Genomic DNA, 55105 nt, shown 5'->3' with positions numbered 1-55105 from the left:
CTGGGCGGTCTCGATCTGCTGGTGAACAACGCGAGCGCGCTGGGTGCGGAGCCTCTCGTACGCCTTGAGGAGCTCGCGCTCGACGGGCTGCGGCAGGCGCTGGAGACCAATGTGGTGGCGGCCCTGGGGCTGATCCGGGAGGCGCTGCCCTTGCTGCGGGCCTCGGCGGCGGGCGCGGTGGTCGACGTCAGCTCCGACGCGGCCGTCGAGGCGTACGAGACGTGGGGCGGGTACGGGGCGTCCAAGGCCGCCCTCGATCAGCTGTCGGCGGTCCTTGCCGTGGAGGAACCGGGGATCAGGGTGTGGGCGATCGATCCCGGTGACATGCGGACCGACCTCTACGGGGCGGCCGTCCCGGACGACGACGCCTCGGGGCGGCCGTCTCCGGAGACTGTGGCGCCCGCCTTCCTGCGGCTGCTCGACGAGCGCCCGGCGAGCGGACGGTACTCCGGTCCCTCTCTGCTGGACGGCCCTTCCGGTGTGGACGCGCGATGACGCTGGCCGTGCGAGTGCCCGAGGAGCTGGCGGCCCGTGTCCCCGCCGAGCAGCGGGGCCAGGGGCTCGACAGGGACGCGGTGCGGCTGCTCGTGTCGCGCGGGACTGAGGTCTCGCATCACACGTTCGCCGACCTGCCCGCGCTGCTGCGGGCCGGTGACCTGCTGATCGTGAACACCTCGGCGACGCTGCCCGCCGCCGTCGACGGAACCGTCGGGCACGCGCGCGTAGTGGTGCATTTCTCGACGCGGGGCGACGACGGTCGGTGGGCCGTCGAGTTGCGGGATCCGGACGGCCGGGGCACCACGCGGGCGCGCGCGGGCGGGCCCGCGAATTCAGTCGTGCGGCTCCCCGGTGACGTACGCCTCGTATATGAGGAGCCGCTTGCCGCGGGGAGCGAGCGGCTGTGGTGGGCGAGGGTCTCGGCCGACGTCCCTTCGCTGCTGGGGCAGCATGGGCGCCCCGTTCGCTACTCCTATACGGACAGGGACCAGCCGCTCTCCGTCTACCAGACGGTGTTCGCGCTGCCCGCGGCCGATGGGTCGGGCAGCGCGGAGATGCCGAGCGCGGCGCGGCCGTTCACCGCGTGTCTCGTGGCGAGCCTGGTCAGCCGCGGTGTGCAGTTCGCGCCGGTCGCGCTGCATACAGGGGTGGCGTCGCCCGAGGCGCACGAGCCGCCGTACCCCGAGCGCTTCGAGGTGCCTCAGACATCGGCGCGGCTGATCAATGCCGCCAGGGCGGGCGGAGGGCGCGTCATCGCGGTGGGTACGACGGCCGTGCGTGCCGTCGAGTCCGCCACGGGACCTGACGGGGTGGTCAGGGCGGCAGCGGGTCGTACAGAGCTCGTGGTGACGCCGGAGCGGGGCGTACGCGTGGTGGACGGGCTGCTGACCGGGCTGCACGAGCCGCAGGCCTCGCATCTGCTGATGCTGGAGGCGATCGCGGGAAGGGCCGCTGTCGACCGGGGTTATACGGAGGCGGTACGCCGTCTCTACCTCTGGCACGAGTTCGGCGACGTGCATCTCCTACTTCCGGAGGAGTTTGCTCACGCAGAGAGTTGCGAGGGCAACTGTTGGTGAGGTTGTTACGTGGTCGATGTGAGCCCGCGCATAGGGCGCACGTCACGTACTAAGTCTCCCAGTGAATGAGATATCCCTTTATGCGCATGGTGCGCAATGCCGTCAAAGGGTATGGCGCGCCCCCTGATCCACTACCTGGCTTCGTACGTCACTGCTTTGCCACAGAATTTTGCGGCCGCTAAGAATTGCTCCCGTCGCTCGACGCCGCGGTCTCGCACCGCGGCGTTTGTGTCGGAGAAGCAATGTCCCCGTCGGCCAGAGCGACCTCCGCGATTTCGAAGAGGTCCATCCGCATGTCGAAGCTCAGCACCCCTGGTCATAGTCGCTCCGCGCTGACCAAGACCCAGAAGTTCTCGATCGCCGGTGTCGCCACGCTCGGCGCCGCCGCCCTCGCCTTCTCCCTCGTGCCGGGCAGCTCCGATGCCGGAACCCAGAGCGTCGACGCCGCCGCCCCGGTGGCCTTCAAGCAGAACGTCGACGCCCAGCAGGCCGTCCACGCCGGTGTCATCAAGCAGCAGGGCACCGCGGACAAGCAGGCCAAGGCCGATGCCGCCGCGAAGGCGAAGGCCGAGGCGGACGCCGCCGCGAAGAAGCGGGCCGACGAGGAGGCCGCGGCCAAGAAGAAGGCCGAGGACGAGCGCAAGGCCAAGGAAGCCGCGAGCCGTGCCGCCGCGCGCAAGCCGGTCTACGCCAACAACCTCGACGGCTGGATCCGCCAGTCCCTGGACATCATGAAGTCCAAGGGCATACCCGGCTCCTACGAGGGCCTGCACCGCAACATCATCCGGGAGTCCGCGGGCGACCCGAACGCCAAGAACGGCTGGGACATCAACGCCATCAACGGCACCCCGTCGATCGGCCTGCTCCAGGTCATCCAGCCCACGTTCAACGCGTACCACGTCGAGGGCACGTCCACGAACATCGCCGACCCGGTCGCCAACATCACGGCCGCGGCCAACTACGCGGCCGACCGGTACGGCTCGATGGACAACGTGAACAGCGCCTACTGAGCCTGATCAACCGATCATCACTGATCAGCTGATCAACGGACCTCTTCACCGAGGCTCGCAGACGCCGAAGGGCGGCACCCACAGGGGTGCCGCCCTTCTCGTCGTACCTGTGGGTGATGCGCTTACTTGCGCATGACCTCCGGCTCGTGGCGACGCAGCAGTCGCGCGACCGCGAAGCCGCAGGCGATGCCGATCAGGAGCAGGATCGTGATGTTCATGCCCCACTGTCCCGCCGAGTGCTCCCACAGCGGGTCGAGGTCGCCCGGCTTCTTCGGGTCCCACGGCGGCATGAGGTGCGCCAGGTCGAGGGTGGAGCCCGCGCCCGCGATGGCCCAGCGCGACGGCATCAGCCAGGCGAACTGCTCGAGGCCCGGCGAGCCGTAGACCTGGAAGAGCACGCCGGTGAAGACGACCTGGACGATCGCGAACATCACCAGGAGCGGCATGGTCTTCTCGGAGGTCTTCACCAGCGAGGAGATGACCAGGCCGAACATCATCGAGGTGAAGCCGAGGGCGATGATCGTCAGGCAGATCTCGACGGCCGGGGGCATGATCAGGCCCTCTTCCGGCATGTCACGCGTCGCGAAACCGATGCCGCAGATGATGACGCCCTGGAAGGCCGTGATCACGCCGAGGACGATGACCTTGGACATCAGGTACGCCGAACGGGAGAGGCCGGTGGCACGCTCCCGTTCGTAGATGACCCGTTCCTTGATCAGCTCACGTACGGAGTTGGCCGCGCCCGAGAAGCACATGCCGACCGCGAGGATCAGCATGATCGTGCCCGCGTCGCCGTTGAACTTGGACGGCGGCTTGGGCGGGCCGAGCCCGAAGTCGGCCGGGATGACGACGCTGACGATGCCGAGGACCGCGGGCAGGATCACCATCAGGCCCAGGAAGCCCTTGTCGGAGGCGATCACCGAGGTGTAGCGGCGGATCAGGGTCCACAGCTGTGAGCCCCAGCCCTGCGGCTTGGGCGGCCTGATCGCCTGCGCCGGCGGCATGTGGACCGACTGCGCGGCCACGGCGTCGATGTCGGCGGCGTACATCTGGTAGTGCTGCGAGCCCTTCCAGCGGCCCGCCCAGTCGTAGTCGCGGTAGTTCTCGAAGGCCGAGAAGACGTCCGCCCACGTCGAGTAGCCGAAGAAGTTGAGCGCTTCCTCCGGCGGACCGAAGTACGCGACCGAGCCGCCGGGCGCCATCACCAGGAGCTTGTCGCAGATCGCCAGCTCGGCGACCGAGTGCGTGACGACGAGGACCGTACGGCCGTCGTCCGCGAGGCCGCGCAGGAGCTGCATGACGTCGCGGTCCATGCCCGGGTCGAGGCCGGATGTCGGCTCGTCCAGGAAGATCAGCGACGGCTTGGTGAGCAGCTCCAGGGCCACCGACACACGCTTGCGCTGGCCACCGGAGAGGGAGGTGACCTTCTTCTCCTTGTGGATGTCCAGCTTGAGCTCGCGCAGGACCTCGTCGATGCGCTGCTCGCGCTCCTGCTCGCTGGTGTCCGAGGGGAAGCGCAGCTTGGCGGCGTACTTGAGGGCCTTCTTGACGGTCAGTTCCTTGTGCAGGATGTCGTCCTGCGGGACCAGACCGATGCGCTGGCGCAGCTCGGCGAACTGCTTGTACAGGTTCCGGTTGTCGTAGAGGACGTCACCCTTGTTGGCGGGCCGGTAACCGGTGAGCGCCTTGAGCAGGGTGGACTTTCCGGAGCCCGAGGGGCCGATGACCGCGATGAGCGACTTCTCCGGGACGCCGAAGGAGACGTCCTTGAGGATGTCCTTGCCGCCGTCGACCGTCACCGTCAGGTGGCGCGCGGAGAAGGAGACCTCACCGGTGTCGACGAACTCCTCGAGCCGGTCGCCGACGAGCCGGAACGTCGAGTGACCGACGCTGACGATGTCGTTCGGGCCGATGAGGGCCGTGCCGGACTTCGCGACCGGCTGACCGTTGATGTACGTGCCGTTGTGCGAGCCGAGATCGTGGATCTCGAAGCGGCCGTCCGGAGTGGCCGTGAACTCGGCGTGGTGCCGCGAGACCTGGAGGTCGGAGACGACCAGTTCGTTCTCCAGGGCACGGCCGATGCGCATCTTGCGGCCGAGCGAGAGCTGGTGGAACGTCGTCGGGCTGCGGTCGCCGTAGACCGGCGGGGCCCCCGCGACACCGCCGGAGCCCGCACCGGGGCCCTGCTGCTGCGGGACCTGCGGTTGCTGAGGCTGCTGGTGCTGGGCGGCCTGCTGCGGCTGCGGCCAGCCCTGCTGCTGGGGCACCTGCTGCGGTGCCTGCTGCTGACTCGCCGACGCGGCCCAGCCGGGCGCTTCCTGCTGGGGCGCGTGATGCTGAGGTGCCTGGTGTTGCGGCGCCTGCTGGGCCGGGGCCTGCTGGGCGGCCTGCTGCGGTGCGGACATGGCAGCGGCGGCGCCCGAAGCGCTGCCGGAGACATTCAGCCGCGGGCCGTCGGTCGCGTTGCCGAGGTTCACGGCCGAGCCGGGGCCGATTTCCATCTGGTGGATCCGCTGGCCCTGCACAAAGGTGCCATTGGTGCTGCCGTGGTCCTCGATGACCCAACTGCGGCCGCTCCAGCTGATCGTGGCGTGACGCCAGGAGACCCTGGCGTCGTCAAGCGCGAGATCCCCCTGCGGATCACGTCCGAGGGTGTACGACCTGGACGGATCGAGCGTCCAGGTCCTTCCATTCAATTCCAGTACGAGTTCCGGCACTCCAGCCCCACTGAGTTGTCCCCCGAGCTAGCCCCCATATGGGGAGTCTAGGGATGTCGAACATCGGGAGGAACTATTTCAGGCGGAGGCCTCTGACCGAAAGTCGGGCCTTGTGAAGACTGCGTACGGGCCGCCGCGACCGCCCCGTTGACGGGGCAGAAACCGCCCCGGAGAGTAGTAACCGCCCATCAGTGCATACGGATCATGCGCATTGCGCACATCAGCCGCGTTACTGAACATCAGCGCACATCACGCATGAACAGGGCGACACGGTGCGATTCGGGGGGTCCTGATGGAGACCGGTGAGACGAGGGCCGAAGGCCGGGGCGTGCGGTGGGGCGATGTCCTGCTCTCCGCGATCGCCGCCGTGAGCTGGGCCCTGGTCGGCATGGCGGGTACGGCGGCGCTCGGCCTGCACCTCCTCGGCGCGGACGCGGTGGGGTCGCTCGGGCCGATGACGGCGGCGGCGGTGGCCCTCGGCGCGGGCGGTTCGGTCACCCCGTCCGGCGATGTCTCGGCATTCGGACTCGACGGGGCCCAGGCGACCACCGCGATCGACATCGCACCGCTGGGCGTCGGGCTCGTGGGAGCGGTACTCCTTGCGTATTTCTTCCTACGCTCCTTGCGGGGGGCGGGAGTTGTACTCACGTCCGCCGAACTCGCCGCACGCGCGGGAGCGGTGGTCGTCCTCTTCGTGGCGATGCTCGGAGGGCTCGCATGGGCGGGTCACGACATCATCACGATCGACGGCGAGCAGCTGGGGATCGACAAGGGCATCGACAAAGGGATCGATCAGATCCCGTCCGACATCACGGACAAACTGCCCGGCGGTCTCGGCGACATCGGCGGTCTGCTGCCCGACCGGCTCGGCGATCTCGCGAAGGCGAAGGCGGCGGTCGGCTTCACCGTGGACACGGGACCGACGCTGCTCGGGGGCGCGGTGTGGGTGATCGGCGTCCTGCTGATCGCGCTGCTCGCCGCACGGCGTACGCCGCTGCCGCGCGGCCTTGACGCCCTGCACCGCGTGGCGCGGCCTGCCGTGTCCGCGCTGGTCTCGGTGGCTCTGGTGGCGGTGCTCGCGGGGCTCGCCGCGGCGCTGTACGCGATGGTCGGCGACGCCCATCCCAAGCGGATCGCGGGTGCGGCACTGCTCGGGGCGCCGAACGGGGTGTGGCTCGGGGTGCCCATCGGGCTCTTCGTGCCGTGGGACGGCAAGGCCACGGGCGAGCTCGCGAAGCTCCTGCCGGATCCGCTGGACGATCTTCTGACGGGATCGGGAGCCTCGGGGAACGAGCCGGTGACGCTGGGGCGGCTCGCCGAACTCGACGGGCGGGTCTGGCTCCTCGGGGTCGCTGCGGCGCTGATGATCCTGTTCGCGGGAGTCCTTACGGCTGTCCGCACTCCCTTCTTACGTGGCGAGACGGGCGCCCTGGCGTTCGCGGGGCGGTGTGCGGTGCGGCTCGGCGTGGTGACAGGGCTCGGCCTCGCGCTGATGGTGTGGCTGACGGGGGTGTCCGCGGATGCCTCGCTCTCGGTGCTCGGCTTCGACGCGTTCGGGGCGGGGATCGAGCTTCATGGGCAGCTGGGGATGGCGTTGCTCCTGGGGGTCGCGTGGGGGGCGGGGGCCGGAGCTGTCGGGGCGTTGCTCGCGGTGGCGAGCGGGGCCGCGGGGGGTCGGGCGTCGGCGCTGGCCCTTGGGGCGGGGGCGTCTGCGGCTCCGGCTCCGGCTCCTGCCGGGTCTGCTGGGGTACCGGCCTCCACTGCGGGTCCGCCCTCGGGTCATCCCTCGGGTCCGTACGCGGGTCCGTACAGTCCCAGCGATCCCTACCGGCCCGCGAATCCTGACACCAACCCGTACCTCCGGCCGCCGCGTGATGTCTCCGGCTCGCCGACCGTGGTGGGACCGATCAGTCCACCCCCGAAGCCGAAGCCGCGGTCCCGGTCCTCGGGCAACGGCGACTGGCCGCCGCCTCCGCCTCCTCCGCCTCCTCCGCCTCCTCCGCCGCCACCGCCCCCTCCGGGGCAGGGGCCTCGGGGTGGACGGGGGCGGTAGTGCCGGTTCTCCGGTGACGCCCCTGCTCTGGCCGGTGGGGGGGGCGTTTCCGTCCCGTCGCTTCGTGACGGATGTTTCCCTCCCGCCCACCCGATGGCCCAGGGGTGAACGGGCGAGTGGGAGGGAGATAATCCACCGCGAAGCGGCGGCCAAAGACTCCCCGCCCCGCGGCGGCCGAAGGCGCGCCCCCTCCCACGGAGTGTCCGGCACCCGGACCACCCCGCCCCCCGCGCAGAGCACCCGGATACGGTGGGCTCACCATGAGCGCTTCGCAGCCCCCGCACCCCGCCGATGTCCCCACGCTCCTCGTCAAGATCTTCGGCAAGGACCGCCCCGGGATCACCGCCGGTCTCTTCGACACCCTCGCTGCCTACTCCGTCGACGTCGTCGACATCGAGCAGGTCGTCACCCGTGGCCGCATAGTGCTGTGCGCGCTCGTGACCGAGCCGCCGGCCGGCCTGGAGGGCGACCTGCGGTCCACCGTGCACAGCTGGGCCGATTCCCTGAAGATGCAGGCCGAGATCATCTCGGGCATCGGCGACAACCGCCCCCGTGGCCTCGGCCGTTCCCATGTCACCGTGCTCGGCCACCCCCTCACCGCCGAGTCGACGGCCGCGATCGCCGCCCGCATCACCGATACCGGCGGCAACATCGACCGCATCTTCCGGCTCGCCAAGTACCCGGTCACCGCAGTCGAGTTCGCTGTCTCCGGAACGGAGACCGAGCCGCTGCGCACCTCCCTGGCCCTGGAGGCCGCGAGGCTCGGCGTGGACGTCGCCGTCGTCGCCGCGGGGCTGCACCGCCGCGCCCAGCGGCTCATCGTGATGGACGTCGACTCGACCCTCATCCAGGACGAGGTGATCGAACTCTTCGCGGCGCACGCGGGCTGCGAGGACAAGGTCGCCGAGGTGACCGCTGCCGCGATGGCGGGCGAACTGGACTTCGAGCAGTCGCTGCACGCCCGCGTGGCCCTGCTGGCAGGGCTCGACGCCTCGGTCGTCGACAAGGTCCGCTCCGAGGTCCGCCTCACCCCCGGCGCCCGCACCCTCATCCGCACGCTCAAGCGCCTCGGCTATCAAGTGGGCGTCGTCTCGGGCGGGTTCACTCAGGTCACGGATGATCTGAAGGAACGTCTCGGCCTCGACTTCGCCCAGGCCAACACCCTGGAGATCGTCGACGGCAAGCTCACCGGAAAGGTGACCGGCGAGATCGTGGACCGCGCGGGCAAGGCCCGCCTGCTGCGCCGCTTCGCCGAGGAGGCCGGGGTCCCGCTGGAGCAGACCGTCGCGATCGGCGACGGCGCGAACGACCTCGACATGCTGAACGCGGCCGGTCTCGGTGTCGCCTTCAACGCCAAGCCCGTCGTCCGCGAGGCTGCCCACACCGCGGTGAACGTCCCCTTCCTCGACACCGTCCTCTACCTCCTCGGCGTCACCCGCGAAGAGGTCGAAGCGGCGAACACGCACACCGACTGACCCGGCGCCCGCGTCGCGTTTGCGCTCCACGTCGATGGGCCCTGGTACCGCGCGGTACCAGGGCCCATCGACGTACGCAATTCAAGATCCGCCAAGAGAGCGGAGTGTCGGCAAGAGGGCGGAGTGTCGGCAAGAGACAAGCGAGCGGAGACCGGAGAGCTAGTCGGAAGGCGCCCAGTAGTCCACCAGCGTGGCGACGCCGGGCTCCAGGGCCTTCCACGAGCCGGAGTACGTCAGGACCGCGAAGGCCGAGGTCGGGAAGCCGCGGCGGTCCATTCGCGTACGGGCGTCGCCTTCGGACTGCCCGGCGAGGATGTCGGCGAGCCCCTGCACTCCGGGGTTGTGGCCGATCAGTACGACATCCTGCGCGTCGTCCGGCGTTTCGTTGAGCACGGCGATCAGCTCGCCCGGAGAGGCCTCGTACAGCCGCTCCTCGTAGACGGTCTTGGGCCTCTGCGGCAGCTCATGGACGGCGAGCTTCCATGTCTCGCGGGTCCTGGCGGCGGTCGAGCAGAGGGCCAGGTCGAAGGGGATACCACTGTCGGCCAGCTTGCGCCCGGCGACCGGGGCATCCTTGCGTCCGCGCTCCGCGAGCGGCCGCTCGTGGTCGGACACCTGCGGCCAGTCGGCCTTCGCATGCCGGAAGAGGACAATCCTGCGGGGTTCTGCGACGCTCATGCGTCCCAGCTTCGCATGAAACGCGCCATGGGGCGCAGGGAGTTGACCCGCTCCCCCGGCACGGGTGACGGCGTGCACCCGGGGCTGGTCACGGCGCCGAACGGAACACCGTCTCCTGGATGCGCTCGAGCACGTGGGTGACCACCGGGTCGCCGCTCGCGGCGTGTGCGTCGGCGGGGTTGAGTATCAGCAGGAGCAGGGCCGCGAAGGCGACGGCGGGGAGGGCGATCGCCCACCACGGAAGCTGGATCTCGATGCTCGCCGAGTCCCTTGGGGCTCCCAGGTCGCTCCGAGTGTGCGAACGGGCCGACATGCCGCCTCCGTGGTCTTCGAGTCCTCCGTGCCGCGTCTTCGCGGCCACATCTCGAAGGTACGGATTCGGCAACCCTCAGCACATCCGGTGATCCACCCACTTGACCCTGACACTGACCCCCTAGGGGATGGTGGTGCTAACCCCACCATCCGCCCCGCCGGGGTCAGTTCACGGCGAGGCGATGGAGGCGATGATCCCGATGATCACGGTGATGGCCAGCATCGCGCCGAGCACGATGAGCAGCTTCTTCTGGCCGTTCTGGGGGTTCGGATCAAGCACTGGCATATCGGAAGTCTCGCACCCTTTGTGCGAGGCGTCTCCGCCGGGGTCGCACGAACCGTCCGGGCGTCAGCCCCTCGGACGTCAGCCCTTCAGGCATCAGGCCGCCACGGCGACCTCGTCCTCGACCGTGCGGTTGCGGCCCGCCAGGATGCCCACCACGATCTGCGGCACCATCAGGCCCGCCATGAGCGCGATCGGCAGACCCCAGCCGCCGCTGTGCTGGTAGAGCACGCCCACCAGGAGCGGCCCCGGGATCGAGATGAGATAGCCCGTGCTCTGCGCGAAGGCCGAGAGCTTGGCGACGCCCACGCTGCTCTTGGCCCGCATACCGACCATCGTGAGGGCCAGCGGGAAGGCGCAGTTGGAGATGCCGAGCAGCAGGGCCCAGGCCCAGGCGCCGCCCTCGGGGGCGAGGTAGAGGCCCGCGTATCCGACGAGACCGCAGAGGCCGAGCACCACCACCACAGGGCCTTGGTTCGGCAGCCGTGTGGCGACCCGCGGGATGACGAAGGCCAGCGGCACGCCCATCGCCATGGTGACGGCGAGCAGCACGCCCGCCTCCCCCGCCGGGACCCCCGCGTCACGGAAAATCTGTGGCATCCAGCCCATCGTGATGTACGCGGCGGTGGCCTGGAGCCCGAAGAAGCAGGCGAGCGCCCACGCCGTACGGCTACGGGTGATGCGAAGCCCGGCGTCCTCCTGCCGCACCTCGGCGCTGACGTGCTCCGGGGAGGCGGTGGAAGCCGCCCTCCGGTCGCGGGCGAGCAGCGCCCATGGCACGACGGCGACGACGGCGAGCGTGGCCCACACGGCGAGCCCCGACTGCCAACTGCCGCCCAGCGCATCGGTCATGGGCACCGTGACGGCGGCCGCCATCGACGTGCCGAGGGCGAGCGCCATCGAGTAGAGGCCGGTCATCGAGCCGACCCGGTCGGGGAACCAGCGCTTGACGATCACCGGCATCAGGACGTTGCTGACCGCGATGCCCATGAGGGCGAGCGCGCTCGCGGCGAGGAAGCCGACGGTGCCACCGAGGAAGGGGCGCATCACCAGGCCCGCGGCGATCGCGACCATGCCCGCGCAGACCACCGCGCTGGGGCCGAACCTGCGGGCGAGCCGAGGTGCCATCACTCCGAAGACCGCGAAGCAGAGCGGCGGGACGGAGGTGAGAAGCCCGGCGAGCGTGCCGCTCATGCCGAGCCCGTCACGCACCTCTTCGAGGAGGGAGCCGAGGCTGGTGATGGCCGGACGGAGGTTGAGGGCGGCGAGGACGATGCCGACGATGACCAGACGCGTGGCCCACGCGCGCGTGGGGGGCTGTTTCTCGGCTGCCGCCCCGCTCGCCGCGTCGGTACGTATTGGTGTAGGTGTCGGTGGCGTCGAAGCCGTCATCGTCTTGGTTTCCTCACTAGCCATGGGGTCATCATAGAATCATGGGATGATTGGCTGTCCAATCCATTGCCACTTGTTTCCGTCACTGCCACTTGTTTCCGTCACTGCCACTGTTTCCGTCACTGCCACTGTTTCCGTCACATCGCGCACGAAGGAACGTCATGCCCCTGACCACCCCTCGCCGCTCAGCACTCTCCGAGCAGGTGATCTCCGAGTTGCGGAACCAGATCTCGTCGGGAGAGTGGCCGGTCGGCTCCCGCATCCCCACCGAGCCCGAGCTGGTCGAACAGCTCGGCGTGGCCCGCAACACCGTCCGTGAGGCGGTCCGCGCCCTGGCGCACAACGGCCTGCTCGACATCCGTCAGGGCTCAGGCACCTATGTGGTCGCGACGAGCGAGCTGGCCGGAGTGATGCAGCGCAGGTTCGCCGACGCGGACCCGCGGCACATCGCGGAGCTGCGCAGCACCCTGGAGTCGAGCGCGGCGAAGCTGGCCGCGCAGCGGCGCACGGAGCGCGACCTCAAGCAGCTCGACGCGCTCCTCGACCGCCGCGAGGAGGCCTGGGAGTCGGGTGAGGCGGAGGCCTTCGTGGCGGCCGACGCGACGTTCCACCTGGCCGTCGTGGCCGCGTCCCACAACGACGTGATGACGGCGATGTACGCGGACCTCGGCGAGGTCATGCGGGACTGGCTGCGCGAGGACGTCGGCGAGAAGCTGACCCCCGAGAGCCACATGGACCACGCCCGGCTCGTCGACGCGATCCGCGAGCAGGACGCGGAGGCGGCGGCGAAGGAGGCGGCCGCCTACCCGTTCATGTGCCGCCCGGAGCTGTTCACTTCTGGTGACTGACCCAGACCGACCTGATGTCTTTCCAGCACCGCCCGGTGAGCCGCACGGTCGTGGCGGGCCCGGCTTCGACCGATACTCCGTCGCTGTCGATGTCCCACCACTGATCGCACTCCACGTGCAGCCGGACCATGTCGGTCTCGGGGTACGGGTTGTGGCAGTACGCGACCGCGTCCGAGCCCTTGACGCTGGTGCGGCACTCGGAGCCGAACGGCCGGGGATCATCCGCTGGTTCGTCCGCTGGTCCATCCGCCTGCACGCGCGCGTGGGGTTGCCTCGCCTCTCCGACGGCATGTGATGCGACGTCGTACGGCAGGGCGATCAGCAGGCTGAGGGCGGCGAGCACCGCGGGAGGTGACAGGCGCACACCTCAGGGTGCGCGGTTCCGCCCGTCCGCCGCCTGGCCGGTGGGCCGAACGGGTGACGCCCCGCCTCCCGCGCATCGCGGGGGACGGGGCGTCAGGAACGTACAGAATGCCTGGTCAGGCGCCCATCATGTGCACGCCGCCGTCGACGTGGATGATCTCGCCCGTCGTCTTCGGGAAGAAGTCCGAGAGCAGCGCGACGATGCCGCGGCCCGCGGGCTCCGGGTCGGCCATGTCCCACGCCAGGGGGGAACGGGTGTTCCACACCTCGGCAAGCTCCCCGAAGCCCGGGATGGACTTCGCGGCCATCGAGCCGATCGGTCCGGCAGAGATGAGGTTGCAACGGATGTTGTCCTTGCCCAGGTCACGCCCGAGGTAGCGCGAGGTGGCCTCAAGGGCGGCCTTGGCCGGGCCCATCCAGTCGTACTGCGGCCAGGCGAACTGCGCGTCGAAGGTGAGGCCGACGATCGAGGCGCCGTCGCTCATCAGCGGGCGACAGGCCATGGCGAGCGACTTCAGGGAGAACGCCGAGACGTGCATCGCCGTGGCGACCGACTCGAAGGGCGTGTTCAGGAAGTTGCCGCCGAGCGCGTCCTGCGGGGCGAAGCCGATGGAGTGGACGACGCCGTCCAGGCTGCCGAGCTCCTCGCGGACGAGGCCTTCGAGGCGGTCCAGGTGCTCCTGGTTGGTCACGTCGAGCTCGATGACCTTGGCGGGCTTGGGCAGCTTCTTGGCGATGCGCTCGGTGAGCGTGGGGCGCGGGAAGGCGGTGAGGATGACCTCGGCGCCCTGCTCCTGCGCGACCTTGGCCGCGTGGAACGCGATGGAGGACTCCATCAGAACGCCCGTGATCAAGATCTTCTTGCCGTCGAGAATTCCGCTCATGGTGATCAGTGACCCATGCCCAATCCGCCGTCAACGGGGATGACGGCTCCAGTGATGTACGACGCGTCGTCCGAGGCTAGGAACTTCACCGCGGCGGCGATCTCCTCGGGCTGCGCGTAACGGCCGAGCGGCACCTGCGCCATGATGCTCGACCGCTGCTCGTCGCTGAGCGCCTTGGTCATGTCGGTGTCGACAAAACCGGGCGCGACGACGTTGAAGGTGAGATTGCGCGACCCGAGCTCACGGGCGAGGGAGCGCGCGAAGCCGACGAGGCCTGCCTTGGAGGCGGCGTAGTTGGCCTGCCCCGGGCCGCCCATCAGGCCGACGACGGAGGAGATCAGCACGACGCGGCCCTTCTTGGCGCGCAGCATGGCGCGGTTGGCCCGCTTCACGACACGGAAGGTGCCGGTGAGGTTGGTGTCGAGTACGGACGTGAAGTCCTCCTCGGACATCCGCATGAGGAGCTGGTCCTTGGTGATCCCGGCGTTGGCCACCAGGATCTCCACCGGACCGTGCTTCTCCTCAATCTCCTTGTAGGCCTGCTCCACCTGCTCGGTGTCAGTGATGTCGCACTTGACGGCGAGAACACCGAGCTCAGTGAGGGCCTGGGGCGGTTCACCCGAGCGGTAGGTGATCGCGACCTGATCGCCGGCGTCGGCGAAGACGCGGGCGATGGCGAGGCCGATGCCCCGGTTTCCTCCGGTGACGAGAACCGAGCGGCTCAACGGATCACCCTTTCGATAGCGGTCTGGTAACTCGAAAACCTATCGGTACCGTGCTCCATACAGAGAATCGGTGACCGACAGTGGCTTACCGGACTCACTGTCGGGTCCCTACAGAAAATGCCGGCCTCCTGGCCCTGAGGCGCGGCATGATCTGACCGACCGGTGCCGACAGCAGGGAGACATCCGTGCCTCATTCCATCGATGAAGCCTTCACGGCGCTGCCGCTGCGGGCTCTCGCCGACGCCGCGCTCGCCCGCGCGCGTGCCCTGGGCGCAGACCATGCGGACTTCCGCCTCGAGCGGGTGCGCAGCGCGTCCTGGCAGCTGCGGGACGCCAAACCGTCCGGCACATCGGACACCACGGACCTCGGCTACGCGGTCCGCGTCGTACACGGCGGCACGTGGGGATTCGCGTCCGGCGTCGACCTGACGATGGACGCGGCGGCGAAGGTCGCGTCCCAGGCCGTGGCGATGGCCAAGCTCTCGGCGAAGGTGATCAAGGCGGCAGGGTCGGACGAGCGCGTGGAGCTCACGGGTGAGCCCGTGCACGCGGACCAGACGTGGGTCTCCTCGTACGAGATCGACCCGTTCTCCGTGCCGGAAGAGGAGAAGAGCGGCCTGCTCGCCGAGTGGAGCTCCCGGCTGCTTGCCGCCGACGGGGTCTCGCACGTCGACGCCTCGCTGCTCACCGTGCATGAGAACAAGTTCTACGCGGACACGGCGGGGACGGTGACCACGCAGCAGCGGGTCCGCCTGCACCCGCAGGTCACCGCGGTCGCGGTCGACGGGACGAGCGGCGAGTTCGACTCGATGCGGACCATCGCGCCGCCGGTCGGGCGGGGCTGGGAGTACCTCACCGGGACCAGCTGGGACTGGGACGCTGAGCTGGCGCGCATCCCGGAGCACCTCGCCGAGAAGATGCGGGCGCCGAGCGTGCGGGCGGGCTCGTACGACCTGATCGTCGACCCGTCCAACCTCTGGCTGACGATCCACGAGTCCATCGGCCACGCCACCGAGCTGGACCGCGCGCTCGGCTACGAAGCGGCGTACGCGGGAACGTCCTTCGCCACCTTCGACCAGCTCGGCAAGCTCGCGTACGGCTCGTCGATCATGAACGTGACGGGCGACAGGACCGTCGAGCACGGCTTGTCGACCATCGGGTACGACGACGAAGGCGTGGCCGCGCAGTCCTGGGACCTGGTGAAGGACGGCACTCTGGTCGGCTACCAGCTGGACCGGCGCATCGCGAAGCTCACCGGATTCGAGCGGTCCAACGGGTGCGCGTACGCGGACTCCCCCGGTCATGTGCCGGTGCAGCGCATGGCGAACGTGTCGCTACAGCCGGATCCGGGCGGGCTCTCCACGGAGGACCTGATCGGGGGCGTCGACCGCGGCATCTACGTGGTGGGCGACCGGTCCTGGTCGATCGACATGCAGAGGTACAACTTCCAGTTCACCCAGCAAAGGGCGTACGAGATCCGGAACGGGCGTCTGGTCGGGCAGCTCCGGGACGTCGCCTACCAGGGAGTCACCCCTGAGTTCTGGGGCTCCATGGAGAAGGTGGGCGGCCCCCAGACCTATGTCCTCGGCGGCGCCTTCAACTGCGGCAAGGCCCAGCCGGGCCAGGTCGCGGCGGTCTCGCACGGCTGCCCTTCAGCACTGTTCCGAGGCGTGAACATCCTCAACACCACGCAGGAGGCGGGTCGATGACCTCTCGTACGAACGGTACGAACAAGCCGCACGAGATCGTCGAGCGCGCCCTCGAACTGTCCACCGCCGACGGCTGCGTCGTCATCGCCGACGAGCACTCGACCGCGAATCTGCGCTGGGCAGGCAACTCCCTGACCACGAACGGCGTCACCCGCGGCCGCACCCTCACCGTCATCGCGACCGTCGACGGCAAGGAAGGCACCGCCTCCGGAGTCGTCTCGCGCTCGGCCGTGACCGCCGCCGATCTCGAGCCCCTCGTACGCGCCGCCGAACACGCCGCGCGCGGGGCCGGGCCCGCGGAGGACGCGCAGCCGCTGGTGGCCGGGGCCGAGGAGTCCGTGGACTTCAGGGACTCCCCCGCCGAGACGTCCTCCACGGTCTTCGCGGACTTCGCGCCCGCGCTCGGCGAGGCCTTCGCCACCGCACGCGCGGGCGGGCGTGAGCTGTACGGCTTCGCGAACCACGAACTCGTATCGAGCTATCTCGGTACGTCGACGGGGCTCCGGCTGCGGCACGACCAGCCCAGCGGGACCCTTGAGCTCAATGCCAAGTCCCCGGACCGTACGAAGTCGGCGTGGGCCGGGCGGGCGACCCGGGACTTCAAGGACGTCGACCCGGCGGCGCTCGACGCGGAGCTCGCCAAGCGTCTGGGGTGGGCTCAGCGGCGCGTCGACCTGCCCGCCGGGCGTTACGAGACGCTGCTTCCGCCGACCGCCGTCGCCGACCTGCTGATCTACCAGCTGTGGTCGGCTTCGGCCCGGGACGCGGCCGACGGCCGGACGGTGTTCTCCAAGCCCGGCGGCGGCACCCGCGTCGGCGACCGGCTCGCCGAGCTGCCCCTGACGCTGCGCAGCGACCCGAACGAGCCGGGCCTGGAGTCCGCCCCGTTCGTACTCGCGCACGCCTCGGGCGGCGACTCGTCCGTCTTCGACAACGGGCTTCCGCTGGCAACCACCGACTGGGTGCGCGCGGGCGAGCTCGCGCATCTGACCAGCACCCGGCACAGCGCGGAACTGACCGGTCTGCCGGTGGCGCCCGCCATCGACAACCTCATCCTGGACGGCGGCACCGACCGCTCCCTGGAGGAGATGGTGGCGAGCACGGAGAGAGGGCTTCTCCTGACCTGCCTCTGGTACATCCGCGAGGTCGACCCGGCCACCCTGCTGCTCACCGGGCTCACCCGTGACGGCGTCTATCTCGTCGAGAACGGCGAGGTCGTGGGCGAGGTGAACAACTTCCGGTTCAACGAGTCGCCGGTGGACCTGCTCTCGCGGGCCTCGGAGGCCGGGCGGACGGAAAAGACGCTGCCGAGGGAGTGGGGCGACTGGTTCACTAGGGCCGCGATGCCCGCCCTGCGCATCCCCGACTTCAATATGAGCTCGGTCAGCCAAGGCGTGTGACGCCCATAGACTGGCCGGTACCAACCGGTACCGGCCAGAAACCTTCCAGGCCAGAAACCTTTCAAGGAGACACAAGACCGTGACGGACATCGTCGACGAGCTGAAGTGGCGCGGGCTTTTCGCCCTGTCCACTGACGAAGATGCACTGCGCAAGGCGCTCGCGGACGGTCCCGTCACGTTCTATTGCGGCTTCGACCCCACCGCGGCCAGCCTGCACGTCGGGCATCTGGTGCAGGTCCTGACGGTGGCCCGCCTCCAGCAGGCGGGGCATCGCCCGCTCGCTCTGGTGGGCGGCGCCACGGGGCAGATCGGCGACCCGCGGCCGACCGCCGAGCGCACCCTGAACGACCCGGAGACGGTCGCGAACTGGGTGTCCCGGCTTCGCTCGCAGATCGAGCCGTTCCTGTCCTTCGAGGGCGAGAACGCCGCGGTGATGGTCAACAACCTGGACTGGACCGCGGGGATGTCCGCGATCGAGTTCCTGCGGGACATCGGCAAGCACTTCCGTGTGAACAAGATGCTGACCAAGGACTCCGTGGCCAGGCGCCTGGAGTCCCAGGAGGGCATCTCCTACACGGAGTTCAGCTACCAGCTGCTCCAGGGCATGGACTTCCTCGAGCTCTACCGGCGCTACGGCTGCACGCTGCAGTCCGGCGGCAGCGACCAGTGGGGCAACCTCACGGCGGGCATCGATCTGATCCACCGCCTGGAGCCGGATGCCGCGGTGCACGCCATCGGCACGCCGCTGATGGTCAAGGCCGACGGCACGAAGTTCGGCAAGTCCGAGAGCGGCGCCGTCTGGCTCGATCCGGAGATGACCACTCCGTACGCCTTCTACCAGTTCTGGCTGAACGTGGACGACCGCGACGTCTCGACGTACTCGCGCATCCTCAGCTTCAAGTCCCGCGAGGAGCTCGAGGAGATCGAGAAGCTCACCGAGGAGCGCCCGCAGGCCCGTGCGGCCCAGCGCGCGCTCGCCGAGGAGCTGACGACGCTGGTGCACGGCGCCGATCAGTGCGCCGCGGTCATCGCCGCGTCCAAGGCGCTGTTCGGCCAGGGCGAGCTCGGCGACCTCGACGAGGCGACGCTGAGCGCTGCCCTCTCCGAGCTGCCGCGCGTCCAGGTCAGTGAGCTCGGCCCGGTGGTGGACCTCCTCGCGGAGGTCGGCCTGGTGGCGAGCAAGTCCGCGGCCCGGCGCACGGTCAAGGAGGGCGGGGCCTACGTGAACAACGCGAAGGTCGCTTCCGAGGACGCCGTACCGACCCGTGACGAGCTCCTGCACGGGCGCTGGCTCGTGCTTCGCCGGGGCAAGAAGAATCTGGCGGCGGTCGAGGTCGTCGCTGCGGGCTGACCCGCGTTCCCGTACGCAAGCGAGAGGGGCCGGTCCAGGTGGACCGGCCCCTCTGGCGCGACTCGTAACCGCAGGTCAGGCCTGCTGTTTATTGCCCTTGATCATCTTGTACGCCATGTCTCCGACGCCCACGATGACGAGGGCCGCCACGAGTTGCAGGGCGTGCCGCCCCCAGTCGATACCTCTGGTCTCATCGATGCCGAACGCCCCGGCGAGCGAGTTGCCGACGATCGCGCCGATGATGCCGAAGATCGTGGTCAGCCAGAGCGGGCTGTGCTGCTTTCCGGGCAGGATCGCCTTGGCGATAAGCCCCAGCACGAATCCGACGACGATGGCCCACAACCAGCCCATAGCTGCCTCCTCATCCGGCTCAACATGAGCATTACGGTCAGTGTCGGCCGATCCTCCATACGGCGCATGTCGGGCACCCCCATACGTGGCATGACGCAGACAGGACACCCAGAACGGACCTGCCCCGGTCTCGAGGGCTGCGCAGCCCCGGCGTAACGTGGAGCGGGTCCGGGCCGGGGAGAGCCCGGCTTCTTGTGAGCAGGCGGTGGAATGTGATGCGGAAGCAGAGCGATGCCCAGGTCTTCCGGATCACAGGGGCCAGGCAAGGACTCGCGGATGACGTCCGCGGCAGGCAGCGCCGGTACGTGATCTCGATGTCGATCCGCACACTTTCGGTCATTGCCGGTGCGGCGCTGTGGAACGTCGAACGGCATGTCGCCTTCGTCGCTCTGGTCGTCGGCATCCTCCTGCCGTACGTCGCCGTCGTGATCGCCAACGCGGGCCGGGAGAACATCCCTTCGCTGCCGTCGACCTTCGTACCGGCGCCGTCCCGGCCGATACTCGCTCCGCCGGCGGCGCACAGCGAGTCCGCGGAACCCGTCCCGGAAGCCGGCACGGGCCCTTCACCGAGCGAACCCAACGCCCCTTCAGGCCCCCAGAACTGACCGTCGACGTTGCGCCAAGCTCAAGAAAACCTCAGATCAATCATGTAGTTCCGGTGCCAGGCACCGGGTCCCCCATGACATACTTCGTACGCGCTCCGCATCCCCCGTCGGAGCGACAGACCGACGCCGGGCAGCTCCCCCCGTGGCTGCTCGGCGTCGCCTTGTTTTGAACGCACTTGGACGTTATCTGTGAGCGACGAAACACCGATCTGTTCCGCCAAGGGCTGCCGCGTCGCCGCGGTGTGGGTGCTCGCCTGGAACAACCCGAAGATCCACACTCCGGAGCGCCGCAAGACGTGGCTCGCGTGTGAGGAACACCGCGAGCACCTCTCCCAATTCCTCGACGTACGAGGCATGTTGAAGGACGTCGTGACGCTGGCCGACTGGGAAGCGCGGAGCGAGTCCTCCGACTCCTAGGGCCCTAGCCGCCGATCGCCGACATCGGGCGCTCGGGCTGCAGGAACGTCGGGTCGTCGAGGCCCGATCCTGCCTTCTTGCCCCACATCGCGAGCTTCCATATGCGGGCGATCGACTCGTCCGAGCCGTCCTGACTGTCCTCGCCGTTGGCCCGCAGGGCCGCCCGCAGGTCTGTCTCCTCGGTGGCGAACAGACAGGTGCGGACCTGGCCGTCGGCCGTGAGACGGGTGCGGTCGCAGGCCGAGCAGAACGGGCGGGTGACGGAGGCGATGACGCCGACGCGCTGCGGCCCGCCGTCCACGATCCAGCGCTCGGCCGGCGCGGAGCCGCGCTCGCCGGAACCCTCTTCGGTGAGCTCGAAGCGCGTACGCAGCGACTGGAGGATGTCACCGGCTGTGATCATCCCGTCGCGCTTCCAGCCGTGCTGGGCGTCCAGGGGCATCTGCTCGATGAACCGCAGTTCGTAGTCGTTCTCGACGGCCCAGGCCAGGAGGTCCGGGGCCTCGTCGTCGTTCAGGCCCGGCATCAGGACCGTGTTGACCTTGACCGGGGTCAGGCCCGCGTCGCGTGCCGCCTGGAGTCCCTCGATGACGTCCTTGTGGCGGTCGCGGCGGGTGAGGGTCTTGAAGACGTCCGGGCGCAGCGTGTCCAGGGAGACGTTCACCCGGTCGAGGCCTGCCGCCTTGAGGGCGGCGGCGGTGCGCTTGAGGCCGATGCCGTTCGTCGTCAGGGACATCCTGGGGCGCGGCTCCAGCTGGGCGCAGCGCTCGACGATGCCGACGAGGCCGGGGCGCAGGAGCGGCTCGCCGCCGGTGAAGCGGACCTCGGTGATGCCGAGCTGCGTCACGGCGATCCGGATGAGGCGGACGATCTCGTCGTCGCTGAGGAGCTCGGATTTGGACAGCCACTGGAGGCCCTCTTCGGGCATGCAGTACGTGCACCGCAGATTGCACTTGTCGGTCAGCGAAACCCGCAGATCGGTGGCCACTCGGCCGTAGGTGTCGATGAGCACGTGGGCCCCCTCCCTGATCCTCTTCGGCAGTCCGGTTCAGATATGACGAGCCTACGTGACGGGACTGACAACGACGGGGGCCCGATCCCACGAGGAGTGGTGCGGCCGCGTCGTAGAGATCTACCAGACGATCTACGACACGGCCGCTGACCTGCACTTTCAGCTGGATCAGTGGGCTCCGGTGCCCGTCAGGGACCGTACCTCCAACTCCGCGTATTTACCCTTGTCCGGCTCCTCCTTGGACAGCATCGTGCCGAGCCAGCCGAGCAGGAAGCCCACGGGGATCGAGATGAGGCCCGGGTTCTCCAGCGGGAACCAGTGGAAGTCCATGCCCTTGAACATCGACGTCTTGGGGTTGCCCGAGACGACCGGCGAGAACAGCACCAGGAAGACCGCCGTGAAGAGGCCGCCGTAGATCGACCACAGCGCGCCCTGGGTGGTGAACCGCTTCCAGAAGAGGCTGTAGAGGATCGTCGGCAGGTTGGCGGACGCGGCGACCGCGAAGGCGAGCGCGACCAGACCGGCCACGTTCAGGTCGCGGGCGAGCGCGCCGAGCCCGATGGAGATGACGCCGATGAAGACCGTCGCCCAGCGGGCCGCCTTCATCTCGTCCTTCTCGGACGCCTTGCCCCGCTTGATGACGTTGGCGTAGATGTCATGCGCGAACGACGAGGACGAGGCGAGCGTCAGACCGGCGACGACCGCGAGGATCGTGGCGAAGGCGACCGCGGAGATCGTGGCGAGCAGGATCGCGCCCCACGACGAATCGACGCCCCCGAGATGCAGGGCGAGGAGTGGCGCGGCCGTGTTGCCCGCCGGGTTGGACGCGATGATCTCGGCGGGCTTGATGAGCGCCGCGGCGCCGAAGCCGAGCGCGATCGTCATCAGGTAGAAGGCGCCGATGATGCCGATCGCCCAGTTCACGGACTTACGCGCGGCCTTGGCCGTCGGCACCGTGTAGAAGCGGATCAGGATGTGCGGCAGGCCCGCGGTGCCCAGGACGAGCGCGATGCCGAGCGAGATGAAGTCCAGCTTCGAGGTGGACGTCGCGCCGTACTTGAGGCCCGGTTCGAGGAACTTGGTCCCTTGGCCACTGTTGGACGCGGCCGAGCCGAGCAGGTCCGAGATGTTGAAGTCGAACTTCAGCAGGACCAGGAAGGTGAGGAGGAGCGTGCCCGCGATGAGCAGGACGGCCTTCACCATCTGGACCCACGTGGTGCCCTTCATGCCGCCGATGGTGACGTACACGATCATCAGTACGCCGACGAGGGCGACGATGCCGACCTTGCCCGCGTCGGACGTGATGCCGAGGAGCAGCGAGACGAGGACGCCCGCGCCCGCCATCTGCGCGAGCAGGTAGAAGATCGACACGATGATCGTGGAGGTGCCCGCGGCGGTGCGCACGGGGCGCTGGCGCATCCGGTAGGCGAGCACGTCGCCCATCGTGTAGCGCCCGGAGTTGCGCAGCGGTTCGGCGACCAGGAGGAGCGCCACGAGCCAGGCGACCAGGAAGCCGATCGAGTAGAGGAAGCCGTCGTATCCGAAGAGCGCGATGGCTCCCGCGATGCCGAGGAAGGACGCGGCCGACATGTAGTCGCCGGAGACGGCCAGGCCGTTCTGGAAGCCGGTGAACTGACGGCCGCCCGCGTAGAAGTCGGCGGCGCTCTTGGTCTGGCGGCCTGCCCAGACGGTGATGACCAGGGTGGCGAGTACGAAGACGGCGAACAGGGAGATGATCAGCGGCCGGTGCTCGCTCGCCTCACCCGCGGCCAGGACAGTGGTGTTCAGCGCGGGGCTCATGCGCCGCCCTCCATACGGGACTTGATCGCCTCGGCCTTGGGGTCGAGCTTGGTGGCCGCGTGGTGGGAGTACCACCAGGCGATGAGAAACGTGGTCAGGAACTGCGCGAGGCCGAGGACCAGGGCGACGTTGATGTTGCCGAACAGTTGGGTGCCCATGAAGTCGCCCGCGTAGTTCGAGAGCAGGACGTAGGCGAGGTACCAGACGATGAAGGCGATGGTCAGCGGGAAGGCGAACGAGCGGTGCGCCTTGCGGAGTTCACCGAACTCAGGACTCGCTTGTTCCTGGAGGAATTCTTCCGTGGACGGCGCGTGCGGAGCGGGGGCTTCTCCGTCCTTGGACGGTGGGGATGCATCGGGGGCCACGGAGTCTCCTCGTGGTGCGGGTGCGGTGGGGACGGACAGCTGTTCCATTGGCTCTCATCGATCCGGCAGTGACGCGGATCACTTGAGCCACGGATGGCGATGCTAAGGCCACGGGACGTGATCCGACAGGGGGTTGATGTTCGTTCGGTTACCTGTTCAACGTCACGGCGGCACGCCCGGCATGGTGCGACGGCCCGCTTTCTTCCTGAACCCATTGCTGGCCTGGGAGTTCTGGGGATAGCTTCACCCTGAACGACCCGTCATGTACCTGCCCGATCACTAGTTGTGTTCGGGCAGTTCACGTATCCGGATGATGTGGAGATCCCATGGCTCATCTGCGTTCCAGACGCCGAATCGCGCTCACCGTGCCCCTCGGCATCGCGCTCGCGGCGTCGGTCGGCTTTGCTCCCGGCATCGCGACCGCGGCCCCCGACGCACCCGCCACCGCGCCGGCGAAGGCCGAGGCCCCGAAGCTCGCGTACGTCGTCAACACCCGAACGGACCACCGGACGATCGAGTACGTGAAGAAGGCGATCGCCGCGGCGGACGGCAGCGTCGTCGTCGCGTACCCGAAGATCGGCGTCATCGTCGCGCACTCGGCCAACCCCGACTTCGGCAAGCTGCTGCGCAAGGTCAAGGGGGTCCAGTCCGCGGGCGCGACCCGCACCTCGCCTCTGACAGCGGCGGGCACGACGGAGGAGGGCGCCCCGACCCTCCTGTCGAAGTCCGAGGCCAAGTCGCTCAAGGCGCAGGCGGATTCGGGTGCCGAGCCGCTCGAGGCCGACCAGTGGGATCTGCGCGCGATAGGCGCCGACAAGGCAGCCAAGATCAATCCGGGCAGCGCCAAGGTCACCGTCGGCGTCATCGACACCGGAGTCGACGACACTCACCCGGACCTCGCGCCCAGCTTCTCGGCCTCGCAGTCGGCGAGCTGTGTCGGCGGCAAGGCGGACACCTCGCCCGGCGCCTGGCGCCCGGCGCAGAAGGAGCACTACCACGGCACGCACGTGGCGGGCGAGATAGCCGCCGCGCGCAACGGCGTGGGCGTCGCGGGCGTCGCTCCCGGAGTGAAGGTCGCCGGCATCAAGGTGGCCGACCCGGTCAGCGAGCTGTTCTACCCGGAGAGCGTCGTCTGCGCCTTCGTGTTCGCGGCCGACAAGGGCATCGAGATCACGAACAACAGCTACTACGTGGACCCGTGGCTCTACAACTGCATGGACGACCCGGACCAGCGGGCCATCGTCGACGCGGTCAACAGGGCCCAGCTGTACGCCCAGAAGAAGGGCACCCTGAACCTGGCGTCGGCGGGCAACTCCAACCACGACCTCGCGTCCGACGAGATCCTGGACGACTCGAGCCCTGACGACTCGACGCCGGTGCCGCGCACTATCGACCCGTCCAAGTGCTTCGACATCCCGACGCAGCTGCCTGGCGTGGTCACGGTCAGCGCGACGGGCGTGCAGAACCTCAAGTCGTACTACTCCACGTACGGCAAGGGCGTCATCGACATCGCGGCCCCGGGCGGCGACAAGTACCAGATCCCCGGCGACACCCCGTCCAAGAACGGCCGCATCCTCTCCACGATGCCGGGCGGCGAGTACGGCTGGCTGCAGGGCACCTCGATGGCATCGCCGCACGCCTCGGGCGTCGCCGCGCTCCTGAAGTCGACGCACCCCAAGGCGAGCCCCGCCGAGCTCCAGCGGCTTCTCAAGAAGCAGGCCGACAACCCGGGCTGCCCGACGACTCCGTACGACCCGGACGGTGACGGCAAGGTCGACGCGGTCTGCGAGGGCGGCAAGAACCAGAACGGCTTCTACGGCGACGGCATCGTCGACGCGCTCGACGCAGTGAAGAAGTGATGGGGACCCACACCATGACCGCATCCTTCACGCGCTCCCGCCGCGTGCTCGCACTCCCGCTCGGCATGGCAGTGGCCTCCGCGGTCGCCTTCCTGCCGGGCACGGCGTCGGCTCAGCCCGATGCCGCGGCTCAGCCGGATTCCCCGGCGCGGTCGGTCGTGTCCGCCCTCACGGGCGGCACGTCGATGAGCTATGTCGTCAACGTCCGCTCGGGTCATGGCAGTTCTCCGTCCGCCAAGACATCGGCATACGTAAAGAAGGCCATCGCCAAGGCGGGCGGCACCGTCGTCATCGCGTACGACAGGATCGGCGTGATCGTCGTCCACTCGTCGGACGCGGACTTCACCAAGAAGATCCGCGAGGTGCGCGGGGTCGCGTCCGCCGGTGCGACCCGCACGGCGCCGCTGTCCGCGCAGTCCGACGACGCGCTCGAGGCCGACCGGCCGCTGACCGCCGCCGAGGCCGAGAAGGCCGCGGGGCAGGCGGCTCCCGGCCAGGACGAGCTGGAGCCCCTCCAGTGGGACCTGCCCGCCATCAAGGCGGACAAGGCCCACAAGGAGTCGCTGGGCAGTCCCGAGGTCACCGTCGGCGTACTGGACTCCGGCGTGGACGACACGCACCCGGACATCGCGCCGAACTTCGACGCGAAGGCGTCCGCCAGCTGCCTGGGTGGTGTGCCCGTGCAGAAGGACAACGCGTGGCGTCCGGTGTCCGGGGAGAGCGACCACGGCATGCACGTGGCGGGCACGATCGCCGCGGCGAAGAACGGCACCGGCGTCACGGGGGTCGCTCCCGGCGTGAAGGTGGCGAGCCTGAAGGTGGCCGAACCGGCGACCGGCATGTACTACACGGAGGCCGTCGTCTGCGGCTTCATGTGGGCGGCCGATCACGGCGTCGACGTCACCAACTCCAGCTACTACACCGACCCGTGGCTCTTCAACTGCAAGACGGACGACGACCAGAAGGCTCTGGTCGACGCCGTCGGGCGCGCCACTCGGTACGCGGAGCGCAAGGGCGCGGTGAATGTCGCGGCGGCCGGAAACGCCGAGACGGACCTCTCACAGGACGAGATCGTCGACGACTCCAGCCCGGACGACACGACGCCCACGAAGCGGACGATCAAGACCGCGGACTGCTTCGACCTGCCGTCGCAGCTTCCGGGTGTCGTGACCGTCTCGGCCACGGGTGCGAAGGGCATCAAGTCCTCGTACTCGAACTACGGCAAGGGTGTCATCGACATCGCGGCACCGGGCGGCGACTCCACGAAGTTCCAGACGCCGGACGCACCGGCCACGGACGGCCGCATCCTGTCGACGCTTCCCGGCGGCAAGTTCGGCTACAAGGCGGGTACGTCGATGGCGTCCCCGCATGCGGCGGGCGTCGCCGCGCTCATCAAGTCGGCCCACCCGCACGCGTCTTCGGTAAAGGTGAAGGCGCTGCTCTACGGGGAGGCCGATGCCATGAAGTGCACCGATCCGTACGACATCGACGGTGACGGCAAGGTCGACGCGGTCTGCGCGGGCGGCAAGAACGCGAACGGCTTCTACGGAGTGGGCATGATCGACGCTCTGGACGCCGTCCGGAAGTAGCGGGTTCGCAAGTAGTCGGTTCGCAAGTAGTTGGTTCGTAAGGCGAGTCGGGCCGGGCGGTGGCATACCGCCCGGCCCTTCGCGAGAGGGTTTCGCCGCATGGGCTCCTCCTGCCCGTGTGGTGCGTGCTGTTGGTGGTGGCCGTCGTCGGGTTCATCGCCATCGGGTTCCTGACGGAGATCATCGCGGCGGTCAGCAGCTCGTACGAGAAGGTCGTCGGCCGGCGGACGGCCAACGCGTCGGCCCCGCGGGTGCCGAAGAAGCCGCGCCCGACCGTCGAGTGCGAGATCCCCTGGCGCCCACCGGCCTAGACGTGTAGAGGCAGGTGTCCCGAAGCAGGCGTGCAGAAGCGGCGGACGCGGCATAGTGCATGCATGACCCACACATCGTTGGACGGCACGCGGTCGGTCTGGGCCGCGCTCGGCGGTGATCCCGCCCTCGTCTCCCGCGTCTCGGCCGTCGTTCGCGCGAACGCCCTGCCCGCGCGGCTCCCCGCCCGCGAACTGGCCCGTGCCTGCGTCGGGGCCTGCGCCCTTGCCGCGGCCGAACTGACGGCGGCACGCACCGGGCAGGCCGTGCCGACCGTACGGATCGACGACGGGGCGGTGGCCACGGCGTTCACCAGTGAGCGGCACCTCCTCGTGGACGGGCGTGCGCCGGTCGCCTTCGCGCCCCTGTCCCGCTTCTGGCGCACCGCGGACGGCTGGGTGCGGACGCATGCCAACTATCCGCACCACCAGGCGGCGCTACAGGCCGCTCTGGGAATCTCGGACCCCTCCGTGGACTCCGTGGCCGCGCGGCTCGCGGAACGGTCCGCCGTGGAGGTCGAATCCGCCGTGTACGCCGCCGGCGGCCTCGCCGTGGCGCTGCGTACGCCCCAGGAGTGGGCCGCGCACCCGCAGGGCGTCGCGGTGGCCGAGCGGCCGCTCCTGAGCCGTGAGCGGACCGCTGAAGGGCCCGCACGGGCCGTCCCCGAGCTCACCGGCACCCCCGCACTGCCCGCCGCGGGCCTCCGCGTCCTCGATCTCACCCGGGTCATCGCGGGCCCCGTCGCGACGCGCACGCTCGCGCTGCTCGGCGCGGACGTCCTGCGCGTCGACTCGCCCCGGCTGCCCGAACTCCCGGACCAGCACGCCGACACCGGCTTCGGAAAGCGGTCCGCGACGCTGGACCTGACGGAGCGGGCCGACCGGCGTACGTTCGACGAGCTGCTCGCACGGGCCGACGTGGTCGTCACCGGCTACCGGCCCGGCGCCCTCGACCGCTTCGGGCTCACTCCGGAGGCGCTTGCCGAGCGCAGGCCGGGGGTCGTGGTGGCGCAGCTTTCGGCGTGGGGCGGGTACGGGCCGTGGGCCGGGCGGCGCGGGTTCGACAGCCTGGTGCAGGTGGCCACGGGGATCGCGGCCGTGGAGGGGTCGGCGGAGCAGCCGGGAGCACTGCCCGCCCAGGCCCTGGACCACGGCACGGGTTATCTCCTGGCGGCGGCCGTCCTGCGCTCGCTCACCGAGCAGGTGGCGGGCGACGGCGGGGCACGGTGCGTGCGGCTCGCCCTCGCGCGGACGGCTGGGTGGCTGATGGCGGCAGGGGGTGCGGGTGACTCGGACGGTTCGGATGGTCCGGACGGTGGGAACGGTGCGGGCTCTTCGTACGATCCGGGCCCCTGGCTGGCCGAGACGGGCAGTTCGCTGGGCCGCCTGCGCCACGCGCTGCCGCCGGTTTCCTTCTCAGGCGGACCTGCCAACTGGTCGCGCCCGCCGGACCGTTGGGGCGCGGATACGCCCGAATGGGGGCGAGAAGAGCCGACCCGGGCGGAAAGAGATTCCGCCAGTTGTTTGCCAGGACTTGCCCCTTAAGGGGGCACCTGGTGAAGATCTTGTGGTGAGTTCCATACAGCCGTCCGCCGACCCCGGCGGCGAGGCAGCGGCGGACGCGGCCCCCGCTTCCCGCGCCCAGCATCGCGCACCGCGCCCCCGCCCTTCGACGGCACGTGCCGTCGCCGCGCTCATCCTGGTGACCGTCGCCGCTGCCGTCCCGCTGTTCGGCCCTTCGGCCGCACTGAACGGCACCGGGGAAGCCGAGGCGCCGGGCACCGCGGGGATCACGTTCCTACGGACGGTCATGTTCGCCGCCCTGTGCGTGCAGTTGGGCGAGGTGTACGCGACGCGCCTGGCCCGAAGAGTGCCGGGGGCACCGCTGGAGCGTGCGCCACGGAGCTGGGCCGCGTACGCGGCGGGCGCGGGGCTCGTCGCCGCGCTCGGGCTCGCCTCTGTGGTGGCCACCGGCAATCTGGTGCCGCATCAGCTCTCCGACATGGATATCGGCGGTCTCTATGAGTCGCGGGACGGCAGGCTGGCGCTCCTCGAAGTCAACGGCTTCATCGTGGCGCTGCTCTGCGCGCGCTCGCGCCGCCCGTCCACTGCCGCGCTCCCGCTGGCCGCGGTGATCGTGGCGGAGGCCCTGCGGGCGCATCCTCCGGTGGAGGACACCCCGCTCATCGGCACCGGCCTGACGCTGGTCCATCTGACCTGCGGGGTGCTCTGGGCGGGCGGCCTGTTGCACGTGCTGCGCACGCTGCGGCTGTGGCGGACGTCCGCTCCGGCGGCGGGCGCGGCGGTACTGGGGCTCTACGCGCGCGTGGCGGGCTTTCTGCTGGCCGCGATCACAGCGACGGGGGTGGTCAGCACGCTGCGCCGGATGCCGGCGAGCACGGTGCTCGACCAGCTGACGGATACGGCTTACGGGCGCACGCTGCTGGCCAAGGTGCTCCTTGTGGTGGCCGTCGCCGTCCTCGCGCTGCTCGCGCGCCGACGCCTGCGGCGGGCCGCGGATCCCGTTTCGGCGTACCCCCCCGCGCGCGGGGAGCTCATCGTGCTCGGGGTGGTCGTGGCTGTGTCGGCACTTCTGACGGCGTTGCCGCTGCCGATTCGGTGGTGAGGGGCGCGGCCTGCGCGGGTTTTGCGGGTTGCGCGGCTAGTACGCCGCTGACCAGGAGGAATTGAGCGGCGATGTACGTGAGCATGATCCAGAAGTCTGGACGCGGGGCCTGCGGCCATTCGGCGACGCCTGTCGCGATGAGGGTGTCCGAGAGCAGGAACAGCGCGCCGCCCGCTGCCGCGGTGAGGCCGAGCCTCGTGGCGGCGAATGCCATCGCGGTCAGCAGGAGGCTGTAGCCCGCCACCGGGCCCCGCATGTCCTGCGGGAGGTCCGGCCAGAGAAGGGCGACCGTGGCGATGAGGGCGGTGGCGTACGCGGCCACGAGCCATGCGGCGCGCCCGCGCGCCGCGCCGTGGCGCTTGAAGAGGGTCAGGTAGCAGATGTGACCTGCTGCGAAGGAGCCCATTCCTGCCAGGAAGGCGGGGTCGGCGTCCGACAGGAGCAGGGTGTCGCCTCCCCAGCCGAAGAGGAGGGCCACGGTCAGGAGACGTGGTCCCTCGACCGTGCATACGTACGCCGCCAGGAGCGGCATCAGTAGCGGCTTGAAGATGGTGTGGGCGCCGTCTGAGCCTGCGAGGAGTGCTGTCAGGTCGCCCAGGGCCGCCAGGGCGAACACCACGAGGAGCAGCCGTGCCTTGGTGAACGCAGCGGCGTCCGCGCCACTCGCGCCCGTCACGCCGCCCTCTCCGTCACGGGTTCTGGCGCCGTCTCTGGCGCCGTCCGTGCCTGCGGCTGCCAGCCTGGGCCCCTGAACAGTCGTCCGCCCCGTTCGCGCCAGCTGGTCGCGCTTCTGAGGTCCTTGGCTATCGCCGCGTACTCGTGTGTGGCCACCCGCAGGGGGTTGTACGTCGTGATGTTCTTCGTGAGGCCGTAGACCGGGCGGTCCGTCTCCGCCACCCAGGAGCCGAACATGCGGTCCCAGATGATCAGGATGCCGCCGAAGTTGCGGTCCAGGTAGCCGCCCTGGGACGCGTGGTGGACGCGGTGGTGGGAGGGGGTGTTGAGGACGAACTCGAAGGCGCGGGGGAGCTTGTCGATGCGCTCGGTGTGGATCCAGAACTGGTAGACGAGGTTCGCCGCCGAGCAGAACGCGAGCGCCGCGGGATGCACGCCGAGTGCGATCAGCGGGATGTAGAAGGGCCAGACCGTCAGGCTCGTCCAGGGCTGGCGCAGTGCCGTCGTGAGGTTGAACTTGCGGCTGGAGTGGTGCACCACGTGGCAGGCCCACAGGATGCGGATGACGTGGTGCCCGCGATGCGACCAGTAGTAGAAGAAGTCCTGCGCGAGCAGCATCAGCGGGATCGTCCACCACAGGACGGGGATGTGCAGCGGCGTGAGCGCGTAGACCGCCGTATAGATCGCGACGATCGGGATCTTCCACAGGAGGTCGAAGACAAGGCTGCCGAGCCCCATGGTGATCGAGGTCGCTGCGTCCTTCGTCTCGTACCCGGCGTCGTCCTCGTCGGGATGGATGCGGTGGCTCACGATCTCCACGACCGTGAGCAGCACGAAGGCGGGGATGGACCACAGCACGACATCAGGCAGGTTCGGCGGCATGGGTGCACCGTAAAGGCCGCCGGGCGGCCGCCGCTAGACGTAGTTACCGACAAGTATTACCAGGGGTAAGGAAGCGGATGTTGGTGATCCTCGCCAAAAGCGGACGCTTGAACACCTGCGGACTCTCAGACACCGACCGCCCCGAGCAGCGCCCCAGCCCCGTACGTCACCGCCATCGCGAGCGCCCCTCCCCCCATGTTCCGCAGCACGGCAGGACGCAGGGCCGTCGAGCCGAGCCGTGCGCTGCTCAAGCCCGTGAGGGCGAGCGCGGCGAGGACCGAGACGACGGTGACCGCCAGGCGCCAGTCGGCGGGCGGCAGGACGATCGCGAGGAGCGGGAGCAGGGCGCCGACGGTGAAGGCGACGAAGCTGGCCCAGGCCGCGTGCCAGGGGTTGGTGAGCTGGTCGGGGTCGATACCGAGCTCCACGCGCGCGTGGGCCCGCAGCGCGTCCCGCTCGGTGAGCTGCTGCGCGGCCTCCCTCGCCACCTCGCGACTGAGCCCGCGGTCCTCCAAAAGGCCGGTCAGCTCCGCCAGTTCCGCCTCGGGCTGCTCCCGCAGCTCGCGCCTCTCCATGGCGAGAGCGGCCTTCTCGGAGTCGCGCTGCGTGGACACGGACACGTACTCGCCCGCGGCCATGGACATGGACCCCGCGAGGAGTCCGGCGAGTCCCGCCGTGAGCAGGGTGCTGCGGTCGCCCGTGGCGCCCGCCACGCCGACGACGAGACCGGCCGTGGAGACGATGCCGTCGTTGGCTCCGAGTACGGCCGCGCGCAGCCAGTTGAGCCGGGAGGCGAGAGCGCCGCCGTGTGCTTCGTCGTGTTCCGGTACCTGATCGCTCACCCGGGGAGGGTCTCACCCCCGGGTGAGCTGGTTCAGCAAGGGCACGCCGTCACTGGACGGAGCACGCCGTCACCAGACCCTTACCGACCCTCCCGGAGCGAACACCGGGCTCGTCGCGCCGACCGGTGTCTCCTTGAGGGGTTCGGACAGTTCCTGGACCGTCGGTCCGACCTTGGCGGCGACCGCGTCGAGGAGCTCCAGGTCGAATCCGTAGACGCGGGCCGCGTTGCCGCCCACCATGGCCGCGATCTCGTCCTTCGGGAGACCCGCGTAGGAGATCCGGAGGCCTTCGCGCGAGTACGGGTGCGTGCCTTCGTCGTGCGGGTAGTCGCTGCCCCACATGATCTTGTCGAGGCCTATCCGATCCCGCATCCGCGCCTCGTGCGGGCGCATGAAACTCGCGCCGACGAAGCAGTTGTCACGCCAGACCTCGGACGGGCCCTTGCCCATCGATTCGGCGAGGCCCGCACCGAACTTCGACTCCGCTGTCTCCGCCGTATCCGCGCTGCCCGCCTTCGACGCCGCGGCGACCAGGCGTCCGTGGTAGTAATCCAGCATGTCGAGCACGCCCGGGATCCACCCCGAGCCCTGCTCGGTGAGGACGAGCCGCAGCTCCGGGTGTCGGCGGAAGGCGCCGCCGAACACGAGGTGCCACAGCGCCCGGTGCGAGAACCACGTCGTCTCCACCATGAAGACGGCCCGCGCCGCTGGTTCGTCGCCCAGGGGCGGCGAGGCCGATCCCGCGTGGTGGTTGACCGGCATGCCGCGCTCGGCACAGGCCGCCCAGATCGGGTCGTACGTCGCCGAGTAGAGCTCCGCGAGCCCGCTGCCCGGCGGTGTGCCCGGCAGGAGCAGACCGCCGATGAGGCCCGCGTCGGCCGCCCAGTGGATCTCCTTGACGGCTTCCTGTACGTCGTTCAGGAGGATCTGGAAGACGCCCGCCCTGCGCCCTGGAGCGGCGGCGCAGAAGTCGGCGAGCCAGCGGTTGTGGGCACGCAGGCCCGCCCAGCGCTGCTCGAACTCCTCGCGTGTGGGCGCCGGTGCCATCAAGGAGGCGGTCGGGAAGAAGGGCGGGATCGTGTTCGGGAAGACGACCTCGGCGACGATGCCGTCCTGCTCGAGCTCGGCGACGCGACGGTCCGAGTTCCAGTTGCGGTCGGCGGTGTCGGCGAGCAGGTCCTCGTACGGATTGACGTACGAGGCCGCCCACGCGTCGAACGCGTCGTGGTGCCGCGACTCCAAGTAGGGCTTGTAGTCGAGGAGATCTGCGCCGGCGTGGCAGTCGGCGGAGATGACGGTGTAGCGCTCTTCGGTGTCACGCTCTTCGGTCATGACTGGGCCCCCAGTACGGGAAAGTCGTGGTCTGTGAGCCAGTGGCGGCCCACGTCGCGCGAGCGCGCCCAGGACGCCTCCACGGCCCGTTGGTCGGCATCCTGGCCGAGTTCGTCCGGCGTCGGGCCGATCCGGCGGGCCAGCGGCTGCAGCTTCTGGGTGTCGAAGCCGAAGACCTCCGCCGCGGCCAGGCCCAGCATCCGCCGGGTCTCCCCCACCGGAATGTCGTGGAAGGTCTTCTTCAGCCACGCGCGCGTGTCGGGCCAGGTCCCTTCGGGGTGCGGGAAGTCGCTGCCCCAGAGGATGTTGTCGACGCCTATCTCGTAGCGCTGGGCGAGTTCGCGACGTTTGGTGTTGGTGGCGCAGATGAAGATCTGCCGGTCCAGGTACTCGTGCGGGGGCCGCTTGAGCTCGGCGAACGGGGAGAGCTTCTTACCGCCGTGCGCACCCAGGTAGAGGCGGTCCATGAACCAGAGCAGATTCGGCAGCCACCAGCAGCCCGACTCCGCCACGCCGAACTTGAGCCCCGGGTGGCGCTCGAAGACACCCGACCAGAGCATGAACCACAGCGGCCGCGCGGGCCACCAGGTCACTTCGGAGACGTAGATCCCGAGGTGGTCGCCGTACTCGTGCCGGGGCGCCGCCCCGGAGTGGGTCATCACGGGCATCGCGCATTCGGCCGCCGCCGCCCATACGGGGTCGTAACGGCGGTCGTGGTAGGGCGCCTTGTCGACCCACATGGAGGGGATCATCAGCGCCCCGAGCCCGGACTCCTTGGCCCGGTGGACCTCGGCGACGACCCGGTTGACCTCTCCGGTGATGGGCAACAGGGCGACACCGCAGTGCCGTTCGGGGTGCTCGGAGACGAAATCGGCGAGCCAGCGGTTGTGCGCCTGCGCGCCCGCCATGCCGAGATCCGGGTCCTGGTCGCCGGAGAGGCCGAGGCCGACCCCGAAGGGCGCGGCCGTCTGGCTGTCGACGGCGTCCGCGTCGGGGAAGACGACCTCGGCGGCCACCCCGTCGCCGTCGAGCTCCTTGAGGCGCTGCGCGGTCTCCCAGCCGCCGCGCAGGCCCTCTTCGTTGTCCTGGAACCACTTGGCGGCGAACGCGTCGTTGCGGATGCCGAGCCGGGTGGCCTCCTGGCGGCGCGCGTCGCGCTCGCCGAGGAACTGGTCGAAGTCCCGGTGGAAGCGGCTGTCGAGATAGGGCCGGTACTCCTCGGTGGGGAGCCCGGCGTGGCAGTCGGAGGAGATGATCAGGTACGGGTCCTGGTGTTCCCGGTCAGCGTGTTGCCGGTCAGCGTGTTGCCGGTCAGTCATCGCGGACACCCCTCAGTCGAGGATGAAGTTTTCCAAGTACGCCGGATCGGCCCGGTCGAGCATCGACTGCGACCTCGCCTTGATCTGCCGGTCGCTGTGCTCGCTCTCCGGAAGCAGCCAGAAGCGTCCTGCCGTGATCCCCTCCGCCACGAAGTCCGCGACCTGCTCGACCGGCGTGAACTCCACCTCCTGGCCCGCCTCCTTCATCGCCGACTCCCACTGCCCGAGGCTGCGGTAAGGGGTCTTGCGGGGGCGGGACTTGGCGTACCGGTCGGGGCGGTTGCGGTGCGACTCCCACAGTCCGGTGCGCAGCATGTGCGGCCCCGGGAAGAGCACGGAGGCTCCCACGCGCGCGTGCTCCGCCTTCAGATGCGCGTACAGGGACTCGGTCATCGTCACGACGGCCGCCTTGGTCACCGCGTACACCGACGCCGTCGGCAGCGGTGCGATGCCGCCGTCTCCGGAGGACGTGTTGACCACATGGCCGGGCTCGCCGGCCGCGATCATCCGGGGCACGAAGGCCTGGATGCCGTGGAAGACGCCCCACACATTGACCTCGAAGGCCCACTTCCAGTCGTTCGGTTCGTGCTCCCACATGCGGCCCTCGGCGCCCGAGCCGACACCCGCGTTGTTGCACAGCACATGGACGGCGCCGAACTTCTCGTACGCGTCGTCGGCGAGCGCGAAGACCTGCTCGCGCGAGCCGACGTCGACCACGCGCGCGTGCACACTCGCCCCGTCCTCGCGAAGACCGGCCGCCGCCTTCTCCAAGGCGCCCTCCTCGACGTCCGCGAGGACCACCTTCAGTCCTTGTGCCGCGAACCGCCGCGCCATCGCGAGGCCGATACCGCTGGCCGCGCCCGTGACGACGGCGACCTGCCCCTCCCGCAGCTCCATCTCAGACGCTCCCCTCGGGCGGGCCGTCGAGGATCTGCTGCGGGTCGTCGTAGCGCTGGTGGATGTAGGGCAGCAACGCCTGCGCACTGACCCGCTCGGCCACCCGGCCCTTCTGGTCGGTGGTCTTCTCACCGATGGTGATCTCGACGACCGCGCGGACGGGCAGGTCCGCGACCGGGTCGTACATGGACTCGCGCAGCACGACGTCCCCGGTGATGCCCTCCAGCTTGCGCACCTTTTCGTTGCGTACGCAGTGCACGAGCACCGGGTCCGCGTCGAAACCCGAACCGTCCACCGCCGGAAGGAACTTGAAGTAGAAGTCCGTCTTCTGGACCGGCTCCGGAAGCGGCAGGGCGCCACTGACCGCGCCCCGCACCTCCACGAAAGCGATGCCGTGCCGTGCCAGCGAGGCACGGACCACCAGGCCGTCGCGCTCCACCTCGACCTCGCCCAGCTTCTTCGGCTCCCCGAAGACCTCACGCCCGCCGATCAGGGCCCTCTCGTGGGTCATCGGCATGACGAGCGGATACCAGCCCGTCACTCCGCCGTGCTCGGCGGCGACGGCCACCGAGCCCGCGCCGAGCGGATAACCGGGCAGGTCGACCTTGCTGATGTTGGCCCGCACCAGGGGGCGGGCCGTGGGCTTGAGCGGGGGCGGCAGGACGGCCGCCACCGCGTCCGGATCGCTCTCCCAGACGGCCACCACACCGGTGGACCAGATGTCGGGGAGCTTGGAGCTCGCGGTGCGCGTCGCGGCGATCTCCGCCTCGGTGCGCGCTCCATAACGTACGCGTGCCATGTCGTACCACCCTTCGTCGGCGGGACTTGCGGGGGTTCTGTAACACAGTTACAACAGGACTCGTGAAGAGTGAAGAGACGCGTACGCATCCGCATCAGGAACACGGTCGGCAGAACCGGGAACGCGGCACGCTGAACCGGGAACAGGTCCTCGCCGCCGCCACCGCCCTCGTGAAGCGGCACGGCCCGCAGGCCCTGACGATGCGCAAGCTCGCCGCCGAGCTCGGCACCGCCGTCACCTCGATCTACTGGCACGTCGGCAACCGCGAGTCGCTCCTCGACGCCCTCGTCGAACGCACCGTCGCCGACCTCGGCGACATCCACCCCACCGGACGCACCCCCGGCCAACGCGTCGCCTCCGTGGCCCGCGCCCTGCGCCGCCAGCTGCGCGACCATCCGCACCTCGTCGCGATGGTGCACGAACGCGGCCTCACTGAGCGGATGTTCCTGCCCGCCCAGCAGGTCCTCGTGCACGAAGTGCACGCGGCGGGCCTGCGCGGCGCGCGGGCCGCCGACGCCGTACGCGCCGTCCAGGTCCATGTCGTCGGCCACGTCCTGGTCGAGCGCAACCGCGAACGCGCGCCCGTACAGCGGCCCGGCGAGGACGAGCTGTGGGGTGCGCGGACGGCGGAACAGGACCCCGCACTGGCCCAGGCGCTCGCCAGGCCCGTCGACCCCGACGCACTGTTCACCGTGTCGGTGAAGGCACTGGTGTCCGGACTTCTCGGGTAGGGAACCGGCCACAAGACGCACCGGGGAAGCCCAGGGACCTGACTGTCAGTCGTGGCCCGTATCCTCATGGACCATGCTCGAAGACCAGACGACCGCAGCGTCCGCAGCCCCTTGGCCGGCCGCGTATCCAACGGGATACGCGGTCGTCGACGTCGAGACCACAGGGCTCGCCCGCGACGACCGCATAGTGTCGGCTGCCGTCTACCGAGTGGACGCCCGGGGCGAGGTGGAGGACCACTGGTACACCCTGGTCAACCCCGAGCGCGATCCGGGACCCGTATGGATTCACGGCCTCACCAGTGAGCTGCTCGCGGGCGCGCCGCTCTTCAAGGACATCGCCGAGGAGTTCGCCGCGCGCCTCGCCGACCGCGTCCTGGTCGCGCACAACGCCGTCTTCGACTGGTCGATGATCGCCAGGGAGTACGCACGCGCGGAGCTCACCGCCCCCGTGCGTCAGCGCCTGTGCACCATCGCCCTCTCCAAGGAGCTGCGACTGCCGCTGCCCAACCACAAGCTGGAGTCCCTCGCCGCGCACTTCGGCGTCGAGCAGCGACACGCGCACAACGCGCTCGACGACGCGCGCGTGCTCGCCGAAGCGTTCCGGCCGAGCCTCAAGGCGGCGGCCGGCGGCGGAGTGCGGCTGCCTCTCCTGGAGTGCCGTCCGCTCACCGAGTGGTCCGACGGTGCGGCCAGGATCGTCCGCCAGCCGACGGGACCAGGCTCCGCCGCCCCCGCGTACTCCTCATACGGTGCGGGCAGTTGGCGCCCCTCGCGCAAGCGGCCCGCGTGCCCCTACCCCAACCCCGGGCGGTACGAACCGGGCAAGGCGCTCCAGCAGGGCATGAGGGTCGCGTTCTCCGGAGACACCTCCGTCGAGCGCGAGCTGCTCGAGGACCGCGCGGTGGAGGCCGGTCTGCACATCGCGACGAGCGTGTCGCGCCTGACCAGCCTGCTCGTCACGAACGATCCGGATTCGGGCACCTCCAAAACCGTGAAGGCACGGTCCTTCGGCACACCCGTCATCGACGAGGCCGCTTTCGGCCAGCTCCTCCAGGACGTCGCTCCGGCGACGGGGGGCTGAGCCGCCCCGCGGGTGCCGGACGGATGCCGGAAGAGCACCGGAAGGGCGCCGGACGGATGTCAGACGGGTGATTATCGGCCCGGCTCCCGCCTGCCCACTCGCATGAGGGCACCGCGCGTCCCACCCTGTGGCGCATGGCACGTTGCGAGGTCTGCGGAAACGACTACGGCATGTCCTTCGAGGTTCATGCCCAAGGAGCAGTGCACGTCTTTGACTGCTTCTCCTGCGCCATTCACCGCATGGCGCCCATCTGTGAGCACTGCCGCTGCCGGATCATCGGCCAGGGCGTGGAGGTCGAGGGACAGTGGTACTGCGGTGCGCACTGCTCTCGGGCGGAGGGGCAGGTGGGCATCGTCGACAGGGTGTGACCCGGCCCGCTCCCCCGCGGCCGCGTTCCGGAGTACCCCACCCCTGGGCACCCCACGACCGAGTTGTACCTTCGTGGGGTGTACCGCTTCCTCTTGACCCGGCAGTGGGTGATCCTCACCCTCATCGGCCTCGTCCTCATCCCCACGATGATCGAGCTGGGCTTCTGGCAGCTGCACCGCCATGAGCACCGCGTCGCGCAGAACGCGGAGATCTCCAAGGCGCTCGACGCGAAGCCGGTACCGGCCGAGCAGCTGACATCGCCGGGACACTCCGTCTCGAAGTCCGAGCGCTACCGCCGGGTGAGCGCGCAGGGGACGTACGACACGAAGCACGAGGTCGTCGTGCGGCGCCGCACGAACTCCGACGAGGAGATCGGCTTCCACGTGCTGACCCCGTTCGTCCTCGACGACGGCAAGGTCCTGCTCGTCAACCGGGGCTGGATCCCGGCGAACGGCCCGCAGACCGCGTTCCCGAAGATCCCCGCGCCGCCCAAGGGCGAGAACACCGTCACCGGCCGGATGATGACCGACGAGACGTCCGCGGAGAGCGGCATCAAGAATCTCCAGGGGCTGCCGGACCGTCAGATCATGCTGATCAGCAGCGGCCAGCAGGCGCACAGTCTCGGCAAGGAAGTGCTCGGCGGGTACATCGAGCTGACCTCGCCGAAGCCCGCCGACGGCTCCCCCCAGGTCATCGGCGAGCCCGAGCACAGCGACATCGGACCCCACATGGCGTACGCCGTCCAGTGGTGGCTGTTCTGCGCGGGCGTCCCCATCGGCTGGGTGGTTCTGGTGCGCAGGGAAGTGAAGGACCGCCGTGCGGCCGCCGCCGAGGCAACGGCGCCGGAGGCCGCGCCCGCTTCGGTCTAGGGCCAGCGGCACCTCCCTCGCGTTCCCCTGTCACGAGGCGGCAGGATAGGGCCATGGATCTTGGATTGAAGGACCGCGTCTACGTCATCACCGGTGCCACCCGGGGCCTGGGCAACGCCGCCGCGCGTGCGCTGGTCGCCGACGGCGCGAAGGTACTGATCACCGGGCGGGACGAGAAGACGGTCACCGAAGCGGCGGCCGAGCTCGGCCCCGACGCGCGGGGCATCGCGGCGGACAACGCCGATCCGGCCGTCGCCGACCGGCTGATCTCCGCCGCGCGTGAGCACTTCGGGCGCTTCGACGGTGTACTGATCAGCGTCGGTGGTCCCGCGCCCGGGTTTGCCGCCGACAACACCGACGAGCAGTGGGAGTCGGCTTTCGAGTCCGTCTTCCTCGGGGCCGTGCGGCTGGCTCGCAAGGCGGCGGCCGAGCTCGACGAGGGCGGCGTCATCGGCTTCGTGCTCTCCGCGTCCGTGCACGAGCCGATTCCCGGTCTCACCATCTCCAACGGGCTACGGCCCGGACTCGCGGGCTTCGCCAAGTCGCTCGCGGACGAGCTCGGGCCCCGGGGCATCCGGGTCGTCGGGCTGCTGCCCGCGCGCATCGACACGGACCGGGTGCGGCAGCTCGACGGGCTCTCGGCGGATCCTGAGGCAACGCGTGCGGGGAATGAGGCGCGGATTCCGTTGCGGCGGTATGGGGCGCCGGAGGAGTTCGGGCGTACTGCCGCGTTCTTCCTTTCGCCTGCGGCCTCGTATCTGACCGGGGTCATGCTGCCGGTGGATGGTGGGGCGCGGCACGGGTTCTGAGCAGGGGGGACCCCCAGACGGGCTGGATTGCCCAGCCCGTCCCCTCAACTCACCCGCTCAGCCCGATGCTTCACAGCCCGGAACTGCACCACCGCCGGCAGCCGGGCAAGGCCCGCCGAGTCCCTAGCCTGCGCCAACGCCTCCACCGAGAGCCGGTGCAGGGCCTCCCCGGGCATCGCGTGCGGCTCCAGGAGCAGGGACACCCGGGCCTCAGGCGCGTTGCGGCGGCCTGTCAGGGCTACTCCCGCCCGCTGTACGCCCTCCAGCGCCTCCGCCTCGCCCACGAGCACGCTCTCCAGGGCCCGCCCACGAAGCAGCGCACCCTCCCCGTCCCCGGTCTCGACCAGGACCTCCGCGAGCCTTCGCCGCCGCAGCTGCGCCGCGAGCCACCAGAGGGCGAGCAGCAGGCACACCGCGAGTACGGCGATCACGGTGGGCCAGAACCAGCCGTCGTCCCGCCACCGCGCCCGGTCCGCATCGCTCAGCAGGACGTCACGCTTCCCGTCGTGGACCCACCACGACGGCGGCGACACTCCGAGCCCGACGGCGAGCACCGAGCCGCCGCCGAGTACGAGGACCAGGCCGATCAGGCCGATGACCACACGGTTGACCTTCTTCAGCATCGCGAGCTCAGCCCTTCCTGCCCGGCCGTGCCACCCGGACCGAGAGGGAGGGGCCTCGGCCGAGGCCCAGGTCCCTGATGCCGTCGGCCAGCGTGATGTCCAAGTCGCTTCGTACGTCGTCGAGTTCGCGGAAGTGCGAGACCGCGTGGACGTCCACCTTGGAGCGCGTCATACGGACCCGCACCGACTGCACGCCGGACACGTCCATCGCCCGGTCCCGCAGCACCATCGCCGCGGCTCCCCGGTGAAGGCCCGCCCGTACGTCCGCGTCGCCGCGCCGCATCGCGAGCACCGTCCGCAGCCCTGGCGTCGCGGCGAGCACGATCAGCCACACCCCGGCAGCCGCTGCGAGTCCCGCGCCGACGAGAACGGCCGTGCTGTCCAGGCGCCGCCCGGCGAGTTCGCGAGCGAGGTCGCCACGCCACGCCATGGCGGAGTGCCCGGCCCGCACCGCCGCGATGTCGTACAGCAGAAGCCCCGCGCCGCCGAGGATCAGCAGAGCGAGGACGGCGGCGGGTACCCGCCGCGATGACCAGAAGCGGGGTGCCTTGGTGTCGTCGGCCAGGGTGGGCGGCGGGTTGTAGGACGCCGCGGACGCCGACTGGTCGAGTTCACCATCGCCCCGTTCGATGACGGGCAGCGGCTGCGTACCGCCACCACCGCTGGACCCCTGAGACCCTTGAGGCCCCTGAGCCTCGCTCATAGCGTCCTCCCCTGCGCCGCGGCGCGCACGTGTGCCGAGTGCAGCCGCTCGACCTGGACCGCGACCTCGGGCACTTCCATCCCCGCCAACGCCTTTACCCGCTGGACGACTTGGTGACGCACGGCACCGCACTGCGCGCCGATGTCCGAGGGATAGTCGAGCTCGACGCTGACCCGGACACGGGCCACGTCATGGCGGACGGTGACCGTCGCGTGCGGCGGCGCGCCGTCCACGGGCACCGTCTTCAGTGCCTCACGTGCCGCCCGCGCGGCGATCTTCGCGACGACCCGGTCGGCGATCCGGGTCGCGCCGCGCTCCCCTGGTGCGACCCCTGCCGCCACGGCTCACCGCCGCCGGTCGTCGCCACGGGTACGGAAGAAGTCGCCGAGCTCCAGGTCCCCCTCGAGGAACCGGCCCGCGACGAACCCTATGGCGCCCAGGGCTGCCACCAGGAGAAACGCTCCGAACCCGCCGAAGTACCCGGCGAAGCCGAGCGCCATTCCGGCCACCATGCCGATCACGGCCATGTTCATCGTGCGCTCCTTAGCAAGACGACTGCGTCACTGAAGGCGGCCTTGCGGCTCATCGTCTTCCTCGTCCGGGAGCTTCACATCGCTCACCGCGATGTTGACCTCGACGACTTCGAGCCCGGTCATCCGCTCGACCGCCCCGATGACGTTCTCCCGCACGTCCTGCGCGACGTCCGCGATCGATACGCCGTACTCGACGACGATCTCCAGATCGAGTGCCGTCTGTACCTCGCCGACCTCGGCCTTGACGCCGCGCGACACGGATTTGGAGCCCGAGCCGCCGGGCACCCGGTCGCGCACGGCGCCGAAGGTCCTGGCGAATCCGCCGCCCATCGCGTGCACGCCGACGACATCGCGGGCCGCGAGTCCGGCGATCTTCTCGACCACGCCGTCCGCGATGGTGGTGCGCCCGCGGGTCGCGGGATCACCGCCGCCCCTCTTGGTCGTGCCCGTCTTCCCTGCCGCCTCGTCAGGGGACCCCTTCGCCAGGTTCTCCTGAGGCCGGTTCCGTTGTCCGGTGTCGGTCATCGCCGTCCGTCCCTTTCGAAAGGGGATCTACTCCTCCGTCCACACTAAGTGCGGTGACGTGGTCGCGCGCCAGGGATGCGGCAGGCTGGGGCGATGACGGCTGACGGATGGACTGAGGCGGTACGGCGACAGCTCGGCCTGGGGCGGGTGCTGCCGCTCGGCGGGCCGGGTGACGGGTCCTGGCTGACCGAGGCGGCAGCGGACGGCGTACTGCGCCATGCGGCGGAACGGGTGAGCGGCGTACGGCTCGGCGGCCTGCGGGTGGCGCTCGCCGATCCTTCGGAGACGTACGTCCCCTCCGTGCCGTCACCGCCGAGCGCGCTGCCGCCGGGGCCGCTGCGGATCACGGCGGAGTTCGCGGCCTCGGCGGCCGAGCCGCTTCCCGCGGCGGCGGCCCGGCTCCGGGCGGCCCTGTTCGCCGCCGCCGAAGACCGGCTCGGCCTGGTCGTCGAGGAGGTGGACCTCGACGTGACGGAGCTGCTCGACACGGGCCCCGCCCCCGTGGACGTACCCGCGGAACCGGCGAAGTCCCCCGCCGAGAAGGAGCCGGCCCCCGACGGCGGCGACGAGGCCCGCGCGGCGAGCGCCGCCCTTGGCGTGCCGGGCGTACAACGCCTGACGGGCACGCTCGGCGGCTTCGGCCGCGCCGTCCACATCGAGGAGTCCACCACGACAGACACGACGGACGCCGCGCTGCCGCGCCGCCACGCGCGCGTGGAACTGGCGACGGATCGCGGACACCGGGCCCTGGACGTGGCACTCGCGGTCCGCACGGCGGTCGGTGACGCACTGCGGGACAACCCGTCGGTCGCCGTCCTGGTCACCGCGGTGGAGTGATGGTGTCAGTCGCCGAGGCCCGCGAGATCGCGCAGCCTGCGGCTCTGCGCGGCACGCTCGGCGGTGCGCTGCTCCTCGTACGTACGACCTGACACGCCCTGGAGCAGCGCCTTGGTCTCGATGACGGCGTCGCGCGGCGCGGCGAGCAGTGCGGACGCCAGGTCGCTCACGGACGCGTCGAGTTGGTCCGCGGGCACGACAAGGTTGGCGAGGCCCACCCGCTCGGCTTCGGGCGCGTGGACGAAACGCCCGGTGGCGCAGATCTCAAGCGCACGGGCGTAGCCGACAAGACCCACGAGGGGGTGCGTGCCGGTGAGGTCGGGCACCAGGCCCAGGCTGGTCTCGCGCATGGCGAACTGCACATCGTCCGCGACGATCCGCAGGTCACAGGCGAGCGCGAGCTGGAAGCCCGCACCGATGGCATGACCCTGTACGGCGGCGATGGACACGATGTCGCTGCGCCGCCACCAGGTGAACGCCTCCTGGTACTCGGCGATCGTGGCGTCGAGGACGCCGTCGTCACCGCGCGCCAGATCGATGAAGGAAGGCTCGCCGTCGAACCCCTCAGGCGTGAACGCCTGCCGGTCGAGGCCCGCGGAGAAGGACTTGCCCTCACCGCGGAGCACGACCACGCGGACACTGCCCGGCAACAACTGGCCTGCCTCGGCCAACGCCCTCCACAGCGCGGGAGATTGGGCGTTGCGCTTGGCCGGGTTGGCCAGCGTCACCGTGGCGACGGCCTCGTCGACAGTCAGGCGTACGCCGTCCTTGTCGAGTACCGGTGCGGATCCGCCGAGTTCACTGCCGGGCGAAACCATAGGGGCCTCCGATGGTGGTGTGCGGTCGATCCGGACGCACGAAGTACGCGCCCGTAAGTGACTGCACAGTAACCACCCGGCCGATAGGGATCACCCCCAGGCCCCTCTAAGGGCTCTGGAGGACGATCGACCGGATGGCCACCGTCGAAGCCGGTGAACCGCCCGCAGCCGTCAGCCGGCCGCGGCCTTCTTGCCTCGCGTCGCCCCGCCGCGTCCCCGCAGCGTGACTCCGGACTCGCTGAGCATGCGGTGCACGAAGCCGTACGAACGACCGGTCTCCTCGGCCAACGCCCGGATACTCGCACCGCCGTCGTACTTCTTCTTCAGGTCTGCCGCGAGCTTGTCGCGCGCGGCGCCGGTTACCCGGCTGCCCTTCTTCAGAGTCTCGGCCACCCGTGCCTCCTCATGGGAAGTGCGCTCTGGACTTCTCATGATCACCCCTCATGGGCTTCCTGGCCACCCATTCGGCAAGGTCCGTACGACGAGGTTTCCCGCCGGGGAAGGCTGCACCACGAGCGGAATTAACGATTCCGCGTGTCGAATTCCGTACGGCCGAATGGGTTGCGGGGTGAAATACCAGGTCAGCGCGGTGGCGGGACAGAGTCGGGGGCGACGGCCCCGCCACATCGAAAATCCGTGTATCCCACACTTCGGTACGAGGAGGCCTCACACAGATGAAGGATCACGCATCGGCCGAATGATCCATACACAGTGGATCAGTTATTCGATCAACCCATGTGGACGCTCAGGCGGACGCTCAGGCGAGCGCGACCAGATCCGCGTAGTCCTGGCCCCACAGGTCCTCGACGCCGTCCGGAAGCAGGATGATCCGCTCCGGCTGGAGGGCCTCCACCGCGCCCTCGTCGTGCGTGACGAGGACGACCGCGCCCTTGTAGGTGCGAAGGGCGCCGAGGATCTCCTCGCGGCTCGCCGGGTCGAGGTTGTTGGTGGGCTCGTCGAGGAGCAGGACGTTGGCGGAGGAGACGACCAGGGTGGCGAGGGCAAGACGGGTCTTCTCGCCGCCGGACAGGACGCTGGCGGGCTTGTCGACGTCGTCGCCGGAGAAGAGGAACGAACCCAGCGTCTTGCGCACCTCGACGAGGTCTAGGTCGGGGGCCGCCGAGCGCATGTTCTCCAGGACCGAGCGCTCGGGGTCGAGGGTCTCGTGCTCCTGCGCGTAGTAGCCGAGCTTGAGGCCGTGGCCCTCGATGATCTTCCCGGTGTCGGCCTCCTCGACGCCGCCGAGCAGCTTGAGCAGGGTGGTCTTGCCCGCGCCGTTGAGGCCGAGGATGACGACGCGTGAGCCCTTGTCGATGGCGAGGTCGACGTCCGTGAAGATCTCGAGCGAGCCGTACGACTTCGAGAGGCCCTCCGCCATGAGCGGGGTCTTGCCGCAGGGCGAGGGCTCGGGGAAGCGCAGCTTGGCGACCTTGTCGTTCTTGCGCACCGCGTCGAGGCCCGCGAGGAGCTTGTCGGCACGCTTGGCCATGTTCTGCGCGGCGACGGTCTTGGTGGCCTTGGCCCGCATCTTGTCGGCCTGCGAGTGGAGCTGGGTGGCCTTCTTCTCGGCGTTCTGACGCTCGCGCTTGCGGCGCTTCTCGTCGGACTCGCGCTGCTGCTGGTAGAGCTTCCAGCCCATGTTGTAGACGTCGATCTCGGCGCGGTTGGCGTCCAGGTAGAAGACCTTGTTGACGACCTTCTCGACCAGGTCGGCGTCGTGGGAGATCACGATGAAGCCGCCGCGGTAGTTCTTCAGGTAGTCCCGCAGCCAGACGATCGAGTCCGCGTCGAGGTGGTTCGTGGGCTCGTCGAGGAGGAGCGTGTCGGCGTCCGAGAAGAGGATGCGGGCCAGCTCGATACGGCGGCGCTGACCACCGGAGAGCGTGTGCAAGGGCTGGCCGAGCACGCGGTCGGGGAGGTTGAGCGCGGCGGCGATGGTGGCGGCCTCGGCCTCGGCGGAGTACCCGCCCTTGGTGAGGAACTCCGTCTCCTGGCGCTCGTACTGCTTCATCGCCTTGTCGCGGGTGCCGCCCGAGCCGTTGGCGATGCGCTGTTCGTTCTCGCGCATCTTGCGGATGAGTACGTCGAGTCCGCGGGCGGAGAGGATGCGGTCGCGGGCGAGCACGTCCAGGTCACCGGTGCGCGGGTCCTGCGGGAGGTAGCCGACCTCTCCGGAGCGGCTGATGGTGCCGCCGGCCGGGGTGCCCTCACCGGCGAGGCACTTGGTGAGCGTGGTCTTGCCCGCTCCGTTGCGGCCCACCAGGCCGATGCGGTCGCCCTTGGCGATACGGAAGGTGGCGTTCTCGATGAGCATGCGGGCGCCGGCGCGCAGCTCGATGCCGGAAGCGGTGATCACGGACAGTCTCCAGGGCAGGGGGGATGGACGAGTGATGGACTGAGGAAGGCGATCACGCCGTCTAATGCACGAGGAGAATGGCCATAGGAGCAATTCTAACGGGGCTGTGCAAACCCTTTTCCTGCCCGGGTTCGTACGACGTCGTGGGCGCTGCCCGGCAGCTCGTTGCCCAGGGGCGTTCGCCGGGGCGCGATCCGGCCGAGGTCGTCCACCGCGATCAGTTGCGAGGTCCACGGCGTCGCGGCATCTCCGCAGGGCTGGGCGATCAGCAGGGCCCCACCGCGGCGCACGGAGCGGGCGGGCTCGAAGGCGCAGCCGCGCTGGGCGGGCAGCACCCAGCGCAGGTCGCCGTCGGCGCTGCGGTAGGCGGAGATACGGAGCGGGGTGACGATCGCGAGCATGTGGCCACCGGGGTCGAGCGTCGTCAGGACTCCGGCGGCGCCGCGGGCGGCGGGTGTGCGCAGCCAGGAGGCGCTGCCTGGGGTGGCTCGGTGCCAGCGGACGGCGCTGCCGTCGGCCCGTGCGGTGTCGGTGACCATGCCGTCGCTCCAGAGCGCGATGGCGTGCCCGGGTGCGGGGAGCACGCTGAGCGGGCGGGCTCCCTCGCGGCTGTACGTCCAGCGGGCGCGGCCGGTGGCCGGGTCGTACGCCTGGACGGTGCGGCCCTTCGTGCGGAGCGCGGGGGCTTCGGTGCCGTCCGCCACGCGCGCGTGGACGGTGACGTGGTCTCCGTAGGGGGCCGGTCGCGAGTGGTGGGCCGCGGTGATGAGCGGCAGGGCGAGGAGTGCGAGGGCCACCGGGAGTGCGAGCCGGGATCCACGGCGAGCACGGCGGGCACCTGTCGGCCGCAGGCCGGGCACCTCGATCGGCACAACGGACATGACGCCCCCTCGGTACCTCTGTTCGGCACCTCTTGCCAGTACCTCTGCCCACGGAACAGGCGCAGAGCGTAGCGGCGGCGTCCCCGCCAGGACCCGGCCGTCCGCCGCGACACGACGCACCGCTCGGGGAGGGTCCCCCGTTCGGACCTCCGTCCGGCGCCGCGCGGGACGGTGCATACCAGGATGAAGGCGCCGGCATCTCGGCACAGGGCGGTCCGACAGCGGTCCGGCATCGCCCCGAACGCGAGGCAGAGGGTGGTGCGCCCATGCAGTTCGACGACGACGCCGATCTGGACACGTCCGAGGTACAGGATGTGCGGGGCAGCCGGATCCCCGGCGGCAAGGCGACGGTCGGCGGAGGCGTCGCGGGCCTGATCGCGCTGCTCCTGGGTCTCTTCTTCGGGGTCGGCCCCGACCAGCTCGGGCTCTCGTCCGGCAACGAGGAGCCCGCCGTCTCGTCCTCGTCGCTCGCACAGGTCCAGCGGACCTGCCGGACGGGGCAGGACGCGAACACCAAGGAGGACTGCCGCATCGTGGCGGTGGTCAACAGCGTGCAGGACTACTGGCGCGCGGAGTTCCGGCGCAGGCAGGCGAGCTACTCCCCCGCGCCGACCGTCCTGTTCACAAGCCGGGTGGGCACGGCGTGCGGCGCCGCCACATCGGCCGTCGGCCCGTTCTACTGCCCCGGTGACCGGAAGGTCTATCTGGACCTGGGCTTCTTCGACGAGCTGCGGACCAAGTTCGGCTCGAGCGGCGGTCCCTTCGCGCAGGCGTACGTCGTGGCGCACGAGTACGGGCACCACGTGCAGAACCTGATGGGGACGCTACAGCGCTCCCAGGACGGGCGTACGGGGCGGAACAGCAACGCCGTGAAGGTCGAGCTGCAGGCCGACTGCTACGCGGGCGTCTGGGCGCGGCACGCGACCCGCACCCCCGACGACAGGACGGGCAAGCCGCTGATCACCAGCCTGAACGACGCGGACATCCGCGAGGGCCTCGACGCGGCGGCCGCGGTCGGCGACGACCGCATCCAGGAGAAGTTCCAGGGCCGGGTCACCCCGGAGACCTGGACGCACGGCTCGGCCGAGCAGCGGCAGCAGTGGTTCTACCAGGGCTACCGCACCGGCGACATGGGGCAGTGCAACACCTTCCGGTGAGCCGCTACACCCCTCCGGTGTGCACCTGGAACGCCGCCCGGCGCACGGCCTTCGCGAGCGCCGGGTCGGGGTGGGCCGCGGCGAGCGCGACCAGGACCTGGACGGTGCGGGGGTGGCCGATCCTGCGGACCTCGTCCAGGAGAGCGGGCACCGTGCCCTGGACCGCCGACTCCAGATGGCGTACGAGGAGCTGAGTCTCCCCGTGGTCGGCGACGGCCGCGGCGGTGTCGACCCACAGCCACGTCGACTCGTCCCGCGTCAGGACGAGGTGGACGTCCTCGGGGTCGGCGCCCTCCTGCTCGGCCAGCCAGATCAGGGCGTAGGGCCGCAGCGAGGTCTCGTCGACGACGGCCCGCACCTCCGCCTCGGCCGGGGCGCCGACCACCCGCAGGGCTTCGAAGGCGAGACCGCGCAGGAGGGCGTCCTCGCCGCGGGCGGCGGTCAGGAGCTCGGTGACGGCGCTGCCGACGGGGCGGGCGGCCAGCCAGGCGCGGTACTCGGAGCGGGCCGCGTTCGGGCGAAGCCGCGCACAGCCCCGGAGCATGTCGTCGGCGGCCTGCTCGATGTTCCCCGCCGGGCTCTGCGCGGCCACGCAGATCTGCTCGAGCTTGACCCAGACCGCCCAGCTGCCGAGCGGCGTGAGCGTGGCCTGTCCCTCGGCGTACGTCAGCGCTCCGACGGCGGCGAGGCCGCGCAGCGCCCAGTCGAGGAGGGTGGCGAGGGGCGGGGCTTCGTCGGGGTCGACCGGCTCGGGCTGCGGGCCGTAGGGGATCTCGCAGCGTTCCGTGCGCAGTTCGGTGACGCGCTGATCGAGGAGGTCGAGGAGCTGCGGCAGGGGCACGGGGCCCGCCGAGAGCTGCAGCAGGGTGAGGAGCTGCGGCATGGCCTCGACGGTCTCGGCCACGGTGGCGGGCGCCAGTTCGCGCGATGCCGTGTGCGTGAGCGACCAGGCGTCGAAGAGTGCGACCCAGCCGCGCAGTACGGCGGCGTCGTCGCGGTCCCAGGCGCGCAGCCGCCAGCCGGGGCGTGCGCTGTCGCCGTGCACCTCGATGAGTCCTGCGAGGCGTGCGGTGTCCCAGTCGGCGCGGACCTGATCCGGGGTCAGCCCGAGTTCGGCGGCGGCCCGTTCGGCGGTGGCGGTGGAGAGGGTGCCTCTGCCGTCGGGGGTCGCTCCGTCGCGGCTGCGGCCCGGGTGCAGGGACGTATCGGCCCAGCGGGCGACCCGTACGGCGGCGGCGAGGCCTTTGCGCGCCATCCTGGCCAGCTCGGCGGGGGCGGGTGTGCCCTCGGGGGGCCGGGGCGCGGGGCGGCGCGAGCGCTGCTGTGTCACTGCGCCGGGGGCGGTCAGGGGGCGCGCTGCGCCACGCTCCGCCCCCGCTCGCCTCTCGGCCCTCGGGGACTGAGCGCGGACGAGTCGGAGCCTTGAGTCGCGCGGGATACGGGACGTCACGGGAGCAGTCTTCCTGTTGACGGTCCGAAAACCCAAACGGAATGCTTTCGCAAGGCTCCGGAGCGCTGCGGCAGGGGGCTTTCGCGCGCTACATGAGGGGCGTGAGGAAGCGCCTCAGCGCCTCTTCGTAACCCGCGGGGTCGGCGTTCCACATGGCGCCGTGGGGCGCATCCGGAACGGTGTGCAGAGTGACAAGATCCGGGCGCCGCTCAGCCAGTTGACGGGAGAGCCCCCAGGGGGCGATGACGTCGTCAGGGCCGTGGAAAAGGAGCGTCGGGACCTTGAGCACCCCGGGGTCCGCGGCCTCCAGGATGCGGTCGCCGCGCAGGCCTGTGCGGCCCTGGGCGGCGCGCACCGCGAGCGGCAGGAGCGGCCTGGGCGTGCGCCGGGCCGCGGCGAGCGCGCGCAGGGTGGTCTCCCAGTTGAGCACCGGGGAGTCGAGGACGAGTCCGCTGATCCGCTCGCGCAGGGCCGAGTACGCGGCGGCGTGCAGGGCCATCGCGGCGCCGGTGGACCAGCCGTGCAGGATCACGTTCTCGGCGCCGTAGCGGACGGCGTAGCGGATGGCCGCGTCCAGGTCGCGCCACTCGGTCTCGCCGAGGTGGCCGAGGCCGTCCGGGGAGCGGGGTGCGCCGAGGTCGCCGCGGTAGGCGATGTCGAGCACGGGGAACTGCTGGCGGTGCAGGAAGTCCATGACGACCATGGGGTGCTCGCGGGTCGTGCCGAGGCCGTGCACGGTGATCACCCAGGTGTCGCGGACGCCCGGCACGAACCAGGCGGGAAGACCGCCGAGCTCTCCCGGTATGTCCACGTCCGCGTGGTCGATGCCCAGTGCGGCGTGCGGGTCGCCGATGTGGACCTGCGGGGTGAGCCAGATCTTGTCCCCGGGTTCGACGGAGCCGTGCGTGACGCGCTCCAGGCGCCGTACGACGGCGTCCGCGGCGTGCGGCGCCGAGTCCACGACGGGGCCGATCACGGCGTGGCTGCCGTGGCCGCTCATGCCGTAGGTGCCGGGGCGCAGGCTCGCGAAGGCGCGGGTCAGGGTGATCCGGCCCGCCGCCGTGGCATGGACCGTGAGGCGCGGCTCGGTCGGCAGCGGGCGGCCCGCCGGTGCCTTCAGGGCGGCGTTGCTGGCGAACCGGCCCGCGGCGACGGCGGCTGCGCCGCCCAGGAGGGCGGTGGTGACGGCGGTGACGGCCGTTGCCGTCGCTTTGGCTTGGCGCACCTGCCCAGTGTCCGGCGGGCGGGTCGGTACGGCCAGTGGGCGTGACCCGCGGAGTGACACCTTCATCGCGTCACCCATGGAGCGTCACCGCTGCCCGTACCCCCGCAGTCTGTCCTCCGCTTCCCTCAGCTGGCTGGTGGTCAGCAGGGTCGGGGTGTGGCCCGGGATCGCGCTGGCCGTCAGCCAGAGGCGGGACATCCATTCCAGCTGTGCCGTGCGGTCGTACGCCTGGTCCAGAGTGCCTCCGTATGTGACGGTTCCGTGGTTCTGGAGCAAGCAACCTGTGCGCCCCCTGAGGGACCGGAGCATGTTCTCGGCCAACTCGTCCGAGCCGTACGGCGCGTACGGGGCGACGCGGGCCGGGCCGCCGAGCGCCGCCGCCATGTAGTGGATGGGCGGGAGCTCCTGGACGACGGTGGAGACGGCGGTCGCGTGCACCGCGTGGGTGTGGACGACGGCTCCCGCGCTGGTGGTGCGGTAGATCGCCAGGTGCATGGGCAGTTCGCTGGTCGGCGAAAGATCGCCGAAGAGGCGGCGGCCGTCGATGTCCACGCCCACCGCGTCCTCGGGGGTCAGACGGTCGTACGGGACGCCGCTCGGGGTGACCAGGATCGTGCCGCCCACCCGCACCGAGAGATTGCCCGACGTGCCGACCACCAGGCCGTCCCGCACCGTTCTGCGGGCCGCTGCCACCAGCTCGTCCCACGCCCGCTCGATCGCGCGCCGCCCGCCGTCACCCAACTGCTCCGTCATGCCGCGATCCTGCCAGCCGTGGGCCGCGGCACTGTAGTACGGAGCCCGGAGTCGAGAAGGACATCAATGGGCATACATCCATCTCTACGGCTATTGGCTGGCGATCGACCGGCATCCGATGATCTTCCACTAACCTCTGGGGGATTTGTCATGCACGTCGCCATCCGGGGGGAAATATGGCTCGTGAGCACAAACCATCCCATCGCCGCGCACGCGTCCTCGCGGCTTCCGCAGCGGCACTGGCCCTTGGAGGGACCGCCCTCGCCGAGATTCCGGTTTCGGCCGCGGGCAAGCCCAGGGGGCACGACGTCTCGTCACACCAGAAGAACGTCAACTGGCAGAAGGCGAAGAGCAAGGGCGCACGCTTCGTCTACGTGAAGGCCACCGAGTCCCACACCTACCGCAACCCCTACTTCAAGCAGCAGTACAACGGCTCCCGCAACGCGGGCATCGTCCGCGGCGCGTACCACTTCGCCGTGCCGAACAAGTCGTCGGGCAGGAAGCAGGCCGCGTACTTCATGAGCCATGGCGGACGCTGGCGGGCGGACGGCTGGACGCTGCCGCCCGCGCTCGACATCGAGCACAATCCCTACAGCTCACGCAAGTGCTACGGCCTCCGCAAGACCACCATGGTCAACTGGATCAAGTCCTTCAGCAACGAAGTGAAGCGGCAGTCGGGGCGCCGCCCCGTGATCTACACGACCGCCAAGTGGTGGAACAACTGCACGGGCGGCAGCCGCGCCTTCGGATCGAACCACGCACTGTGGCTGGCGCACTGGTCATCGACGTCGGGGGCACTGCCCAAGGGCTGGTCGTACCTGACCATCTGGCAGCACGACAACAGCGGAAGACTGCCGGGTGATCAGAATCTCTTCAACGGATCACTGAGCCAGCTGAAGAGGTTCGCCAGAGGGTAGCCAGGAGCCTCCGCAAGCCCTCGGAAAGCCTCTGGAAGCCCAGATTCCGGGCCCTGCGGTGCCACTCCGGGCGATCTTCGCCGGAGCCCCGGCGGAAGCGGAGTGGCAGCGCCCCGAATTGGGTCACCGCAAGGCCCGACCCAGTTCACTTTCCGTTCACTCAGATTGCCTACGTTCCACTTGCCACTGACGTCCAACAGAAGCCTGGGTAAATGGAACACATCACGCTTCTCCTCGGGATCGTGATCGTCACCGCTCTCGTGTTCGACTTCACGAACGGTTTCCACGACACAGCCAACGCGATGGCCACGACCATCTCGACTGGCGCTCTCAAGCCCAAGACGGCGGTGGCCATGTCCGCCGTGCTGAATCTCGTCGGCGCTTTCCTGTCGGTCGAGGTCGCCAAGACCATCTCCGGCGGCATCGTCAACGAGGACGGACTGAAGACAGAGGTGATCTTCGCGGCCCTGGTCGGCGCGATCCTCTGGAATCTGCTGACCTGGCTGGTGGGCCTGCCCTCCAGTTCCTCCCACGCACTCTTCGGCGGCCTCATCGGCGCCGCGGTCATGTCGATGGGCTGGTCGTCGATCAACGGCGGCACCGTCGTCACCAAGATCCTCATCCCCGCGCTCGCCGCGCCCCTCGTGGCCGGCATCGCCGCGACGCTCGCCACGCGCCTGACGTACCGCATCGGGCGCAACACCGACACCAAGGCGACCGCCAAGGGCTACCGCGCGGGCCAGATCGCCTCCGCGGGCCTCGTCTCGCTGGCGCACGGCACGAACGACGCGCAGAAGACCATGGGCATCATCACGCTCGCCCTGATCACCGGCGGTGTCCTGAACCCGGGCGCCAACCCCCCGCTGTGGGTCATCGTCTCGGCCGGCATGGCCATCGCGCTCGGCACCTACCTCGGCGGCTGGCGCATCATCCGCACCATGGGCAAGGGCCTGACGGATCTCGCGCCGCAGCAGGGCTTCGCCGCCCAGACCAGTGCCGCGACCGCGATCCTCGCCTCCTCGCACATCGGCTTCTCGCTCTCCACCACCCAGGTCTGCTCGGGCGCCGTGATGGGCGCGGGCCTCGGCCGCAAGGGCGGTGTGGTCCGCTGGTCCACGGCGACCCGCATGTTCGTCGCCTGGGGCCTCACGCTCCCGGCCGCCGGTCTGGTCGGCGCGGGCGCGGAGTTCCTCACCAAGCAGGGCCCCTGGGGCGTCGCGGCGACCGCCGCGCTCCTGGTGACCGGCTCGGCCATCATCTGGGCACTGTCCCGGCGCAACTCCGTCGACCACACGAACGTCGCCGACGACGAGATCGGCGAATCCCCCGCGGCCGAGCCCGCGGGCGTCGTGACCACCGCGATGGCCGCCGTCACGCCGCCGCCCACCGGCTCGGCCCCGGCGGGCCACGTCGACCTCGTCAAGGCCACCATCTCGGCCCCGACCGGCACCGTGGCGGATCCCGCCCGCGCCACGGTCTAAGGAACGGAACACCATGCATATCGACTGGGCAGCTCTCGGCTCCGTCTTCGGAGTCAGCCTCGGCATCACGGTGGCCCTGGTGGGCCTGTTCACCCTCGGCATCGTCGGCCTCTCCAAGCGCGAGGCGGCGACGGCCGGTGCTCCTTCCTCCGGAGGTGGCAGCACCCCCGTGGCAGCACGCACGGGCGCGTACGTGTGCTTCGCGCTCTGCGCGGCGGCTGTGGCGTACGGGATCTATCTGATCGTCGCCTGACGGCGGATCCGGCCTTCGAACGAGCCGGGGGGGGGGGGGGGGGGGGGGGGGGGGGGGGGGGGGGGGGGGTGGGGGGGGGGGGGGGGGGGGGGGGGGGGGGGGGGGGGGGGGGGGGGGGGGGGGGGCGCGGGGGGGGGGGGGGGGGGGGGGGGCCCGGCGCGGGGGGGGGGTGGCGCGGGGGGGCGCGGGGGGCCGGGGGGGGGCGGGCGTCGGCGCTGGCCCTTGGGGCGGGGGCGTCTGCGGCTCCGGCTCCGGCTCCTGCCGGGTCTGCTGGGGTACCGG

At 70.2% G+C, this 55105-nt stretch carries 57 protein-coding genes (1 of these 57 cut by a window edge); 26 read left to right on the top strand and 31 right to left on the bottom strand.

Going from position 1 to position 55105, the window contains the following annotated elements:
- The 3 genes from ACGFSB_RS36730 to ACGFSB_RS36720 all read left to right on the top strand — a co-directional run.
- On the top strand, positions 1-495 hold the 3' portion of the coding sequence (locus tag ACGFSB_RS36730; RefSeq protein WP_393408733.1) for an SDR family NAD(P)-dependent oxidoreductase. 222 nt of this gene lie to the left of the window's left edge; only the last 495 of its 717 coding nucleotides appear in the window; its start codon lies off the left edge, out of view; the stop codon is at positions 493-495.
- The gene (locus ACGFSB_RS36725) at positions 492-1574 is read left to right on the top strand and encodes an S-adenosylmethionine:tRNA ribosyltransferase-isomerase (RefSeq protein WP_393408731.1); all 1083 of its coding nucleotides are present in this window, start codon (positions 492-494) and stop codon (positions 1572-1574) included. Before ACGFSB_RS36730 ends, ACGFSB_RS36725 begins: the two co-directional genes overlap by 4 nt.
- 293 nt (positions 1575-1867) lie before the next feature.
- The gene (locus ACGFSB_RS36720; protein WP_393408729.1) at positions 1868-2584 is read left to right on the top strand and encodes a transglycosylase SLT domain-containing protein; all 717 of its coding nucleotides are present in this window, start codon (positions 1868-1870) and stop codon (positions 2582-2584) included.
- Positions 2585-2706: 122 nt separating this feature from the next.
- Here ACGFSB_RS36720 and ACGFSB_RS36715 read toward each other — a convergent pair whose 3' ends face one another.
- Positions 2707-5301, bottom strand: a complete 2595-nt coding sequence (locus ACGFSB_RS36715; RefSeq protein WP_393408726.1) for an FHA domain-containing protein — start codon at positions 5299-5301, stop codon at positions 2707-2709.
- Between the two features lie 292 nt (positions 5302-5593).
- On the opposite strand from ACGFSB_RS36715, the gene ACGFSB_RS36710 reads away from it, so the two are divergent.
- Together ACGFSB_RS36710 and serB are read left to right on the top strand one after the other, a co-directional pair.
- Positions 5594-7354, top strand: a complete 1761-nt coding sequence (locus tag ACGFSB_RS36710; protein WP_393408723.1) for a streptophobe family protein — start codon at positions 5594-5596, stop codon at positions 7352-7354.
- 260 nt (positions 7355-7614) lie between these two features.
- Positions 7615-8829 (top strand): phosphoserine phosphatase SerB, encoded by a 1215-nt coding sequence (serB, locus tag ACGFSB_RS36705; RefSeq protein WP_393408720.1) that lies wholly within the window; start codon positions 7615-7617, stop codon positions 8827-8829.
- Between the two features lie 159 nt (positions 8830-8988).
- Here serB and ACGFSB_RS36700 read toward each other — a convergent pair whose 3' ends face one another.
- The 4 genes from ACGFSB_RS36700 to ACGFSB_RS36685 form a co-directional block, all read right to left on the bottom strand.
- Positions 8989-9507, bottom strand: coding sequence for a SixA phosphatase family protein (locus ACGFSB_RS36700; RefSeq protein ID WP_393408718.1), 519 nt, complete (start codon positions 9505-9507; stop codon positions 8989-8991).
- Between the two features lie 88 nt (positions 9508-9595).
- Entirely contained in the window at positions 9596-9868 is a 273-nt protein-coding gene (locus ACGFSB_RS36695; protein ID WP_393408716.1) for a hypothetical protein, read from the bottom strand.
- A 120-nt stretch (positions 9869-9988) separates the two neighbouring features.
- Positions 9989-10105 carry an SGM_5486 family transporter-associated protein gene (locus ACGFSB_RS36690; protein WP_107059069.1) on the bottom strand — a complete coding sequence of 39 codons (117 nt, stop codon included), beginning with the start codon at positions 10103-10105 and terminating at the stop codon, positions 9989-9991.
- A 93-nt stretch (positions 10106-10198) separates the two neighbouring features.
- A complete protein-coding gene (locus ACGFSB_RS36685) occupies positions 10199-11518 on the bottom strand; it encodes a CynX/NimT family MFS transporter (protein WP_393408713.1) in 1320 nt (439 codons plus the stop codon).
- Positions 11519-11655: 137 nt separating this feature from the next.
- Here ACGFSB_RS36685 and ACGFSB_RS36680 point away from each other — a divergent pair, with 137 nt between their 5' ends.
- Positions 11656-12342 (top strand): FadR/GntR family transcriptional regulator, encoded by a 687-nt coding sequence (locus ACGFSB_RS36680; RefSeq protein ID WP_393408710.1) that lies wholly within the window; start codon positions 11656-11658, stop codon positions 12340-12342.
- Here the strand turns inward: ACGFSB_RS36680 and ACGFSB_RS36675 are convergent.
- From ACGFSB_RS36675 to fabG, 3 genes are all read right to left on the bottom strand, one after another.
- Positions 12326-12706, bottom strand: coding sequence for a hypothetical protein (locus ACGFSB_RS36675; protein ID WP_393408707.1), 381 nt, complete (start codon positions 12704-12706; stop codon positions 12326-12328). The two genes, ACGFSB_RS36680 and ACGFSB_RS36675, sit on opposite strands and share 17 nt — an antisense overlap.
- A gap of 115 nt (positions 12707-12821) precedes the next feature.
- Positions 12822-13589 (bottom strand): enoyl-ACP reductase FabI, encoded by a 768-nt coding sequence (gene fabI / locus ACGFSB_RS36670; RefSeq protein ID WP_344521781.1) that lies wholly within the window; start codon positions 13587-13589, stop codon positions 12822-12824.
- Positions 13590-13594: 5 nt separating this feature from the next.
- On the bottom strand, positions 13595-14314 hold the full coding sequence (gene fabG / locus ACGFSB_RS36665) for a 3-oxoacyl-[acyl-carrier-protein] reductase (RefSeq protein ID WP_393408705.1): 720 nt from the start codon (positions 14312-14314) through the stop codon (positions 13595-13597).
- Positions 14315-14499: 185 nt separating this feature from the next.
- Here fabG and ACGFSB_RS36660 point away from each other — a divergent pair, with 185 nt between their 5' ends.
- From ACGFSB_RS36660 to tyrS, 3 genes are all read left to right on the top strand, one after another.
- Entirely contained in the window at positions 14500-16023 is a 1524-nt protein-coding gene (locus tag ACGFSB_RS36660; protein WP_393408703.1) for a TldD/PmbA family protein, read from the top strand.
- Positions 16020-17423 carry a metallopeptidase TldD-related protein gene (locus ACGFSB_RS36655; RefSeq protein ID WP_393408700.1) on the top strand — a complete coding sequence of 468 codons (1404 nt, stop codon included), beginning with the start codon at positions 16020-16022 and terminating at the stop codon, positions 17421-17423. The genes ACGFSB_RS36660 and ACGFSB_RS36655 overlap by 4 nt, the downstream gene beginning before the upstream one ends.
- A 79-nt stretch (positions 17424-17502) precedes the next feature.
- Positions 17503-18774, top strand: coding sequence for a tyrosine--tRNA ligase (gene tyrS / locus ACGFSB_RS36650; protein WP_393408697.1), 1272 nt, complete (start codon positions 17503-17505; stop codon positions 18772-18774).
- Between the two features lie 75 nt (positions 18775-18849).
- Here tyrS and ACGFSB_RS36645 read toward each other — a convergent pair whose 3' ends face one another.
- Positions 18850-19125: a GlsB/YeaQ/YmgE family stress response membrane protein gene (locus ACGFSB_RS36645; RefSeq protein ID WP_393408694.1), complete on the bottom strand. Its 276-nt coding sequence runs from the start codon at positions 19123-19125 to the stop codon at positions 18850-18852.
- Positions 19126-19340: 215 nt separating this feature from the next.
- Between ACGFSB_RS36645 and ACGFSB_RS36640 the strand changes: the two genes are divergently transcribed.
- Together ACGFSB_RS36640 and ACGFSB_RS36635 are read left to right on the top strand one after the other, a co-directional pair.
- Positions 19341-19730: a DUF3099 domain-containing protein gene (locus ACGFSB_RS36640; protein WP_393408692.1), complete on the top strand. Its 390-nt coding sequence runs from the start codon at positions 19341-19343 to the stop codon at positions 19728-19730.
- A gap of 189 nt (positions 19731-19919) precedes the next feature.
- Positions 19920-20147: a hypothetical protein gene (locus tag ACGFSB_RS36635; RefSeq protein WP_393408690.1), complete on the top strand. Its 228-nt coding sequence runs from the start codon at positions 19920-19922 to the stop codon at positions 20145-20147.
- A 4-nt stretch (positions 20148-20151) separates the two neighbouring features.
- Here ACGFSB_RS36635 and moaA read toward each other — a convergent pair whose 3' ends face one another.
- The 3 genes from moaA to ACGFSB_RS36620 form a co-directional block, all read right to left on the bottom strand.
- Positions 20152-21159, bottom strand: a complete 1008-nt coding sequence (moaA, locus tag ACGFSB_RS36630) for a GTP 3',8-cyclase MoaA (protein WP_393408688.1) — start codon at positions 21157-21159, stop codon at positions 20152-20154.
- Positions 21160-21327: 168 nt separating this feature from the next.
- A complete protein-coding gene (locus ACGFSB_RS36625) occupies positions 21328-22959 on the bottom strand; it encodes a cation acetate symporter (RefSeq protein ID WP_393408686.1) in 1632 nt (543 codons plus the stop codon).
- The gene (locus tag ACGFSB_RS36620; protein ID WP_393408684.1) at positions 22956-23372 is read right to left on the bottom strand and encodes a DUF485 domain-containing protein; all 417 of its coding nucleotides are present in this window, start codon (positions 23370-23372) and stop codon (positions 22956-22958) included. The genes ACGFSB_RS36625 and ACGFSB_RS36620 overlap by 4 nt, the downstream gene beginning before the upstream one ends.
- A gap of 278 nt (positions 23373-23650) precedes the next feature.
- Between ACGFSB_RS36620 and ACGFSB_RS36615 the strand changes: the two genes are divergently transcribed.
- From ACGFSB_RS36615 to ACGFSB_RS36595, 5 genes are all read left to right on the top strand, one after another.
- Complete coding sequence (locus ACGFSB_RS36615) at positions 23651-25183, top strand: S8 family serine peptidase (RefSeq protein WP_393408682.1); 1533 nt, start codon at positions 23651-23653, stop codon at positions 25181-25183.
- A 14-nt stretch (positions 25184-25197) separates the two neighbouring features.
- Positions 25198-26772, top strand: coding sequence for a S8 family serine peptidase (locus tag ACGFSB_RS36610; protein WP_393408679.1), 1575 nt, complete (start codon positions 25198-25200; stop codon positions 26770-26772).
- A gap of 59 nt (positions 26773-26831) precedes the next feature.
- The gene (locus tag ACGFSB_RS36605) at positions 26832-27083 is read left to right on the top strand and encodes a hypothetical protein (RefSeq protein ID WP_393408677.1); all 252 of its coding nucleotides are present in this window, start codon (positions 26832-26834) and stop codon (positions 27081-27083) included.
- Positions 27084-27146: 63 nt separating this feature from the next.
- Complete coding sequence (locus tag ACGFSB_RS36600) at positions 27147-28625, top strand: CoA transferase (RefSeq protein ID WP_393408674.1); 1479 nt, start codon at positions 27147-27149, stop codon at positions 28623-28625.
- A 22-nt stretch (positions 28626-28647) separates the two neighbouring features.
- Positions 28648-29706 carry a CopD family protein gene (locus ACGFSB_RS36595; RefSeq protein ID WP_393408672.1) on the top strand — a complete coding sequence of 353 codons (1059 nt, stop codon included), beginning with the start codon at positions 28648-28650 and terminating at the stop codon, positions 29704-29706.
- Here ACGFSB_RS36595 and ACGFSB_RS36590 read toward each other — a convergent pair.
- From ACGFSB_RS36590 to ACGFSB_RS36560, 7 genes are all read right to left on the bottom strand, one after another.
- Complete coding sequence (locus ACGFSB_RS36590) at positions 29636-30382, bottom strand: lysoplasmalogenase (protein WP_393408670.1); 747 nt, start codon at positions 30380-30382, stop codon at positions 29636-29638. The two genes, ACGFSB_RS36595 and ACGFSB_RS36590, sit on opposite strands and share 71 nt — an antisense overlap.
- Positions 30379-31263, bottom strand: a complete 885-nt coding sequence (locus ACGFSB_RS36585; RefSeq protein ID WP_393408668.1) for a sterol desaturase family protein — start codon at positions 31261-31263, stop codon at positions 30379-30381. Before ACGFSB_RS36585 ends, ACGFSB_RS36590 begins: the two co-directional genes overlap by 4 nt.
- Positions 31264-31388: 125 nt before the next feature.
- Complete coding sequence (locus tag ACGFSB_RS36580; RefSeq protein ID WP_393408666.1) at positions 31389-32105, bottom strand: VIT family protein; 717 nt, start codon at positions 32103-32105, stop codon at positions 31389-31391.
- Between the two features lie 69 nt (positions 32106-32174).
- Positions 32175-33437, bottom strand: coding sequence for an amidohydrolase family protein (locus ACGFSB_RS36575; RefSeq protein WP_393408664.1), 1263 nt, complete (start codon positions 33435-33437; stop codon positions 32175-32177).
- Positions 33434-34756, bottom strand: coding sequence for an amidohydrolase family protein (locus ACGFSB_RS36570; protein ID WP_393408662.1), 1323 nt, complete (start codon positions 34754-34756; stop codon positions 33434-33436). The genes ACGFSB_RS36575 and ACGFSB_RS36570 overlap by 4 nt, the downstream gene beginning before the upstream one ends.
- Before the next feature lie 12 nt (positions 34757-34768).
- A complete protein-coding gene (locus ACGFSB_RS36565; protein WP_393408660.1) occupies positions 34769-35653 on the bottom strand; it encodes an SDR family NAD(P)-dependent oxidoreductase in 885 nt (294 codons plus the stop codon).
- Between the two features lies 1 nt (position 35654).
- Positions 35655-36452, bottom strand: coding sequence for an acetoacetate decarboxylase family protein (locus ACGFSB_RS36560; RefSeq protein WP_393408659.1), 798 nt, complete (start codon positions 36450-36452; stop codon positions 35655-35657).
- Between the two features lie 62 nt (positions 36453-36514).
- Between ACGFSB_RS36560 and ACGFSB_RS36555 the strand changes: the two genes are divergently transcribed.
- The 5 genes from ACGFSB_RS36555 (at position 36515) to ACGFSB_RS36535 (ending at position 40311) form a co-directional block, all read left to right on the top strand.
- Complete coding sequence (locus ACGFSB_RS36555; RefSeq protein WP_393408656.1) at positions 36515-37183, top strand: TetR/AcrR family transcriptional regulator; 669 nt, start codon at positions 36515-36517, stop codon at positions 37181-37183.
- 73 nt (positions 37184-37256) lie between these two features.
- Positions 37257-38264 carry a DEDDh family exonuclease gene (locus tag ACGFSB_RS36550; RefSeq protein WP_393408653.1) on the top strand — a complete coding sequence of 336 codons (1008 nt, stop codon included), beginning with the start codon at positions 37257-37259 and terminating at the stop codon, positions 38262-38264.
- A 134-nt stretch (positions 38265-38398) separates the two neighbouring features.
- Entirely contained in the window at positions 38399-38632 is a 234-nt protein-coding gene (locus ACGFSB_RS36545; protein ID WP_249590727.1) for a hypothetical protein, read from the top strand.
- A gap of 78 nt (positions 38633-38710) precedes the next feature.
- The gene (locus ACGFSB_RS36540; RefSeq protein ID WP_393408650.1) at positions 38711-39502 is read left to right on the top strand and encodes an SURF1 family protein; all 792 of its coding nucleotides are present in this window, start codon (positions 38711-38713) and stop codon (positions 39500-39502) included.
- 53 nt (positions 39503-39555) lie between these two features.
- Complete coding sequence (locus ACGFSB_RS36535) at positions 39556-40311, top strand: SDR family oxidoreductase (RefSeq protein ID WP_393408648.1); 756 nt, start codon at positions 39556-39558, stop codon at positions 40309-40311.
- Positions 40312-40355: 44 nt separating this feature from the next.
- Here ACGFSB_RS36535 and amaP read toward each other — a convergent pair whose 3' ends face one another.
- From amaP to ACGFSB_RS36510, 5 genes are read right to left on the bottom strand one after another with little or no spacing between them, the layout of a single operon-like run.
- Complete coding sequence (gene amaP, locus ACGFSB_RS36530) at positions 40356-40934, bottom strand: alkaline shock response membrane anchor protein AmaP (protein ID WP_393408645.1); 579 nt, start codon at positions 40932-40934, stop codon at positions 40356-40358.
- A gap of 7 nt (positions 40935-40941) precedes the next feature.
- Positions 40942-41637, bottom strand: coding sequence for a DUF6286 domain-containing protein (locus ACGFSB_RS36525; RefSeq protein ID WP_393408643.1), 696 nt, complete (start codon positions 41635-41637; stop codon positions 40942-40944).
- Entirely contained in the window at positions 41634-41978 is a 345-nt protein-coding gene (locus ACGFSB_RS36520; RefSeq protein ID WP_393408641.1) for a hypothetical protein, read from the bottom strand. Before ACGFSB_RS36520 ends, ACGFSB_RS36525 begins: the two co-directional genes overlap by 4 nt.
- 3 nt (positions 41979-41981) lie before the next feature.
- Positions 41982-42170, bottom strand: a complete 189-nt coding sequence (locus tag ACGFSB_RS36515) for a hypothetical protein (RefSeq protein ID WP_344521752.1) — start codon at positions 42168-42170, stop codon at positions 41982-41984.
- A gap of 27 nt (positions 42171-42197) precedes the next feature.
- Positions 42198-42695 (bottom strand): Asp23/Gls24 family envelope stress response protein, encoded by a 498-nt coding sequence (locus tag ACGFSB_RS36510; RefSeq protein WP_393408639.1) that lies wholly within the window; start codon positions 42693-42695, stop codon positions 42198-42200.
- A gap of 93 nt (positions 42696-42788) precedes the next feature.
- On the opposite strand from ACGFSB_RS36510, the gene ACGFSB_RS36505 reads away from it, so the two are divergent.
- The gene (locus tag ACGFSB_RS36505; RefSeq protein WP_393408636.1) at positions 42789-43532 is read left to right on the top strand and encodes a nucleopolyhedrovirus P10 family protein; all 744 of its coding nucleotides are present in this window, start codon (positions 42789-42791) and stop codon (positions 43530-43532) included.
- Positions 43533-43537: 5 nt separating this feature from the next.
- Here the strand turns inward: ACGFSB_RS36505 and ACGFSB_RS36500 are convergent, their stop codons facing one another.
- The 4 genes from ACGFSB_RS36500 to ACGFSB_RS36485 all read right to left on the bottom strand — a co-directional run bounded on the left by ACGFSB_RS36500 (position 43538) and on the right by ACGFSB_RS36485 (position 47587).
- On the bottom strand, positions 43538-44350 hold the full coding sequence (locus tag ACGFSB_RS36500) for an enoyl-CoA hydratase/isomerase family protein (RefSeq protein ID WP_393408634.1): 813 nt from the start codon (positions 44348-44350) through the stop codon (positions 43538-43540).
- A gap of 171 nt (positions 44351-44521) precedes the next feature.
- A complete protein-coding gene (locus tag ACGFSB_RS36495) occupies positions 44522-44743 on the bottom strand; it encodes a helix-turn-helix domain-containing protein (RefSeq protein WP_055550175.1) in 222 nt (73 codons plus the stop codon).
- Positions 44744-45107: 364 nt separating this feature from the next.
- The gene (locus ACGFSB_RS36490; protein ID WP_393408631.1) at positions 45108-46706 is read right to left on the bottom strand and encodes an ABC-F family ATP-binding cassette domain-containing protein; all 1599 of its coding nucleotides are present in this window, start codon (positions 46704-46706) and stop codon (positions 45108-45110) included.
- Positions 46707-46801: 95 nt separating this feature from the next.
- Complete coding sequence (locus tag ACGFSB_RS36485; protein ID WP_393408629.1) at positions 46802-47587, bottom strand: PQQ-binding-like beta-propeller repeat protein; 786 nt, start codon at positions 47585-47587, stop codon at positions 46802-46804.
- Positions 47588-47853: 266 nt separating this feature from the next.
- On the opposite strand from ACGFSB_RS36485, the gene ACGFSB_RS36480 reads away from it, so the two are divergent.
- Entirely contained in the window at positions 47854-48744 is an 891-nt protein-coding gene (locus ACGFSB_RS36480) for a neutral zinc metallopeptidase (protein WP_393408627.1), read from the top strand.
- A 4-nt stretch (positions 48745-48748) separates the two neighbouring features.
- Here ACGFSB_RS36480 and ACGFSB_RS36475 read toward each other — a convergent pair whose 3' ends face one another.
- The 3 genes from ACGFSB_RS36475 to ACGFSB_RS36465 all read right to left on the bottom strand — a co-directional run bounded on the left by ACGFSB_RS36475 (position 48749) and on the right by ACGFSB_RS36465 (position 52172).
- Positions 48749-50194, bottom strand: a complete 1446-nt coding sequence (locus ACGFSB_RS36475) for a hypothetical protein (protein WP_393408625.1) — start codon at positions 50192-50194, stop codon at positions 48749-48751.
- Positions 50195-50282: 88 nt separating this feature from the next.
- Positions 50283-51419: an alpha/beta hydrolase gene (locus ACGFSB_RS36470; RefSeq protein ID WP_393408624.1), complete on the bottom strand. Its 1137-nt coding sequence runs from the start codon at positions 51417-51419 to the stop codon at positions 50283-50285.
- An 84-nt stretch (positions 51420-51503) separates the two neighbouring features.
- A complete protein-coding gene (locus ACGFSB_RS36465) occupies positions 51504-52172 on the bottom strand; it encodes a class II aldolase/adducin family protein (RefSeq protein ID WP_393408623.1) in 669 nt (222 codons plus the stop codon).
- Between the two features lie 176 nt (positions 52173-52348).
- Here ACGFSB_RS36465 and ACGFSB_RS36460 point away from each other — a divergent pair, with 176 nt between their 5' ends.
- From ACGFSB_RS36460 to ACGFSB_RS36450, 3 genes are all read left to right on the top strand, one after another.
- Positions 52349-53089, top strand: coding sequence for a lysozyme (locus tag ACGFSB_RS36460; RefSeq protein ID WP_393408622.1), 741 nt, complete (start codon positions 52349-52351; stop codon positions 53087-53089).
- A gap of 212 nt (positions 53090-53301) precedes the next feature.
- Complete coding sequence (locus ACGFSB_RS36455) at positions 53302-54570, top strand: anion permease (protein ID WP_393408619.1); 1269 nt, start codon at positions 53302-53304, stop codon at positions 54568-54570.
- A gap of 13 nt (positions 54571-54583) precedes the next feature.
- Positions 54584-54823, top strand: coding sequence for a hypothetical protein (locus tag ACGFSB_RS36450; RefSeq protein WP_393408616.1), 240 nt, complete (start codon positions 54584-54586; stop codon positions 54821-54823).
- The last annotated feature ends 282 nt before the right edge of the window (positions 54824-55105 follow it).

The organism is Streptomyces sp. NPDC048441 (assembly GCF_043200235.1).
GTDB lineage: Bacteria > Actinomycetota > Actinomycetes > Streptomycetales > Streptomycetaceae > Streptomyces.
The sequence above is the reverse complement of the archived record's forward strand: the minus strand, read 5'-3'. Positions and strand labels throughout refer to the sequence as shown.

Coding starts and splice junctions, on each gene's coding strand:
- ACGFSB_RS36725 (WP_393408731.1), top strand. CDS start 492: ATGACGCTGGCCGTGCGAGTGCCCGAGGAGCTGGCGGCCCGTGTCCCC.
- ACGFSB_RS36720 (WP_393408729.1), top strand. CDS start 1,868: ATGTCGAAGCTCAGCACCCCTGGTCATAGTCGCTCCGCGCTGACCAAG.
- ACGFSB_RS36710 (WP_393408723.1), top strand. CDS start 5,594: ATGGAGACCGGTGAGACGAGGGCCGAAGGCCGGGGCGTGCGGTGGGGC.
- serB (WP_393408720.1), top strand. CDS start 7,615: ATGAGCGCTTCGCAGCCCCCGCACCCCGCCGATGTCCCCACGCTCCTC.
- ACGFSB_RS36700 (WP_393408718.1), bottom strand. CDS start 9,507: ATGAGCGTCGCAGAACCCCGCAGGATTGTCCTCTTCCGGCATGCGAAG.
- ACGFSB_RS36690 (WP_107059069.1), bottom strand. CDS start 10,105: ATGCCAGTGCTTGATCCGAACCCCCAGAACGGCCAGAAGAAGCTGCTC.
- ACGFSB_RS36685 (WP_393408713.1), bottom strand. CDS start 11,518: ATGGCTAGTGAGGAAACCAAGACGATGACGGCTTCGACGCCACCGACA.
- ACGFSB_RS36680 (WP_393408710.1), top strand. CDS start 11,656: ATGCCCCTGACCACCCCTCGCCGCTCAGCACTCTCCGAGCAGGTGATC.
- fabI (WP_344521781.1), bottom strand. CDS start 13,589: ATGAGCGGAATTCTCGACGGCAAGAAGATCTTGATCACGGGCGTTCTG.
- ACGFSB_RS36655 (WP_393408700.1), top strand. CDS start 16,020: ATGACCTCTCGTACGAACGGTACGAACAAGCCGCACGAGATCGTCGAG.
- ACGFSB_RS36645 (WP_393408694.1), bottom strand. CDS start 19,125: ATGGGCTGGTTGTGGGCCATCGTCGTCGGATTCGTGCTGGGGCTTATC.
- ACGFSB_RS36640 (WP_393408692.1), top strand. CDS start 19,341: ATGCGGAAGCAGAGCGATGCCCAGGTCTTCCGGATCACAGGGGCCAGG.
- ACGFSB_RS36625 (WP_393408686.1), bottom strand. CDS start 22,959: ATGAGCCCCGCGCTGAACACCACTGTCCTGGCCGCGGGTGAGGCGAGC.
- ACGFSB_RS36620 (WP_393408684.1), bottom strand. CDS start 23,372: ATGGAACAGCTGTCCGTCCCCACCGCACCCGCACCACGAGGAGACTCC.
- ACGFSB_RS36615 (WP_393408682.1), top strand. CDS start 23,651: ATGGCTCATCTGCGTTCCAGACGCCGAATCGCGCTCACCGTGCCCCTC.
- ACGFSB_RS36610 (WP_393408679.1), top strand. CDS start 25,198: ATGACCGCATCCTTCACGCGCTCCCGCCGCGTGCTCGCACTCCCGCTC.
- ACGFSB_RS36600 (WP_393408674.1), top strand. CDS start 27,147: ATGACCCACACATCGTTGGACGGCACGCGGTCGGTCTGGGCCGCGCTC.
- ACGFSB_RS36585 (WP_393408668.1), bottom strand. CDS start 31,263: ATGCCGCCGAACCTGCCTGATGTCGTGCTGTGGTCCATCCCCGCCTTC.
- ACGFSB_RS36575 (WP_393408664.1), bottom strand. CDS start 33,437: ATGACCGAAGAGCGTGACACCGAAGAGCGCTACACCGTCATCTCCGCC.
- ACGFSB_RS36570 (WP_393408662.1), bottom strand. CDS start 34,756: ATGACTGACCGGCAACACGCTGACCGGCAACACGCTGACCGGGAACAC.
- ACGFSB_RS36565 (WP_393408660.1), bottom strand. CDS start 35,653: ATGGAGCTGCGGGAGGGGCAGGTCGCCGTCGTCACGGGCGCGGCCAGC.
- ACGFSB_RS36560 (WP_393408659.1), bottom strand. CDS start 36,452: ATGGCACGCGTACGTTATGGAGCGCGCACCGAGGCGGAGATCGCCGCG.
- ACGFSB_RS36550 (WP_393408653.1), top strand. CDS start 37,257: ATGCTCGAAGACCAGACGACCGCAGCGTCCGCAGCCCCTTGGCCGGCC.
- ACGFSB_RS36545 (WP_249590727.1), top strand. CDS start 38,399: ATGGCACGTTGCGAGGTCTGCGGAAACGACTACGGCATGTCCTTCGAG.
- ACGFSB_RS36535 (WP_393408648.1), top strand. CDS start 39,556: ATGGATCTTGGATTGAAGGACCGCGTCTACGTCATCACCGGTGCCACC.
- amaP (WP_393408645.1), bottom strand. CDS start 40,934: ATGCTGAAGAAGGTCAACCGTGTGGTCATCGGCCTGATCGGCCTGGTC.
- ACGFSB_RS36525 (WP_393408643.1), bottom strand. CDS start 41,637: ATGAGCGAGGCTCAGGGGCCTCAAGGGTCTCAGGGGTCCAGCGGTGGT.
- ACGFSB_RS36515 (WP_344521752.1), bottom strand. CDS start 42,170: ATGAACATGGCCGTGATCGGCATGGTGGCCGGAATGGCGCTCGGCTTC.
- ACGFSB_RS36510 (WP_393408639.1), bottom strand. CDS start 42,695: ATGACCGACACCGGACAACGGAACCGGCCTCAGGAGAACCTGGCGAAG.
- ACGFSB_RS36505 (WP_393408636.1), top strand. CDS start 42,789: ATGACGGCTGACGGATGGACTGAGGCGGTACGGCGACAGCTCGGCCTG.
- ACGFSB_RS36500 (WP_393408634.1), bottom strand. CDS start 44,350: ATGGTTTCGCCCGGCAGTGAACTCGGCGGATCCGCACCGGTACTCGAC.
- ACGFSB_RS36485 (WP_393408629.1), bottom strand. CDS start 47,587: ATGTCCGTTGTGCCGATCGAGGTGCCCGGCCTGCGGCCGACAGGTGCC.
- ACGFSB_RS36480 (WP_393408627.1), top strand. CDS start 47,854: ATGCAGTTCGACGACGACGCCGATCTGGACACGTCCGAGGTACAGGAT.
- ACGFSB_RS36465 (WP_393408623.1), bottom strand. CDS start 52,172: ATGACGGAGCAGTTGGGTGACGGCGGGCGGCGCGCGATCGAGCGGGCG.
- ACGFSB_RS36460 (WP_393408622.1), top strand. CDS start 52,349: ATGGCTCGTGAGCACAAACCATCCCATCGCCGCGCACGCGTCCTCGCG.
- ACGFSB_RS36455 (WP_393408619.1), top strand. CDS start 53,302: ATGGAACACATCACGCTTCTCCTCGGGATCGTGATCGTCACCGCTCTC.
- ACGFSB_RS36450 (WP_393408616.1), top strand. CDS start 54,584: ATGCATATCGACTGGGCAGCTCTCGGCTCCGTCTTCGGAGTCAGCCTC.